Here is a 56482-nt window from a genome sequence, read left to right as displayed (position 1 = left end):
CGTCAACTCACCCTCTACGTAAGGTTTCCCTATGCTCGACTCGCCCGTGCTGGGGGGTAGATCGAACCGGGGCGAGGCGGCACAAGCTAGCAGGGTCGCGGCCCAAGCGAGTTGGACCTTGCAGGGGCGGGGCCAAGGCCCGGTTCGAGGTCGTCGTCACCACCGGCGGACGAGAGAAGGTGTTGTTCTCCTCGGCGAGCAAGCCGACTGCCGAGACAGTCGGCAAGCGCGACGCTGGGAGCACCACCGCGAACTCTGGCCGAAGAATGCGACGGGGATTTCCGGAACGACGAGTTGATACGGACTGTGGCGAGCCCTCCTCGACCGGGCCCGCCACGGCAACTCGCGCGACACATGCATTTCCGCCAGTCAGCGATCGTCTTCTCCAGGAGGGATGCGAGGTTCCTGGAGCTGCTCGTCGATCTTCTTGGCAGCTGCATCGCCACGGCGCAGTCCCTCAAGGAGGGCGAGGAGGTCGGTCGACTGTGGCAAATCAAGGTGCGTTAGGGCTCGGGCGAGGAGCTGATTCGCTTCGGACAATCCGTCGTACATCCTGGCCAGTGCGTTCTCCAGGTCCCTCGTCGTTCCGGAACTCAACGCGGGCGGGAGGTGAGGTAGGTCGTCAGGCGAGATCGGTGTAAGCGCCATTCCACGGAGAACCGTGACCCCTTTCTCAGGTGCCGTAGAGCTGACCAGCACGCGCGTCTCCCAGGCCCAGCTGACGAGCGAGATCGGGATGTCAAGCTGCGGTGTGGGCAGGTAGCCCGAGAACAGCCAGCGAGCCGTCGCTGTGTACCACTTGTGCCCAGCGATCTCCCAGCCGCGGATGTCGGTGACGGAGCGCAGTGCGACGGAGAGAACGTTAAAGAAACGTCCAGAGGCGGGAACGGTGACCAGGCGCTGCCCTGCCTGGACGGCCGTAGCCAAGAAGGACCGTTTGTCGGTTCGGTGTAGGGATCGAGTGACAGTCTCACCCGCAGGTGGCTTGGCCAGGACGCTTTGAACGTCGTCCTCGGGAGCCTCGATTTCGGTCGCGAATCTGGAGACCACGCCGTCGAGCGAGGTGAAGACGACGAAATCCTCCCCGAAGTCTTCTACATCTTCATTCAAGGGAGGCTTGAGGCATGTCCTGGCACTGTCGCTGAAGAAGTCACCGTCGTTGGTCACGAAGTAGACGGTTTCCTGAGGGTGCTCGCGTGCGTATTCGACGGCGGTGAGCCAGATCGCGGCATCGCGGGCCCCGGTCTTGGTGTCGCTGTTGCCAACCCCTTTGCAGGGGGCGATCAGGTTCGCTTCGCGGAATAGAGCCTGCTCGTAGGCGGTCTTGCTGGGATTGAGTTGTTCCGCCACATCGGCGTACCTCATGCGCCAATAGTCCCGAACCCGCGCGGCGGGAGTCCGTATCGGGCGCTCCACAGTGGCCCAAGGGGAGGCCTTGCGCAGGGTTGCCATGGCAGCGGCAGCGGCCTCGTACTTTTGTCCGTAGCGCAGAGCCTCTTGCGCGGCGAGTTCCTCGAACACCACCCACGGTGCAGCGACCCGCTCGACGCCCGAGGCTCGGATCGTACGGAGAAGATCGGCTTCCGGGCCGCGTAGAGACACGCCCTTGAGGATGTTCGCATCAAGGATGATCACTGTCGTCCGCTCCGTCCCCCGAGCACATCATGAGAGATCACTCTTCCAGGACATCGAGCCCGCTGGTATCCGTTTGTCGCATCTAGGGACTGCCAGGCAGTCTTGTGCGCCGGGTGCATCCGCGCCGAGAAGGCAGAGCGGATTGCGGCCGCGCAGCAGGCCGCCGCGGAGATCGAGGCCCTCGCCGCCACCGTGCGCGGCGACGACCCCGAGCCCGCCAAGGAGACCGTCACCGCCGCCGCGGTGGTCAAGAACCGCGCCTCGGACCTGTCCCGCGTCCGCGCCCACCAGCCGCGCACACTGCCCTCCGACCCGAACCCGCGCCCGGAGATCACCTCCTCCGTCGACGTCCCCGGCTACCAGCCGGGGAAGGCCGTCGACATAGCCGCCGTCACCGAGGGCATCATCCGCCGCGCGAACGCGTTGAAGCCAGCCGGTGAGGCTGGGGCCCCGCGAGGGGAGAACGTAGGCCCGTTCGACTGGGTCCACCTTTCTGGGCGTCCGGCCGGAAAGACGACAGAAGCCCTCAAGGACTGCGCGGGGGGGGCTTCTCTCCTCGGTCAGGGCTGCGCTTGGTGGTATCGGGCGGCTGTCGGCAGGACTGGCCCTACTCCAGGTAAGTGCCGGCGAAGGCTCCATCGAATCCGAGCGCGGCGAGGCCCTGCTCGACGCTGGGGTATGTCGTCCCGTCCGGGATGGCGATCAGGGCTTCAAAGTCGGTGCGGCTGATCTCGGGTTCGAGCCACTGGTTGCTGCAACGGCAGACGATCCAGACGTTGCGGCTGTGGTTGATGAGCAGCCAGTCGCGTCGCGCGCGGCAGGCCGTGCACATCACGGGGATCCCGCGCAGGGCGAGAGCGCGTGGGTGGCTGAGGCAGCGCGTCGCGCCGGGGCCGCTGGGCGGCTGCGTCTCGTACTCAAGTTGAAGCAGGGGATCGGTGCCAGCGGGGACGACGGGGGTCGGCTCTGCGGGGCGGTGGGTGGATCTGGGCACGAGCGTCATCTCCCGGTCGAGGGCCTTCTTTTCATCCGTAACAGCTGATGGAACCGGCTGTCCAGGGGTTTCGTGGCATCGGGCGGCCTGGTGAGCGGCCTGTCCGACTCTGGTCAGCGGCGTGGTGGGCGGTCGCGTGGGTCGGAGGTAGTGGTGGGGCGGGCTGCGGGCGTGGGTGTCGTCCGGGTGCTGGTGTGGTTGGTCGAGGTCCTGGGGTGGCCGGTGTCGGCGTGCGGGCGGTGGGTCGCTTCGACGGGATGAGCGGGGAGTTGGGCGAGGCGGCGTAGGCGCCAGACCAGGACGTCGTTCACGTCGTCGGCGGTGTCGAGTTCGCGCAGGTCGATGGCCTCCTGCAGAAGGGTCTTGGGGTCGTAGCCCGCGTGCTCGGCCTGGGCGAGGGTGGCGGCCAGGGCGTCGGTCTTCGTCGGCGTGCTGTCTGCCCGCAGTCCACGCTCCGTCAGGGCTGCGTGGATGGTGGTCTCGTGGGTTCGGCGTTCAGCTTCGGGCAGGGCATGTCCTTGGTCGTGCAGTGTCTGCATGGGTGTGGCGGCGGCCTGGCGGTAGGCGGCTCGTAGGTGCTCGGCGGTCTGTCGGGAGGCGTGGGCCTGCTGGGCGTGGCCGCGTGCGGAGTGCCAGCGGGCGGCGGCGAGGGCGACGAGGACCAGGGTGGAGACGAGCATGGCGGTGGTGCCGCCGTCCTCGCCTCGGCCGAGAGCGTTGCCGGCCTGGATGATCCCTCGGGCCGCCGAGCGGATGGCCTGGGTGTCGGCGTGCTCCGCTCGGATGTGGCTGCGGGTGGCGCGCTCGAAGGCGCGGGCGGCGGAACCGAGTTCGGCGCGGGTGGCGGCCGGGGAGGTCTGGGCGACTGCGTCCAGGAGTTCGCCGAACCCTACGAGTTGGGCTGTGGCTTCATCGTCGTCGGTGTCGAGCAGGATGGCGGCGCGTTCGGCGATGGCGGTGGCGTTGCGTCGTTCGCGGGCGGGCCGGGACCAGTCCGGTCGGCCGCTGGTGGTGGCCGAGGGTGTGGTCGGGTCGGTGGTGCCATCGGCCAAGCGCAGCCGGATTTTGGGGAGTGAGAGGTCGGGGGCGAGGGTGGAGCCCGCGAACCAGATGGGCTCGCGGTCGCGGTTGCGGTCGCCAGGGAGTGCGACGTTGTAGCCCAGGGCATCGCCGGACGGGGCGTATCGGATCTTCACGCGCAGGCCCGCCTCGTGCAGCCGGGTGAGGAACTCCTCTTCGGTGGCGGCCCCGGCGAGGGCGTGGCGGACGGCTTCGCGGAGGGTCTCGCGTGGGGCCTCGGGGCGGCCGGCGCGTTCGGCCTTGAAGCGTTCGGCGCTGGTGGGGGTTTTGGCTCCGGTGCCGTCGCCGGGCTTGAGTCGACGCAAGCCCAACTCCCGTTCGATGCGGCGGCATTCGGCCTGGGCCTTCTTGAAGTCGTAGTTCATCCTGGGGCGGCGCAGGTCGCCCCGGACCATGGTGGCCAGTATGTGGATGTGGTCGTCCGCGTGCCGTACGGCGACCCAGCGGCAGCCGTCGGGATCGCCTTCGGGGGCGAGGTTGACGGCGTGGACCAGGCTGCGGGCGACGGTGTTCCATTCGGCGTCGGTGAGGGTCCGGTCGCCGGGGTCGGTGCGGACCGAGCAGTGCCAGACGTGCTGGGCAGGAGTCTTGTCGCCGAGCTGGTTGACGCGCAGGTCCAGTGCGGCGGTGAGGCGGGCGAGGGTGACCTTGGGGTCGAGGTCGGGGCTGGTGTCGCGTCCGGGGTCGGGGGCGAAGCCGTCCCAACTCCCCACCAGGTGGGGGTCGATGTGTTCGTCGCGTTTGCCGGGACCGTACAGGTAGACGAGCAGGCCGTGGGTGCGTGAGCCGCGCCGGATCTTGGGGACCATCAGAGTCGCTTCTTCACCAGCACGTCGGCCGCGTGGTCGAGACGGGCCAAGAGCCGGATCAAGGTCGTGAGGGCGAGGTCAAGTTCGCCGGGGCGAGGCTGGCCGCCGGCGTTGTAGACGTAGGCGATCTGGTTGATGTTGTTGCCGATGCGGGAGAGGGCGGTACGCAGGGCGGCCAACTCGTCGATGGCGGTGTCGAGTTGTTCGTTGCTGTGGAGAGTGGTGGAACCGCGGGCAGCGGCGAGGGCGGCTGCGGCGAGGAATCGGGCGACGGTGACGCCGCGCTGCGTAGCTGCGGTGACGATCTCGGCTTTCTCGGTGTCGGAGAGGCGGGTGGTGGTCTTGCGGGTGCGCTCGCTCGGGTTGCGGCTGCGGCGGCGGGGTTTGCGGTCGGGGAAGGCGGGCGTGCTCGGGCTCGGCTGGTCTCGCTGGTCGGCTTCTCCTCCTGTGACCTGCGCCCCCTGGTGCCGGTCGTCCGGTTGGTCCCCGTGCGCCCTCGCTCGGGGACCAGCCGGACTCCCCCCGCCCTCCTGGGCGGGGGCAAGTGCGTACGACGGGCCGTAGGACCGTCGTAGGCGACAACTTGCTCCGCCGAGAGCCGTGTTGGGGTCACGCTGCTCTCCGGCCGTGGTGACCACCGGGTCGTTGGCGGTCACCGGCGTGTCTCCGGATTCTCCTGCCGGATTTCGCGGACGAGTTCCTCGATCCAGTCCATGGCCAGGACCGGGTGGTGCAGGGTCCAGGGGCGGCTGTCCCGGGTTCGTTGCACGGTCCAGGTGGTGTCGGGGCCGGACTGGGCGCGGTGGAGGTGGCCGTGCTGGTGCAGGACGGTCAGCCAGGAGTCGACCTCGGCGGGTGTGGCTGGGCGGGTGCGCATGAGGTGTGCTCCGGTTCCCTTCTGGAGGATGTGGGGTGCGTGTCCGGGGGCGGGTGACCGGCTGGGGCGTGCGGTTCGGTCACCCGCTTCGTGGTGTCCGGTCAGTCCCGGGCGGAGGTGACCGGCTGTCCGTGCTGCTCGCGGAGCTGGGCCATCAGCGCGGTCAAGGTGTCGCTGGAGAGCGGGATCTGCTGACCTCGGATCGCCTGGGCGACCACCTTGCGGGTCAGCTTGTCCTCGGCCCTGACCGCCGACCGGGCGATCTTCAGCAGCTCCTCGGTGTCCGGGTCGGACCGCCGGTCACTGGTTGTCCGAGTGCCCTGGTCAGTCACCGGCCGCGAGGTGACCGAGCGGGCGGTGAGCGGCGGGAGGAAGTCCTGGCTGCCAGTGACCGACGGCGCGTTGTCCGGCTGACCGGGCAGGTCAGATCCCTCGTAGGGCTGCTCGCGGTATGGGGTGACCGGGTTGCTGCTGTCCGCCGGGACACCGTCGTCGGTCAGTGACCGGGAACCCGGGGCCTGCTTGTCGAGGGACGGTCGCGGCCGGTTGGTCAGGGCAGTGACCGGCTGCCCGGCGCTGACCTGACCGGCCTGCGGCTCGTGCCGACCGACTCGGTCGGTCCGGGTGACCGCGATGTCCTCGGGCCGGTCAGCCTGACCGAGGTGACCGGTCTGACCGAGGTCTTCGCGGTCAGTGCCCTTGACCGGGCCCCGGGCGATGAGGATATAGAGGTGGACCGCGCCGGCCAGCGCGAGCGGGGCAATGGTGGACAGCACGGCGACCACCGTGTCCCCGAGGCGGAGCCCGGTGGCTGAGCCCGCTTCCTCGTTGAGGCGTACCGCGTGGAGCGCGTTGGCCCAGATGCTGGCGGCGGTGGCCGTGCCGAAGAGCGTCCAGACGTAGAGCCGGGCGCGAAGGGGTGCGTCGCGCAGGACCAGGAGCGCGCGTATGCCGTAGGCGATGAAGCCGTCGATCGCCAGGGGGAAGAGGTAGGTCAGGAGCCCGCGGACGTGAATGGCGACGGCCATCTGCTGGAGGGCGTCGTACGACAAGGCACATCCCGCGCCGCCCAGGGCAATGACGACCGCGCGGTCCCAGCCGGTGATGTACGCCGTCCTCGGCGCGCTCGTGTCGTTCACGCCGCCGTCCCGAAGTCGTCGCGGTCCAGGCGATCCTCGTCGGTCTCGTGGGGCGGGGCGGTCGCCGGAGTCTGGTCAAGGTCTCGATTGCGCAGAGCGCGGCGAATCTCGCGGTACTGCTTCTGCGCGTGCTCCTCGGTGATCTTGAGGAGCCAGGCCAGGCGTTGTTCGGTGAGCCCGTGGTGGTAGGCGGCGTGGACGACAGCGGTGCGCTCGTCCCTCGTGAGGTGGACGTCGCGTCCGACGATGGTCTCGTTGACGCGGCTGTAGTCGAGGCGGTGGGCGAGCTTCGCGTGCAGCGGCCCGCGCTCCTCCTCGGTCAGTCCGCCCCGGATGCCGTCGGTGTCACCGTTTTCCAGGGCGGCGTCCAGGCAGGTGCGGCGGACCGGGCACTGGCCGCACAGTGACTTCGCGGCTGTGATCTTGTCGGTCTCGTCGGGCTCGGGGAAGAAGATCTCGGGGTCCACCGGGTTGTACTCGGTGCTCTGGCAGACAGCCTGGTCCTGCCAGGTGTGGTCGCCGAGCGACCGGTGGCGGGCAGGGCTGATCGTCGTGGTGGTCATGCGGGTTGCTCCGATCGCTCTCCGCGCGCAGGGGCGTCGGCGGAGGGGTGCGCTGGGTCGGGAGGTGCATGGGGCGGCGCGCTGAAGGCGCGGCCTGCGGCGGGTCAGGCTGTGGTGCGGAGGCGTCTGCGGTCGACCGGCTCGAACTCGACCCGGGTAGTCATCTGCGCGAGCCGGGAGGTGACGCGGTCGCCGAGGTAGGCCCGGAGGTCCTTAATCGCCAGGTTGGTGGTGATCAGGGTCGGGAGCATGTGGTTGTAGCGGCGGTTGATCAGCCGGTACGTCACTTCCTCGACCCACTCGGAGGCCTTCGCGGCACCGAGGTCGTCGATGATCAGCAGCGGGCAGCGGCTGACAGCCGCCAGCTCCCGCTCGCTGTCGGCCCCTGGCCGGGGGCGCAGGTCGGCGTACAGGTCAGCAGCGGTGGTCGCGCGCCAGCGGACGCCGACTCCGCTCTGCACCAGCCGCCGGACCGCGCCGTACGCCTGGTGGGTCTTGCCCGCGCCGACGACCCCGGCCATCAGCAAGCTGGGCCCGGTGGTGACCTGCCGCCGGGCTCCCCGGCTGGGGGCGACGGCCGCTTCGGCGACCTCCCGGGCCCAGGCCAGGACCTGGGGGTGATCGGCGACGGCTGCCCGGTAGCGCGGGGGCATCCCCGCCAGGAGGGCATCCAGCGGGGAGTACGGCTCGGGCTCGTCGACCAGGTCGGTGACGGCGGCCGGGTCGATGTTGCGGGCGGCCAGGATCCGCGCCAGCCGCTCCAGGGTGTTTGTGCCGCCGAGGGGCTGGGGTTCGCGGTTACGGGTGCGCATCACAGCTCCTCGGCGTAGGCGGCGGCAGCGTCGGCCGGGTTGGTCCACGCCTGGTGAGCGGGCACGTTAGGGCGGATTCCCGGTCGTGCCAAACCGCCGGGGCGTGCGTTCATGGCCTCGTTGACCATGCTGGTCAGCACGCTCGGGTGCTTGGGGTTGGCGGCGAAGTTCTGCAGCCCGGCCCGGATGTGCTCGGGGGCGATGCCCTCGCCCAGGAGTTTCTTGGCGATCCGCCCGAGGTGTCCGATCACGTCGCTGGGCGGGCGCTCGTCGCAGGCGGCGATGTACTCGCCGACGAGCTGGTCGGCCGAGACGGTGGCTGCGGGCGCCGTGCGCCCCGTAGGGAATGAAGATCCAGGATCCAAGATCCTAGATCCAGGCGCCGAGCCCTCTCCGAGGTTTCGGGGAGGCTTCGTGGAGCCCTCGGCGAATGCCGCCTGACCTGCGGTTTTCACACCGGGGCGGTCAGGGGTGCCGACGAGGCCGACGAGGGCGTCCTGTTGTGCGCTCGGGCCCTCGCTTCGGGGGGCGGGAAGCGTCGGAGCGGGCTGCGCGGGCAGATCGAGGGCTCGGGGAGCGTTCGGCGAACCCTCGGCGAGCCCTCGGGTAGGGGTGGGCGGCGCCTCGATGCGCTTGGCGCAGGTCCCCTTACAGACACCGCACCGGTCCACCGCGTGGTGCTGCGGGCAGGAGGGCAGTCGGGACTGGCTCGGCTTGTCGATCTTCTGGTGCTCGGACCAGGTCACGATGTGAAGGTAACGGCGGCCGTCGCAGCCGGTGTACCGGCAGAGCAGGCCGGCGTTCGCGAGCTGGTGGAGGTCGTCCTCGACGTGGACCGAGGTGTGCTCGGCGCGCAGCGGCCAGAGCAGCCCGGCGATGATCGCGGCGTTGTCGCGGTGACGACCGTGGTCGTCGGACTGGGTGAGCAGCCCGAAGAAGGTCCGCTCGGCCTCGACGCTCACCTCCGCGAGCGACTCGGAGACGAAGGCCTCCGGCTTGACGGTTCGGATCCGCGCCATGTCAGCGGCCCCGACGGGCGGCGATCAGGTCACTGCGGGTGAGGCTCGCGTCAGCAAGGTCGAAGGTGTGCGGCCGGGTCCAGTCCACCTCCGGCCAGACCCTCAGGATCCAGCGGGCCGCGACCCTGGCGGCGATCCGGCTCAACTCCATGGTCTGACCGGCCTCGTCCTTGACGATGACGTGCGGGTGGGGCCAGGTCTCCTTCGGGTCGCTGAGGCCGACCCGGATGGTGGCCGCGCCCGGGATCATGTCGGCGAGCTGGGCGGCGAGACGGTGCGGGCGGCCGGGGTCCGGGCAGGCCGGAATTCCGCTCGACATGACGGGCATGCGATACTCCGTGATTCGTAGGAGCGCGGTGCGGCGGTTCTCGTGCAGAGGCCCCGCCGCCCGCGAGATGTGAATCGGCGCTCTTCGGGGTGCCGGCCCGGCGCTTGGGAGTTGGTAGCTCCCGGGCGCCGGTCTCGTTGCCCCGGTCCGCGTCATGGCCCGCGTGCGTGCATCGCCCCTCCCCTCCTGGCCCGTCCCCGGCCGGTGATCTTTTGTGCGGGGACCAGGACCATATGGCGACCCGTGGCACAAGTCCAGCCTGTTCACACCCGCCCTGACCAGGCATGGAACACCGAGCTGGACGATTCGGGGAGGCGTCGCCAGGCGTCCGCGACGCCTCCGGCGTGGCCGTCTCCGCAGGCGCTGTGCAGCAGCTCCGCACCGGGTCCAACCCGAAGGCGCGGACCGTCTGAGCGCTGGTCGGCTTCTTTTGTGTGCTCCCGGTCGAGTTCTTCGACGAGGTGTGGGCCGAGCGGCAGCACGCGAAGATCCAGGTGGTTGCCGCCATGCGCGGCTGGGGTGGTCCGGATCGCCGTGCACGCCAACGGGCTCAGTGCATCGCGCCCCGACGTGCCGAACGCCGTGATCGACCAGGTCCTACGGCGGCGGGAACGCCGGACGAGTCGGACGCCCCCGGACTGCCCGACAACGCGTGAGTTCGCTCCCGCCCGAATCGCGGCGCACGCCGGCCCCCTGACCCGATCAGGTGCTGCCGGTCCGGCGGCCTCCCTCCGCGCGATCACCCAACGGCGGTCGCTCCGTGTGGCCGCAGGCGACGGCGAACAGAGACTTCCCGGCCCCGGTGATACGGAAGCCTGAGCCGACGAGGGTCAGCTTCGGAGCGGCCGGCCATCTCACGGCGATCCCCAACTGTCGCCTTCTGCACGGCCCTTGATCCCGCGAGGGTGTCCCGCTCCAGTTGCCACAGGCTGGACTGATCTGCCCGCACCGACTGTGGCTGCCGTACGACGACGCAGACGGCCGCCGTCGAGGAGTCAGCGCCTTATGGAGATGCCGCCGCCGACCGGCACCCTGGCACCGGTGTCGAAGGCGGCTTCCTCGCTGGTCAGGAGGGCGATGGCCGAGGCGATCTCCTCCGGATTCCCGATCCGACCCAGCGGAACGTCATCGGCCATGGCGACGCCGGTCGTGCCGCCCAGGGTCACGATGTTCACGGTGATCCCGCCCGAGCCGATCTCCCCGGCCAGCGAACGGCCGAAGTCGACAAGGCCCGCCGTGGAAGCGGCACAGTCGGTCTGGGCTTCGCCCTTGAGTGCGACGGCCGAGGGCACAAGGATGATCCGGCCGCGCTTGGCCTTCAGCATGCCGCGGGCGACCCGCTTGGCCAGCCGATAAGAGGCCGCGAGGTCGGTGTCCGGGACCGCGGCAAAGGCCTCTTCGGGCGTGCGCAGCGGGTTGTCCCTGGTGATGCCGGCGTTGATCACCAGAACGTCGACCGGCCCCTGGTCGGCCTCGACCTCCTTGAAGACACTCTCGACCTGTTCGGGGTCGGTGATGTCGCAGAACACGGGCAGAGCTCCGTCGTGGACGAGATCGAAGGAGGCGCTCTCGGTGTAGTGGGTGAACGCGACGTAGTCGCCGCGCCGGAGGAACGCGCGGACCGCAGCGTGCCCGATTCCATGGTTTCCGCCGGTGATCAGAACAGAGCGCGACATGGAGATCCTTTACACGAGTCAGCTGGACTGGTTCGCCGTCGCGGAGATTCGCTTGCGGCGGCGGTGCCAGTGACAGTAAGACGTCGCCGCACGATTCAAAGGAACGCAAAGCATGTGCTTATCCTGGGGGTGGGAACTGGTAGTTCCCATTGCCTGAAGCAGGGGTATTGCGTTCCGAATGCTGGACGAGGCGCGCGACGCCAACTCCCTTACACCCAGGACGTGATGCGGTGAACGGCGTGCAAGAAACCAGGGCCGCGAATACACCGGGAATGTGACCCGGATCTCACCACCTGTCGTTACGTGAACGTTATGAATGAGAGTGAAATGCAGGGCCAGATCGTCACCCGCATTCTGAAGCAAGCACGGGCTCGCCGTAACACGTCGGACATCCCGGGCTTTGAGGCGGCTTTCGGGACGTGCCGGACCGTCGGGATCACGCAGGACCAGACGGCCCAGCTGGCCGGCGTGAGCCGTCGCTGGTACGGCAGCCTGGAGGGAGCGCGTCCCGGCAACTACAGCGACGCTCTTCTGCACGCCGTGCGGCGCATCCTCGCCCTGAACGACGAGGAATGGGACATCGTCTACCGCGTCACCCGCGGCCACGCCCCTGCAGCCGCCCCCGTCAGCCAACTCGGCGCCCTGGTCCCCGAGGCCTTCCGCGCCTTCATCGAGGACAGCGACACCTTCGCCGTCTACCTCAACGACCACCGGTGGGACGTCCTGGCCTACAACGCCAAAACCCTGGAACTCTTCCCCTGGATGAAGTACGGCCTCAACGTCATGGAATGGGCCCTCACCTGGCCCGAGGCGCGTACCCAGCTCATCAACTGGGAAGAGGAGTGGGCGAAGCCCATGATGGCCCAGTTGCTTGTACACTCCGATCAGTGGCGCACCGACGAGCGTCTGTGGGCCGTAATCGAAACCGTCCGTGCCGACCCGACCGCCCGTAAGCTCTGGAACGCACCCGACCTGCCGGCCATCACCCATCCGGCGTCGGAACAGCCTCGCCGCCTCTACCTGGCGGGTCAGGGGGACCAGGAATTCACCGTCCACTTCATGACCGGAACGCCCGATGCCCTTCCCACGTGCCGCCTCATGGTGGTGACGCCCGGGCGGATCGTGTCGAGCGACTAGGCACCGCTCTGTTGGGCAAGGATCGCAGGTGATTCGGAATGGCGGAGTTCCTGAACAGCCATGGAACGCATCAGACGGGGGATCTCGCAGCGGAACGCGTACACCTCTCGTCTGAGAGACGACACCTCCGTCCTGCACATGCTCGAAATGCGGTCTCGGTGCAGACAGATGATAGGGAATCAGTCTGCTCGGGGGTGTGCTACAGACCCGGCGGCGGGGAGCATTTCTTCTCCCGCGCCGAACTCTCGGCGTCTCTCGCCGATTTGAGTGTCTTGCCGTCAAATCACTCCGCAGTACATGGTCGCCTGCTGCACGCGCGCTCCGCAGGCTGGGATGCCCGATGCCACCGCACCCGGTATTGGCTGAGCATCTGAGCCCCGGCACCTTCAGGAAGCGGGCGATGCGGTCGCGTCACGAGCGGGGTCGGATCACCAGGCCGGCGGCCGGGTCCTCCACCATGGAGGCCCCGGCCGTCCAGAAAGAGACCGTGCCGGGCTTCTTCGGGTAGGTGAGGAGGACCTACTTTCTGGCTGGACGTGACGGTGTGCACCTTCGTGGGCTTCCAGGTGGGGCCGCCGACGTAGGGGACGTGCACGGTCAGCGACTGAGGTGGCCTTTGACGGTCACCGGGCCCGCTACGACTGAAGGTGTTGGTCCCCGACTCGCGCGCCGACCATTCCTGCGGCAAGCGTCACCCCATCCTGCGGGTCGATGAGCAGGAACGAGCCGGTTCGTCTGTTCTCCAGGTAGTCGTCGACGGCGAGCGGCTCGGCGGTGCGGATCTGTACGCCGCCGATGTCATTAACAGAGAGACCGTCCTCGCAGGGCAGCCGGTGGGCATCGGTGACGTCGACGCAGTAGTCGATCCGCTCCACCATCGCCGGGACTGTTCTTGTGGTGTGTTTGAGCAGCACGCGCTGTCGCGCGCGCAGCGGGCGATCGTGCAGATGGCACACGTCGGCGGTGATGTGCCGCAGCATCTGTGGAGCAGGACCCGCGGTCAGCATGTCACCTCGGGAGACGTCGATCTCGTCGGCGAGTCGGACGGCCACCGACTGCGGTGCCTGCACGCTGTCGGTCTCCTTGCCGAGCACGCTGAGGCCAACAACCACACTGGACTCTCCGGACGGTTGCACGACGACGGGGTCGCCAACCTTGAGGAGACCGGAGGCTAGTTGTCCGGCCAGCCAGCGCTCCACCACCTGCCGGTGCTCCGAGGGGTGCCGGATCACGTACTGCACCGGCAGGCGCAGCGGCTTGCCGATCGAATCCACTCCGACCGGCACGTTCTCCAGATGGGACAGCAGCGTGTCGCCGTCGTACCAGTCCATCCTGGCCGACGGTTCGACCACGTTGTCGCCGGTCAGCGCCGACATCGGGATGGCGGTGACATCCGCGATGCCCAACTCGCGCGCCCGCTGTGCGAACTCGTCCACGATCGCGGTGAAGGTGGACTCCTGGTAGCCGACGGTGTCCATCTTGTTGACCGCCAGCACGACGTGCGGCACTCGCAGCAGTGCCACGATCGCGCCGTGTCTCATCGTCTGCGCGACCACGCCGTTGCGCGCGTCGACCAGGATCACCGCCAGGTCCGCGGTGGAGGCGCCGGTGACCATGTTGCGGGTGTACTGCACGTGACCGGGGGTGTCCGCGAGGATGAACCGCCGCGCGGGCGTCGCGAAGTAGCGGTAGGCCACGTCGATGGTGATGCCCTGTTCCCGTTCCGCCCGCAGACCGTCGGTCAGCAGAGCCAGGTCGGGACCGTCCTGGCCCCGCCTGCGGGACACCGCTTCGATGGCCGTCGCCTGGTCGGCGAGAACGGACTTGGTGTCGTAGAGCAGCCGTCCGACCAAGGTGGACTTGCCGTCGTCGACCGACCCGCAGGTGGCCAGCCGCAACAGGCCACCCGACAGCCGGCCGGTGGAGCACGTCTGATCTGCCACGTTCGCGATGCCTGCTGACATGTCTAGAAGTACCCTTCTCGCTTACGGTCCTCCATGGCGGCCTCGGACAACCGGTCGTCGGCCCTGCTCGCACCGCGCTCGGTCACGCGGCTCGCGGCGATCTCAGCGATCACTTCACCCACCGTCGAGGCGGACGAGTCGATCGCGCCAGTGCAAGACATGTCACCGACCGTGCGGTACCGGACCCGGCGGTTGCACAGGGACTCGTCGTCCCGGGGACCGCTCCAGTCGCCGGGTGCCATCCACATACCGTCGCGTTGGAACACCTTGCGCCAGTGAGCGAAGTAGATCTCCGGCAGTTCGATGCCTTCGTGCTCGATGTACTGCCAGACGTCCAGCTCGGTCCAGTTGGACAGGGGAAAGACGCGGAAGTGCTCGCCGGGCTGGTGATGACCGTTGTAGAGCTGCCACAATTCGGGCCGCTGTCGGCGCGGCTCCCAGGCACCGAACTCGTCCCGCAGGCTGAACACCCGTTCCTTGGCGCGCGCTTTTTCCTCGTCGCGTCGGCCGCCGCCGAACACCGCGCCGAAGTGGCCGTCGCGGATCGTGTCCAGCAGCGGAAGAGTCTGGAGCGGATTGCGGGAGCCGTCCGACCGCTCGCGGAGCCTTCCGTCGTCGAGGTACGACTGCACGGATGCCACGTCGAGCCGGAGACCGTACTTCTCGACGATCCGGTCGCGGTAGGCGATCACCTCGGGGAAGTTGTGGCCGGTGTCCACGTGCAACAGGGAGAACGGCAGTGGCGCCGGGGCGAACGCCTTGAGCGCCACATGCAGCATGACGATCGAGTCCTTGCCGCCGGAGAACAGCAGTGTCGGCTGGTCGAACTCTCCCGCCACCTCGCGGAAGATGTGTGCCGCCTCGGCCTCCAGCATTTCGAGGTGCGTCAACGGGGGCACCGGATCCACCCGCGGGCTGAGGTGTCCGGGACGGCCGGTGGTCACGGCCTGCGCGGGGGCGCTCATGCCAGACCCCGTGCCGTGAGCAGCGCACGCACCTGCCGGAGCGACTCGTCGACCGTCCGGTGCTGGGTGTGAACGCGCAGGTCGGGATCGACCGGCGCCTCATAGGGATCGTCCACGCCGGTGAGACCGCTGAGTTCACCTGCCACCTGTCTGGCGTAGAGGCTCTTGACGTCCCGGTCGGCGCAGATCTCTACCGGGGTCGCCACGTGCACCTCGACGTACGGGACGCCGTGCGCCGCGTGCAGGTCCCGGACCGCCGCCCGGGAATGTGCGTAGGGCGCGATGACTGGCACCAAGACTGTGACGCCGTGCTGGGCGAGCAGTCTGGCCACGTAGCCGATACGGCGCACGTTGGCGTCCCTGTCCTCCTTCGAGAATCCCAGCTCCGAGGAGAGGGCGGCACGGACCTCGTCACCGTCGAGCACCTGAACCCGGTGTCCACCGGAGCGCAGTCGCTCGGCGAGACCCACCGCGATGGTGGTCTTGCCCGCGCTCGGCAGGCCGGTCAGCCAGACCGTGCCGCCCTGCCACCCGGCGGGTGTGCCATTCGGTTCGCTCATGTGAGGATCTCCATTTCGCGTGAGCTGCGGGTCAGCTTCCCCGCGCAGGAGATGCGCACCGTGGTGCCGGCGCCCGCGCGTGCTCGGCTGACGGGTTCGGGAGTGCGTCCGTCTGCGATGCGTACGGTGGCGACTCCGCCGGTGAGCGCTTCGCGTGCGGCGATGAGCTTGAGGGCCATGCCGCCGGTGGCAGACGGGTCGGGTGGGCCGGTCAGGGATATCTCATGGGTGCTCTGCACGCTGGTGGGATCGTCGGGGTCGGCGAGTACACCGGGTGCGCCGGTGAGCAGGAGGAGCTGGTCGGCGCCGAGCGCGGCGGCCAGCGCTGCTGCGGCGCGGTCGGCATCGACGTTGACGGGGCAGCCGTGTTCGTCGATGGCGGGTGGTGAGATCACCGGCACGTAGCCGGCGCGCAGGAGCGTCTCAGGGAGTTCGGTGCGGACCGTGTGGATCCGGCCGCTGTGGTTGTCGCGGATCAGGACGGTACGGCCGTCGACGACGGCGCGGACGGCGGATTTCCGGCGGGCGCGGAGCATTCCGCCGTCCATGCCGGTGAGGCCGACTGAGGGAACTTGGTGACGGGAGAGCTCCGCCACGAGCCCGGGCTTGACCGCGCCGGCAAGGGCGAGGACGACCACTTCGAGGGTTTCGGGGTCGGTGTAGCGCGTGGACACGTTGTCCGGGGCGACGAGGGTGCGTTGTGCGACGCCGAGTCTCCTGGCGAGGCGCCCGATCTCGCCGGAGCCTCCGTGGACGAGGAGGACGGAGTGTCCTTCGTGGACGAGACGGGCGATATCGGTGCAGATGCCTGCGGCGTCCACGGCCGGATTGCCGCCGCATTTGACGACGGTCAGCGGTTTGGCGGTCACGGTCTCTCCGGTGGGCTGGGATTCACAAGGGGTGGAGGCCGGGAAAGGTCAGGCCGAGGGTCTCGGGCCGGCCCATGCGGATGTTGAGGCACTGCAGCGCGTTGCCGGCGCCGCCTTTGACGAGGTTGTCCAGGGCAGCGATCGTGGTCAGGCGGCCGTTGTCCTCGTCGATGGCGTAGCCGACGTCGCAGTAGTTGGATCCAAGGAGGATCTTCGGGTCGGGGTAGCGGAAGATGCCGCGTTGGTGCGCGACTACGCGGACGAAGGGTTCCTCGGCGTACTGCTCGCGAAAGGCGCGGCGCACGGCCTGTTTGTCCACGCCGGGGCGCAGGGTGGCATGGCAGATGGTCTGGACCCCGCGAACCGCTTCGACGCCGGTGGCGGTCATCGCGGCAGGCAGGCCCAAATGCCGGGAGATCTCGGCTTCGTGCCGGTGACCGGTGGGCGCGAACACCCGCATGGCACCGCTGCGTTCGGCGTGCAGGTTGGCCGGGCCGGCGGTGACGCCGGAACCGCTGGAACCGGTACGGGCATCGAACTGAGCCCCTTGCTCGAGATCGATCAGATCGCGGGCAACCAGGGGGTACAGCGCGAGCACACCGGCCGCGGCCATGCAGCCGGGAACACTGATCAGGTCCGTGCCACGCAGACTCTCTCGGTGTAGTTCGGGAAGACCTGGCACGAATTCGTTCAGCAGATGCGGGGCCCGGTGCTTTTCGCCGTAGTAGCGCTGGAAGACTTCAGTGTTGTCGAGCCGGAAGTCCCCGGTGAGATCGATGACGATTTTAGACCGCTTGGTCCAGTGATCGATTTGAGCCATCGCCGCGCGATGCGGCAGCGCCAGAAATACCGCGTCGCAATCACCCACTTGGTCGACCGAGCAGAACAGCAGATCGGTGGCGGATCGCAAATTCGGATGCACCCCGTCGACCCGTTTACCCGGGAAACGCGAAGAGACCGCGGCCACCACCTCGACCTCGGGATGGCCTATCAGCAGCCGCAGCAACTCCCCGCCGATATAACCGGCCGCACCGACCACCGCCACCCGAATCACGACCACACACCCCTCGCCGACGTACTTCGATCCAACACCACGGTTCCTTCCCAATCGAACCATCATCCATATGAAAGGAGACTATGAACCCACCCGTATCAGCGGCATCCGCGACAAGCGCATTCCCAAGGACGCATCGGACTGACTCTCCTGTCACACGACTAAGTATTCTGATTACAGCAAAGAGTGAATTCACCCAGTCTGTGCGCGTCGGATGCCAGGTCTCTCTCGACGAAGTTCGATTTCCGGAAGCGATTACCGAGAGCGGAAAACACCATGCTGGGCAGTCGTATGGGTGCGGGGTGGACGGCGAAGTGGTGCGGGGCAAGGCCCGAACTCGGGACAGGACACGATCATGTCCGGATTGCGGTGTTCACTCGCGGCGGGCCGTACTCCCCTGCTCCGCCCAGTCACCGTGTCGTCGGGGGAGGTTCCTGGCACGGCCAGGCATTTACCCACCAGATGCTGCCGCCCGCCCTGAATCGCGCAGGCCGCCTGGAGGAGTCAGCCGATCAACGTCTTGAGCGGGGCGAGCGCCCCTCGTTGATCCTTCAGCCAGACGGGTCCGGACCGGGCCACGGCCCGCGGGTCCACGCAGTCGACCAGCACCGCGGCGATCGGCGCCGGCCGCCACACCGGTCGCCCCGTCGGCTGGGACGCGTCGAGCCGCCTGGGCGGCCACCGGGTGATCCGCCGCCTGTTCGAGCGACCTGCCGATCCACGAGGTGTCGGCGGAACCAGGGTCTACGCAGTTCACCCTGATGCCCTCGCGGATGTGATCCGCCGCTATGGCTGGCGTCAGCGGGTACACCGCACCGTGGCCGGCCGCGTAGAGCACCCGCCCACGCCACGTTGGCGCGGCGGGTGAGCGTCACAGGTTCGGTAGGGCGTGCTGGGTGCCCTTGACCCTTCCGACGACGTTGACGTCCAGTACTCTCGACCACTCATCGCCACCGTTCGCGGTGACGTCCCCGACAACGCCCGATCCCGGCGTTGTTCACAACGACAGCCAGTCTGCCGAATCGCTCGACCACGGCGTCGACGGCGGCTTTGACCTGACACCCGTCGGTGACGTTGGCCCGGACGCCCATGACGCCATCCGGGAGTCGATCCAGGTGGCCCGAGGCGGCGGACCCGACGAACGGCACAAGCTCCGTTGACCCGGAGGTGGTCACGGCGGACAGTCCGACCTCCTCCGCCACGCATGAAGGTCAGCTGGTAGTCCGGTTCAGGCCAGCGCGTCGGCGATCATGCTGACGCCTAGGTCGATCTCCTCACGAGTGATGACCAGCGGGGGCGCGACGCGGAGGTGCCCCCGGTCTTCCCTGCACAGCAGGCCACGCTCGGCCAGCGCCTCGGTCACCCGCCCCCGGGCCGTTCGCTCTTCGGAGATCTGCACACCGGCCCACAAGCCGCGCCCACGCACCTCGGACACGCCGTCCAGTTCGTTGAGGCGAGAGTGCAGGTACGCGCCCAGTTCGCGAGAGCGTTCCTGGAACTCCCCGGTGGCCAGCAGCCGTACCGCCGCGCGGCCGACCGCGCACGCTAGCGGGTTCCCGCCGAAAGTCGAGCCGTGGTCGCCGGGGGTGATCACGTCGAGGACATCGGCGCGGCCGATCACCGCAGACACCGGCAGGAGGCCGCCGCTCAGGCTCTTGCCCAGGGTGTACATGTCCGCACGGACACCGTCGTGGTCGAGCGCTAGAGTCGCGCCGGTGCGGGCGAGTCCGCACTGGACCTCGTCGGCGATGAACAATGTGTTGCTCTCGTCGCACAGTGCGCGGACGTCCGTGAGGTATCCCTTCGGCGGAACGACCACGCCGGTCTCGCCCTGGATCGGCTCCAGCAGGACCGCCGCCGTGTTCTCGGTGATCGCCGATCGCAGCGCGTCTATGTCGCCGAACGGCACCACCTTGAAGCCGGGCGTGAACGGGCCGAAACCGGCGCGGTGGTTGGCATGCGTGGAGAACGAGATGATGGTTGTGGTGCGGCCGTGGAAGTTCCCGTCCGCGACGATGACCTCGGCAGCTCCGTCTGGCACGCCCTTGATCTGGTAGGCCCACTTCCTGGCGATCTTCACGGCCGTGTCGACAGCCTCGCCGCCCGAGTTGGAGGGCAGCACCCTCTCGGTGCCCGTCAGCTCTGCCAGTTCACGGCAGAACGGCGCGTACTGATCGTGGTGGAATGCCCGGGTGCTCATCGTCAGTCGGTCGAGCTGTGCCTTCGCCGCGGCGACGAGGTCGGGGTGCCGGTGGCCGAAGTTGATCGAGGAGTACCCCCCGTGGAAGTCGAGATAGCGTCGGTCTTCGACATCGTTCACCCAGGCGCCTTCCCCATGGCTGAGTGCTACGGGGAACGGCACGGAGTCGTGGGCCCCCCAGCTCTCCGCGAGGGTGATGTGGTCCTGAGTGGAGAGGACATCCACAGCCATGGCGATACTCCTTTTGCAGGTCCCCTGTCGGGGTCGCTGTCCTAAAAAATAGTCCCGCTCGATCTGCCGAACTCGGGAGAAAATAAACGGTGGATCGACGCTCAGTCTTGCAAGCGACACCTGCGTAAATGGCAGAGCACCGGACTTTTCCCCGGTAGCCCCCTCAGTGGGACGCTCTTGAGGCGCCATCACTACACCGGGCGCAATCAATTCACAATCCCCGAATAGGCCGGTGGCCTTTTTCCGGATTTCGAGGATACGTTTCCTCGGTAGCGTGTTTCAGCGTCTCGTCGTTGTCGCCCGGTCGGCTTCAAGACCGTTCTGGTCGGCGTGGCTTACGAAGTAGCCGTGGAAACGTGCAGGATGCGCATCGGACCGTTCCCGGAGGTCACTGGCCCTGTCGGGCTGTTGAGTCAGGTTTTCAGTGGTCATGCCGCAGCGTTCTTCCTCTTGAGTCCGTGTGGCAACTCACTTGAATCATCGCTCAACAGCAGGTCAGGTCGGATACTTGCCGAATCGGCTCGATGGACAACTGGCAGGGAAAGACTGACACGGATGGGGGTCACAAGAGGGTAAGTGAGATGCTTAACCGAAGGAGAGGGAGGTCAGCGCAGTGTGTTCCCGTGGATGGTGTCAGCCCGGTTGCACCGTCCTTCTGGGCGCGGCGGACAGATTGGGCCGGTCCATCGAGCGACGGTCCTATCGCGGAGGTCACGTGTGCACATGATTGGTGTTAAAGAATTGAGGGACACGTTCAGGGTGAACTGCCCGCTGAGCGAAGGCGAAAGTCCGCCTCCCGTGCTGGTGAAATCTTCGGCGGCGGTTCTGCCGGCACGCCCGTGTGGTTCCGATGACCGATGCAGCTGTCGGGGTGCTCGTTGTCCCTCCACCCACACTCCGGTGAGCAAGTCCCGTTTCCGACTGCGCAGGTCGCACAGGCGAGCAACCCGGGTGGCACGAAGGCGTATGAGTGAGAGACCGCTTGGACGTGCTGCGGCACGACGAGGACTTCACCGACCGGTACCTGCGTGACGGGCGTCCGGGTCGATCGCCTGCTCAACTGGCTGCCGTCGGGCCTCCCAGAACTACCTCGCCCAGCGCGAGATACTCCGGTCGAGGTCCTGGCGAACCCTGGTTGGCTGGCCTCGGGGGCACCAAGATCCCCGACAGACTCAAGCTTAGACCCGGTCTGGGGGTCGTAGCCGAAGACTGTGCATACCGTTGTCCACGGCAAGCACCGTGCCCACGGAAGCGCTCGACAACGGGCTGGCCAAGTAGGCAATCGCTCCAGCCACCTCATCAGCCGAGACCAGACGGCCTGTGGGTTGGAACGCATCGAGCGCAGCCCGGGCGGCCACCGGATCAGCTGCTTGTTCGAGTGACCTGTCGATCCATGGGGTATCCGCGGAACCGGGGGCTACGCAATTGACCCGAATGCCTTCGCGGACGTGATCCGCCGCCATGGCCAGCGTGAGCGCATACACCGCCCCCTTGCTCGCTGAATACAGCACCCGCTGTTCCACACCGGCCCACGCCACGATTGAGCTGGTGTTGACGATGGACGCGGCGGGTGAGCGCCGCAGGTGCGGTATGGAGTGCCTGGCGACTCTCACCATTCCGAGCACGTTGACGTCCAGTACACGCGCCCATTGGTCGTCACTGTTGACGGTGACGTCCCCAACAGCGCCGATCCCGGCGTTGTTCACCACAACGTCCAGTCTGCCGAATCGCTCGACCACGGCGTCGACAGCGGCTTTGACCTGATCGTCGTTGGACACATCGGTTTGCACGCCCATGACGCTGTCCGGGAGCCCCTTCAACTTCAGATCGAGAGCGGCGACCTGAGCGCCTCTGTTGCTGAGCAGATTCGCTGTGGCCAGACCGATTCCCGACGCACCGCCCGTGACGATCGCGACCAGACCCGCAAAATCATCCATGAATTCTTTCCAGTCCACTCGGTAGTCAAGTTGCCCCGACGGGGCAGTGATGCCGTCCCGCCCAAGGTCAGAATCCAGTTCGATGGTCTACCTCCGCGCCAACGCGCAAGCCGGCAGTGGTGTCGCTGGTACGGCGCGGCATCGTGCAATCCTGCTCACGCAGAAGAAGATGGGAGAGCTTGTCGTGGTTGGCAAGCGTCTGAAAAGCCTGTCAGCGGGCTGGTCTTGCGAGCGCCGCACGATGAGCACGGCCATCCAAGGTGAGGTAGACGGAATGCTTCGACAGGCGGCGGCACCGTGACAGTCAGGTGAATGTCCGCTCTACCGCCCAACGTCGCGGGACCACCGCGAAAAGGGGTACTCCCCGAGGCTGTGCGTGTTGTGCCGGCACTTTCACCGGCCCCGACCTCCGGGACCGGCGCACAGAGGATCTCCCACTCCGCATCGGACAGGTCCGCCGAAGAGTTGTCCCGCAACGGCGAGTCACGGATGAGGTGATCTCGTCGGGTTTCGTCGCCGTCCCGCTACCAGACGACCTGCCCGCTGAGAGGCTTTTCAAGCGCCCTTTACTACGGCACGGCCACCATGACGAACCCACGCGTTCAAACTCAGCAAGACCGATCGGCAACTGCAACAACACGAGTTTGAGATCAGTAGTTCGCCATGAGGCTGGCATCTCCCGTCGAATACCCGGGGTTGGCCTCCAACCGCTTGCTCAGGTACCCGGCAATCAATCCCAGGGCATCCCTGGCGGTCTGGAGCTTCGCCGCCGCAGCCAGGAACCCGTGCGGCAAATCCGCATACTCATGATGTTCAACCGGCACGCCCGCAGCTGAGAGTACGTTCGCGTACACTTCACCCTCGTCCCGTACCGGGCATAGCTCAGCCGTCAAGATGAATGCGTCAGGAAGTCCGCTGTGGTCGACTGCCTTGAGTGGCGAGGCGTAGGGGGAGTCGCCGTCGGCGGGGTTCGCGAGATAATGATTCCAGAACCATTTACTGGAATGCGCATTGAAGAACATCGGGTCTTTGTTCTCTCGCATGGACTTCGACTCCATGTTGTTGTGCAGCGGCGGGTAGATCAGCACCTGGGCAGATAGCGCTGGCCCACCCTTGTCCCGTGACATCAGGGCCATGGTGGCAGCAAGGTTGCCACCAGAGCTATCTCCCGCAACGGCGATGCGCCGACTGTCCGCCCCGAATTCAGCAGCATGATCTGCTGCCCATTCCAAGGCCGCGTAGCTGTCGCTGACAGCTGCCGGGAAGGGGTGCTCGGGCGCAAGTCGGTAGCCCACGGACACCACGACGCAGGGAACCATAGTGGCCAGCGCGCGGCACATCGAGTCCGCGGTATTCAGGGAGCCGACGACAAAACCGCCGCCGTTGAAATACAGCACCATCGGGAGCGGTCCGTCGCTCTGCGGACGGTACACCCTCACTGTCTGCTGGCCGGCAGGGCCGGTGAAGTCTACGTCGAAAACCTCTTCCGGGTGCTCGTGCCAATCCCAGTTCGCTGCTTCGGTTTCCGCATCCGCGCGACGGGCCTCTTCCACCGACATCTTGTAGAGCGGCGTGAATCCAGTCACCTCACGATAACGCCGGATCATCGCGTAGGTTGGATCAAGCGGCATGGGAACTCCTCAAACTCTCCGCCATCAAGGGTCCGTTACAACACTGATGACACGGCTGGTATGTGAACTCTGCAGCAGGGGTCATTGGTGAGTGGTAACCGGACATCATGAACCGAACCACTGCGTCCGAGCAAACAATATGAGTGCACCGTCGTCATACGCGTCCTCGCTGCGCTTGTCCAAGAAGAAACACTTCGCTGATCATCCTCCTTCGTAAGTAAGCCTCTTGCTTAGTGCGGGGCAACCTACCTTCTGCCATGCTCAGTGAATCTTCGGCAACCCCAAGGAGAAGCATGTCTGACGTTCTGGACGAGAAGATCAGTAAGGTCATCAAGCAAATCGCTGAACTGCCGGAGGAGTTCGAGGTTACCGGGCAGCAGAATCTCAGGCAGCTGGGGATTGATTCCCTGGGGATGATCGACCTGGTGATGCACATGGAAGCGGTACTCAACATAAAGATCGGCGAAGACTCCATCAACAACTTCGCCACCGTCGCTGATCTTCAGCGCTATGTTCGTGAATTGTCGTAGCGCCGCTGTCCGCGAATCCAGTCTCGAAAGTCTCCCTGACGTATTCCTCATTCAACGGAGTGCCGTGTGTTCGAGTTCAGTCTCCGTCAGGTCGCGCTATGCGGACAGAAACCCGGGGAAGAGCCGGGAGAACTGGCCGAACCTCCATCGGATCTGACCGCCGTCATCGGAACCATCGGTGATCAGTTCCGCGACTCCTTCACCCGTCTGTGCTTGTACTTGGCCCGTACCTACGACGATGCGCTGCTGACACGCACCGACGACACCGTGGTGATCGGGACCGAGTACGGCAATACAGCGGCACTGGCCCGACTGCAACGTCGCGCGGAATCCGATGGCAAGATGCTGTCCGCCAAGCACTTCCCGAACGCCACATCGAGCTCCGCCTCCGCCTTTGTGAACCTCGGCATCGGCGCCACCGGCAGGAATCTGACACTCAATGCGGGTCTGCTCACCCCCGTGATCGCGATTTGGCAGGCGCTGCTGGCGCTCGCCGTCGACAGGTCATCGACGAGCAAGGTGCTCATCGGCGATGTCTACTCCCCGGAAGCTCTGCTGGATGCCCGGCACGAACCCTACGACCTGCAATGCCGATCAGGAATGGCCCACGTGACGTTCGTCAAGGGTCACGAGTTCCGCGCGGATTTCGACTTCACCGCCGACCGCGACGGGGGCGCCGTGCTCGGCGGACGGATCGGATCGAGCCGGTCGAATGACCGCAACGGCGCCTTCATCACCGCCGAGTTCCTCAACTTGATCCAGACGTTGGAGGTAGGTCAGCAGGCCGTACTCACCTGTCGGGGTCCGCTCGCACGCCGTGGCGCGCTGACCGTCACCAGACAGAACGTCGACATGGCACGTAATGGAGGTCGCGGTGAATAGGTCGGCACGAATCTTTGTCACCGGTCTGGGCATCATCTCTCCGGCCGGCGCCGGTATCGCCCCATTCTGGGAGGACCTATGTGCGGCGCGAAATCGGTTCACCGATCTCGCGCCGCTGTATCCAGGCATGAAGGCGGACGTGCTCGGGGGGCGGGTACCCAAGAACGCCTGGGACGCCGCGCTTGACCAGGTGAGTGACCGGACTCGCACGCTTCCGCGAGTCGCTTCGGTGTTCGCCGAGTACGCGGCTTTCGAAGCACTCCGCGACGCGGGTCTGGAATGCGGCGACGACCTGGTGCGCAACGCATTGGTGTGCATTGGCACCAGCGACGGTCAGGCCAATGCACTAGAGGGCATCGTCGGCGAGCGGAAGGACATCACCGAGACGGGCGGCTTCTCCAGCTACTCGATCACAGAGGACGTTGCCTCGGCCATCGGCACCCGGGGACCGGTGTTCACCACGCAGAGCACCTGCGCCTCGGCGAATGTCGCAGTGTCCTGTGCCATGGAGATGCTGCGCAGCGGTGTCGCCGATACCGCTGTGGTGGGCGGCTGTGATCCGTACTCCGAGAAGAACATCATCGGGTTCAGTTCGCTGCAGACCATCGGCGCCATGCGATGCCGGCCGTTCTCGGTCGACCGACGCTACGTGACGCCGTCCGAGGGCGCCGGCATCCTGGTGCTGCAGACGGAGAACGCGCTGCGTCCCGGACAGCAGCCGTATGCCGAGATCCTCGCGACGGCGATCAACAACGACGCGAGCCATCCGACGGCGCCTGACCGCGGTGGCGTCGAGGCGTGCCATCACCGCGCGCTTGCCGAGGCCGGGATCACCGCTGCCGACATCGACGTGATCTTCGCGCATGGCACTGGCAGCCGGGCCAACGATGCGGTCGAGGGTGCCATTTTCACCGAGAACTACCCGCGAGCTGCGGTAACTGCGATCAAGGGAACGATCGGACACCTGATGGGCGCGGCGGGCGCGGCCGGCGCGGTGGCGTCCTGCCTGACGTTGCGGCATGGGCTGGTCCCACCGACCGCTGTCGATTCCACAGAGGTCGACGGAGGCCTGAACCTGGTCACCGGTGCGCCACTGGCGCTGCCGCGACTGCGGTACGTGCAGAACAACGCGTTCGGTTTCGGGGGCAACAACGCGATCAGCATCTTCCGGAACGCAGCGTGAAGTCCCCGCTCCGACTGACTTACGATGGTCCGCTTGCGATTCTCACCATGGACAGTCCGCCGTTGAATCTGTTCGACCTTGCGATGTGGGATGCGTGGGAGACCGAGGTCACGCGGCTTTCGGCTGATCCGCCTCGGGCGCTACTGATCAGAGCGGAAGGGCGTGTGGTCAGCGCAGGTGTCGACGTCCAAGTGTTTGCCGACATCGATCCGGCCGGAGCGGAGTCGTTCTGGGCGAGTCAGCTACGCATCACTCAGGCGTTGGAGGCACTTCCGTGCCCGACGGTGTTCGCCGCGCATTCGCTGACGCTGACTGCCGCGTTCGAGCTCGCGCTCGCCTGCGACCTGATCGCCGCGACGGCGTCCGCGAGGTTCGGGCTCGTCGAGCGCAAGGTCGCCTTTACTCCGTCAATGGGCGGCACACAGCGACTCGCTGAGCGTGCGGGCCCAGCGCGCGCACGCGAGTTCGTGATGACCGGCGACCTGTATCGCGGATCGACGCTTGCTGAGTGGGGTGTCGTCAACGCATTGTTCGATCCTCACGAATTCCACGATGCCGTGCACGCCTACGCAATGCGGCTGGCCACCGGACCAAGCATGGCGCACGCAGCGACCAAGCGGATCGTGGGCGCGTATCTCAACGGTGGGGTCTCGGCTGCCGACGAGGTGCTTCCCCCAACCGCGGCTGAACTCGTGCGCACCGAGGATCATCGCACTGCGGTCGCGGCATTCCTGGCCGAGGGGCCGGAGCACCGCACGATCTACCTCGGTCGTTGATGAACGGAGCTCATCGGGTAGGCGAGATGCTTAGTCGCAGATGAGCTGGGTCAACACGATGTGTCCTCGTGAAGGCATGTGCCGCGGACGCATATGACGTCGGCTCGGTCGTACCGTCCCTTTCGGCACGGCAAACCGACGGTCCGTTCCGGAACAACCGAGTGAAGGGAATTCGCCGTATGGCCACCAGGCTCGTGGTAGCGGGGACTTGCAGAAGGAATCACCAGTGAACGCCAACTCCCGCCCTCATCTGATCGTCGTGGGCAGCGGCATGCAGGCCCACCGCGAGTACTCCTTCGCCAGCCTCGTGGACCACTTCCGCGTCTCCGCCGTCCTCGGCGAGGAACCCACATGGCAGCGACGTCACCTCGACGGCTTCGCCGTGGTCGACCTGACCGACGAGCCGGCGGTTGCCGCTGCGGCCGCCTGTCTCGCCGGCATCTCTCCCGGAGACTGGGCGCCGCCCGGGACCGGCATCCTGACCTGGGACGAAACCCTACTCGGCGTCACCGCACAGACCGCGCGGGAACTCGGGTTGCCCCATATGACGGTTGAGGCAGCGGCGCACTGCAGGGACAAGTACCTGGAGAGGACGACACTCGCGGAGAAGGGTCTGCCAGCGGTAGATTACCGCCTCGTGACGTCGGTCGGGGAGGCGGTACGGGCCGCGGAGGAGATCGGCTTCCCCGTGGTGGTCAAACCTCGCTCCCTCGTCTTCGGCATCGGGGTCGTGCGCGCCGACGACGCAGCTGACGTCCAGGCCGCTTTCCGGCACACCGTGGGGACGGAGCTGGCGAACGTCTCGACCCAGGAGAGTTGGTTGGTCGAGGAGTTCCTTGACGGCCCCGAGATCAGTGTGGAAAGCGTGGTCTTAGAGGGGCGTGTCGAGTGCGTCCTGCTGGCCAGGAAGCAGCTGGCCTACCCGCCCTACTTCGAAGAGGTGGGCCACGTCGTCACCGGCTTTCCGTCCGAGCCCTGGGCCGACCGTGTCAGGGACTTCGTGACGCGGGCCCATCACGCCCTCGGCATCGACAACGCGGTCACCCACGCGGAGGTCAGACTGACCGCAAAGGGCCCGCGGCTCGTGGAACTGAACGGACGCCTCAGCGGAGGCTTCATCCCCTGGGCAGGTCGGTTGGCCACCGGCGTCGATCTGGTACGTGCTGCCGCCGACGTGGCGCTCGGGAGGCTCCCGGACCTCACTCCGACCGAGGGAGCGACGGCTGCGATCCGCCACGTATACCCGCCTGGCGACTCAGTACTGAACTCGGTGGACCTGGCCCAGGTCGCCCACGTGCCCGGGATAGTCGGCGCGATGGTCCTCGCTGCACCAGGCACCCGACTCCTACTCCCTCCCAGGGGCGTCATTCCTCGTATCGCATCGCTCATCGCGCTCGGCGTGGACGAAGCGGAATGCACCCAGGCACTGAACAAGGCCGAGCAGGCTATGACGACGGACCTCACCGCGCTCACCACGGTGTTGGCGTGACCAGAGCTGTGTGTCCAAGAACCATCCGCCCTCGCCAGGAAAGTAGCGAACGATGCAAAGCAGTGCCCGCGCACGGTCGAAGCGAGTGGCGTTCGTCGACGCTTTCTCGTTGGGTCCTCAACTCCTGTCTGCACTCGACGGCTTCGACATGGAGTGCGTGCACGTCCAATCGCTGAACCCCAACGTCGCCCTTGGCCGACTGGCGCTCCCCGAGGGTTTCGTCGACAACGTCAAGCATGAGGGTGACATCGCGGCCACGGCCTCCGCGCTGCGTGAGCACGAGGTCGGTTGGGTGATCTCCATCGGGGAGTCAGGCGTCGAGCTCGCCGACCGGCTCTCCGCCGAACTCGGCACCCCCGGCAACGGGATGAGCCGGCCGACGTCCCGCCGCAACAAGTTCGACATGGTGCTGGCCCTGCGTGATGCTGGGCTGGAGCACGCGGCCACGGTCGTCTCCTTCGATGCCGATGAGATCGTCGAGTGGGCCGAGACGACCGCGGGCTACCCCGTGGTCCTGAAACCGGTCGCCAGCTCCGGTACCGACAACGTCGCGGCCTGTTCGTCCGCGGATCAGATTCGCGCCGTCCATAAGAAGATCATGGCCAGTTCTGACCGCCACGGCTTGCCCAACACCGTCGTGCTCGCACAGGAGTTCCTGGACGGAGACGAGTACTTCGTCAACACAGTCAGTCGCGACGGCAAGCACCACACCGTCGAGATCTGGCGCTACTACAAGACGAGGCTTCCCGGCGGCTACATCATCTACGACTACTGCGAGCCCCTGGCACCGGACGATCCGGTCGCCAAGGAGGTGGAGTCCTACACCCACCGAGTGCTCGATGCCCTGGAAGTCCGTAACGGCGGCGGCCACACCGAGGTCATGGTCACCGCCAGCGGACCCGTGCTCGTCGAGAGTGCCGCCCGCCCAGGCGGGGGGCAGATTCCAGACATCAGCAATCGCTGCCTCGGCACCAACCAGGTCGACGTCCTCATCCTCTCCGTGGTGGACCCAGTCGCGTTCGACCGGCTACCCACCACCGGTTACCAGTTGACGGAACGCCTGCGCTATGTGCATCTTGTCAACTCGAAGGACCAGGGTGTGGCACCGTCCCACGAGACGATGGCCGTCATCCGCGCGCTCCCGTCCTACGTCCACGCGGTCACGACTTTTCCGGAAGGCCACCCACTCCCTCGGACGATCGACGTCGCGACTCGGCCGGGCTATGTGATCCTCGTCTCCGAGGACCCGGAGCAGCTTGCGGCCGACTATCGCAAGCTGCGGGACATCGAACGCGATCACCTCTACGCCAACTAGTCCGCGTTGGGAAACCTGTGGATAGACCGAGATGGCAACGAACCGCGCACCGCAAGGTCCGCGCGTGCCTCGCATGTGGCGTACGCCGCCAACAAGCCGGCTCATGAGGCCTGTTGGCGGCGTACGGCACATGCTTTGAGCCCTGATGTCTGGTAGAGGTGAGTTAATGGCAACACCACGGGTCCGTGCTGACCTGGGAACCACCCGTGAGGTCGTACGGGTATCCGTGCCGCTGATGCTGGGCATGGGCGGCAACCTGATCATGATGCTGGTCGACGGGATCTGCCTGGCCCGCTACTCGGAGGACACCTTGAGGGCCTCGGGGCCAGCAGTCTTCGCGGCGAGCACCGTGGTCGTAGTGATCACTCGTACGGTGGGCATCACCCGGTCCTACGTAGCGCAGGCCCACGGCCGCAAGGACCGGGACGCCGCCATAGAGGAGGGCGTCAACGGATTGCTGCTGGCGCTGCTCCTTGCCGTCGCGCTCCTCGCCGCCACGCCGCTGATGCCCTGGATCGCCAAACTGAACGGTCAGCCGCCCCACATCAAAGAGCTGCAGTCGCAGTTCTTGATGTTGTCCACGAGTTTCGGCGCGGTGATGTCGGTGAACATGGCCTTGTCCTCGTACTTCAACGGCACGGCCCGCACCAAAGTCCCTATGACCGTGGCGCTCATCGGCCAGGGCGTGGGCGTCCTGGCCATACCCGGCCTGGTGTTCGGGCTCTACGGGTTGCCGGAGATGGGGATGCGCGGCTCGGCCCTCGGCACGCTTGCGGCGGTCAGCACTATGCTCGCAGGTTACGCGATCTGTCTGCCCACGGGATTCTTCACAAGCTTCTTCCAAGTGCTCGGACAGGGTGTGTACAGGAATGTCGAGCGGTTGTGGTTGCGACTGCGCATGGGCGCTCCGTCGGGCGGCGGGGCTGGACTCAACCAACTAGGCAATACCTCGTTCGTCTGGTTGGCCGCGGTCCTCGGCCCGGTGGCCCTGGCCGCGAACAACGTCGTAGTCTCCCTCAACTACGCCGCCGTCGTCCCGCCCACCGGACTGGCCCTTGGCTGCAACGTGTTATGCGGCAACGCGATCGGTGAAGGGCGCCACGACAAGGTGCCGCACATCATCCGTGTCACCCTCGCAGTCGCGGGTGTGTACGTCGGTCTGATCATTCTCCTCCAGGTCGCCACGCCAGAACTGCTGCTGCATCCGTTCGGCCTCGCCAACGCAGATGCGGCGGTCGCCGATAGTGCCGTGGACGCCGCACGCATGTTGTGGATCTACGCGCTGGCCTTCATGTTCTCCGCCGTCGCCACCGCGGTTTTGGACTCATTCGGCCTCGCACGGTTTGGATTCCTGGCCAGAGTCGCGGTCATGTGGGGAGTCAGCGTCCCCACTATTTGCCTGATCACCCTGACCAATCGTGGCGACGAGTCACTCCTCCCCGTCATCTGGGCGGTCTACTCGGCCTTCGAACTGGTCATTGCCGCAGTGTGCTTCTGGCGTATCCGCCGAGCTGTCGTGGGCTTGGAGAACGGGCTCATGACGGCGTCGACTGTCAAGGCGGTACCCTGAGCGCCGCCGGATGTCCTGCCGAGCAGGGGTGACAGAGCTGTGAATGCGCTGGTTCTGGAGCACGAGGGGGACGCCCGCCCGCATCGAGTGCCGACGAAGACCCCACCAGCCACCGGTCTGATGGTGGCCAGAGCGGGCACGGGCGCCCGTCACGATGGTGGCGACGAGGTCGGTGATCACAGCCCAGCCTAGGCCCAGCAGCCGGTAGATTCAGCTCGCCACCAGCGCGCCGGTCAACCGGCCGATGCCGGGAGCGCTGAGCGCGATGCCGTAACTGCTGCGGACCCAACGCCACGTCGTCGTCGTACCGCGGAAGCAGTGCCCATCATTCACTCCACGTGGCGTTCACCACACCAGGACCGGGGTCGTAGTGTGCGGTCCCAACGACCGCCAGCAGTCCGCCGATGAGCGGTCCGGCGAACTCGAATCCCACCGTCTCGGTCCCCCGAGCATCCAGGTGCTGCCCTGTTTCCGCGCTGTCGCCGGTACCGCCGCGGGCACCAGCGCCGAGGCGGACGTCGAGGCGAGTACGCCGGCGACACCGATGAGCGCCGCAGCGCTGAAGAGCTGAGGTAGGGAGACGCCGCTGCCCAGTCCGGAGGTGTCGGCGACGGGTGATTCAGCCGCCGCCGACAGGAGGCGGTGAGCCAACCCGTCGACGCCCACAGCAGCAGCCGGTCGAAGCGTTCGACAAGCACAACCGATGTACAGCGCGACCAGCAGCCAGACCGCAGTGACCTGGGACGGGGAATCGGTGCGCCGAGCCTCGAGGAACAGCAGGACCATCCTCGTGACACCGTCGGCGAGGCTGGTCACCCCCGTGAAGCCCACCAGGACCGTGGCGTTGCGGCGGCCGGTGGCTGCCCGTGGGTCCCTGCGAACCGGGTCAGCGTCCCTCGACTGCGACGCTGATGTCTCCATGTACTTCCCCGTACCAGTCCAAGCTTTGGATGGTGACTGCGCGCGGGGAGCACTCGCGCCCGCGCACAGACCAGCGATACATCGAAGCCGTTGCGTTCACGGCGACCGGACCCGGTCCGCATGGGCTGGTCATGAAGCCTGCCCAGGAGGACCGGGTCCGGTCGCCGTGTAGGCGGTGGAGATCAGAGCGAGGTGTAGGCCATGATCAGAACGTCCCGGTGCCCCGGTTCCTCGACGTTCTCGGGACGCACCGCCGTGACTCCGTGGAGGGTGCGACGGTCGTCACTGAGGAGTATCTCGCCGGGCTCGGAGAGCGTCGTGGTGACCAGACGCTCGCCGGCTTCCGCAAAGATCGAACTCTCCCCGCCCGCAACGTTGTTGCGGCCGATCATCAGTGAAGTGATGAAGGTGGCACCATCACGGTGTTGGCCCTCCGGGGTCGGCTGACCGTCCTGGTCCTGCGCTGCGATGATCCGGATGGGAGTCACCTTGACGTTCCACTTCCGGGTGCCGTCGACGCCGGAGAAGATCCCGGCCACCTTCATGAGCACATCGCGCAGCAGGGGGTCGGCAACGAACTTCTCGGTAAGCGGCTCGAACAGCCGGTCGACGCCGCCGTTCAGCTTGTTGACATCTGTCTCCTGTCGGTACGGGCCGTGCGGAAGCTGGGTGAGGGAATCGGCTTCGACGTCGATCTCGAACTGGCTGTACCGGCGGTAGCGGTAGGTGCCACCGTCTGCCATGAAGGTGTCGAGCTTGAGATCGTCCCAGTTCTCGGCGAAGCGAGCCCAGTCTCCGAGGGAGGCGCCTGCCAGGGACGAGAAGTCCTGGTGCTGGACGAGGTGGGCGCCGGAATCGGACAAGTCCTTGATGGCGGCGAGCACGACGTCGCGACTGGCTCCTACAGTGATCATCTTGATGCTCCATCCTGAGATGTGGGCTGTGAAGTCCTGAGTTCTCTCTGCATCGCCACTTCGGCCGACTACTCGCCCCAGTCCTCTTCGACCTCGGGCGCGTGAGCGAGCACCGTGGGGCTCAGCGCCACGATCTCCAGTTCGCTCCGGCAGCCCACACATTCCAGAATCTCGTTGAGCCGCACCGATTCGCTGATCTGTACCGGCTCCTCGCACTCCGGACAGGCCTGCGCAGTGGTCGTGGTGGTCATGAGACGTGCTCCTTCCGATCGATCCTCCCGGAGTGGGCCGGCGTGTCGAGAGCGGTACGGACTGCTCCCACGACCCGCTCCGCGGTGAGGTCGTAATGTGCGACGAGGTGCTCCTGGTTGCCCACCTGGTCGACGAACTGATCCGGCATGCCCAGCCGCAACACCTGTCTGGGCGCCGCCTCCGCCAGGGTCTCGGCCACCGCGCCGCCGAGGCCGCCGCTCCGCCAGTGCTCTTCCAGCGTCACAACGAGCGAGGCCGTCCGAGACTCGGCCACCAGCGTCTGCGTGTCGAACGGCCGCAGTGTGTGCATGTTCAGCACGGTGGCCTCGATGCCCTGTCCGGCCAGAACGTCCGCCGCGGCGAGGCAGGCGAGCACCGGGTACGGACCGCAGCCCACGAGCACCACATCACCGCCCTGCCGCAGCGTCTGTGCTTGTCCGATGACCGGTGGCGGGGCTGTGGGCAGTGCCGGGGTCGGTTTGCGACCGAGCCGGACGTAGAGCGGTCCCGTCAGGTTCAGGCTCTGCTCGACGAACGCCTCCGTGGCGGCGGCGTCGGCAGGTACCACCACGGTCATTCCGGGCAGCACCCGCATCACGGCGAGGTCTTCCAACGCCTGGTGCGTCGGACCGAGGTGTCCCGCGGCGAGACCGCCGTGGGTGGCCATGATGCGGACCGGCAGCCGGTTGTAGGCGATGTCGATCTTGATTGCCTCCAGTGCCCGGGAGGTGGCGAAGGCGGCCATCGTGTTAACGAACGGGACCCGTCCGCACGCGGCCATCCCGGCGGCCACGCCCATCAGGTTGTGCTCGGCGATGCCGAGGTTGAGGTACTGGTCGCCGGCCGCCGCTGCGTACTCGGTGTTGAACAAACCGGTGTCCGAGTCCAGGCACATCAGTTCGGGATGCCGCTGTAGCAGAGGAAGCAGAGTCTCCCGGTATGCCTCTCGCGTTGCGCGGCTCATCCGGCTACCTCTGCGGCCCGTAGTGCGTGGACCGCCCGTATGTGGTTGCGCGGCGACAGCGTCACGTAGTGGCTGGCACTGCGGCCGGCGAGGAACGGGAGCCCCTGGCCCTTGACTGTTCGCGCGATCAGCACGCTCGGCTTGCCTGGTTCCCACGGCGCGGCGTCGAGATGGTCCGCCAGTTGGTTCGGGTCATGACCGTCCACGTCGCGGACCGCCCAGCCGAAACTGCGCCAGCGGTCGGCCAGTGGTTCCATCGGCGCGATGCCGTCGGTGGAGCCGGTCAGCTGCAGTCCGTTTCGGTCCACCACCGCGACCAGTCGGTCAAGGCGCAGCGACGCGGCCGCTATGGCGGCCTCCCACACCGAGCCCTCCTGGAGCTCGCCATCACCGAGCAGTACGAAGCTGCGCGAGTTCCGGCCGGCGTACCGGGCAGCCAGCGCGAAGCCGCAGCCCAGGGCGAGTCCGTGGCCGAGCGATCCGGTCGGCATCTCCACACCGGGCACCGCGCGCACCGGATGGCCCATCAGTCTGCTGCCGGGACGTCCGTATCCGGCGAGTTCCGCGACCGGGAGGAACCCCCTTTCAGCCAGCGTCGCGTAGAGGCCGATGGCGGCGTGGCCCTTGCTGAGGAGGAAACGGTCGCGATCTGGGTCGTCCGGCCACTGCGGGTCCACATTCAACACCGAGAAGTACAGAGCGGCGAGCACGTCGGCACAGGAGAACGCGCCGCCGAGGTGGCCGCCTTCGGGACCCGCGCACATGTCGACGACATGGGAGCGGATGCGTGCGGCAACGGTGTCGAGGCTGCCGCGCTCCAGAACCTGGGTGATGGTCATGAGGCCGCCTTCGCGAGTGTGGCCACCATGTCCCTGTTCGCCCACACCTTGTCGAATGCGTCTGCGTACAGGCCGAGCAGTTCGCCCGCCCCTGGGTGGATGTGACGCTTCTGGATGGTGAGCGAGTCGGCGATGACCGCACGGGTCACCGGGTAGCCCTCACCCGGTGTCGTTCCGGGTGCACCGGTGACGGACCAGGGATAGCCCGAGCCGAAGCCGACCCGGTCGACGAACACCTTCTGGTCCGGCAGTGGCATGAGCTGGTACTGCGACATCGGTACGCCCTCGGCACGCAGCAGCCGCCGCAGAGCCGAGCGCAACGCCTCCGGTCGCACCCCGTCCAGGCCGAACGCAGCCAGGTCGAATCGGAACCGCAGGATGTGCCAGGCATGGGTGGTGTTCGGCAGCGCGGTCGGCACCCGCAGGCCAGGCAGCTCCGAGAGCCGCGCGAGGAACTCGGTGACGTTGTGCTGCCGCGCGCGCTCGTACGCGTCGAACCGGGCGAGCTGCGCGGTAGTGAACGCGGCCTGGAGTGCGTTCATCTTGTGGTTCCAACCCAGACCGTACGAGACATAGTCGCGCTCGCGACCGCTCTCGATCACCTCGCCGAACTGCCTGCCCCGACGCATCGCCTCGGCCAGCTTGGCGTCGCGGGTCACCAGCAGGCCGCCCTCACCACAGGTCGGAATGTTCTTGCTGACCTGGAGACTGAAGGCACCCGCGTCGCCGATCCCGCCGACCGGGCGCCCACGGTGGGTCGCCCCGGGAGCCTGTGCGGCGTCCTCGATCACCGCGATGCCGTGCCTGCGCGCGATCTCGACGATTCGGTCCATGTCGGCGGGCGCGCCGTGCAGGTGCACGGGGATGATCGCCTTGGTTCGGCTCGTTATCCGACGCTCCACGTCGTCCGGGTCGATGTTGAAGGTGACCGGGTCGATGTCGGCGAAGACGGGAACGGCCATCTGGTGCACCGGTGCGAGCCCGGTGGCGATGAAGCTGAGCGCGGGCACGATCACCTCGTCCCCCGGCCCGACGCCGAGCGCGGCCAGCGCGAGGGACAGTGCCGCCGTGCCGTTGGACACCGCGACGCAGTGCTCGAACCCGAATCGGCGGGCCCAGTCCTCCTCCAGAACGGACACCGGGTTCACACCGTCCGTGTCGGACACCAGTCTCGCGCCGTCGAGTGCGTCGAGGACGGCCTTGCGATCCTCGTCCTCAACCAACGGCCACTGCACGCGGCGTCGGTCCCTCGGCACGGCCGCCGTACCGCCGAATGCTGCCAGCTTGCTCATCACTCTCCACTCCACAGGGCCACGGCGGTCGATGCTTGCGCGGTCACAGCCGCACCGCCGCCGCGCCGACGGCATCGACCGCACGCTCGTACATGCCACGCAGCACCGTGACGTGGTGCGCGATGTCGGGTGCCGCCGCGCGCGGGTCCTCAAGCCCGTGTGCACCGGTGAACCGCAGTCCGGTCCATGCGTGTGCGACGGCCTCGACCGCGCGTCCCGCTCCGGCGAGCGCCGGATCGTCCCATTCGCGGCCGCAGCGGCGCAGCAGTTCACCGTGGAGTGATGCCTGCGCCTGCATGGCCCAGCCGAACGGGTACAGCTCGCGTAGCGCGTCGGCGTCTGCAGCCCGGCATCGGTCGAACAGTTCCGCGGCGAACTCGTCGTATCCGGCGAGACCGGTACGGGCGGAGCCGTCTGGAGGTGCCGTGGTGAAGCCGTCGGCGTCGGTGCGCAGGTAGCCGCCGAGCAGTTCGGGCGTCAGTGGTGTCGGCGGGGCGTCGAGACGGACCTCGAGACAGCGTCGGTCGATCCGTGAGTCGCTGAAGAAGGCGTCCTGGACGTCCGTCGGGTTCGCCGAACCCCAGCTCAGCAAGAACTTCTCGATCGGGACGGCACCGCGGAACGCGGGCGGCATCGCGTCGGAGACGTAGACCACACCGCGGGTCTCGTCCAAGCCGTAGATCACCACCAGGTGCGCGGCATGCACGTCTCCGTACGCGGGCCGGAACGGCAGGTGGTAGTTGTCCACGGCGGCGATGACCAGTCGGTCGTCGGCCAGCGCCTCGCGCACCTCCCGCCAGACGTCGTTCTCGTCGGCGGGCTGCCACCAGCGCGCGTGCAGTTCGTGGTGCGGTGCCAGCGCGGCACCGAGGTCGGTGCCACCGAACTCGTCGGTGGGGCACGGGTAGTAGAACTCCTCGGACCTGACATCGCCCGGCAGGTGCAGGAACCGCCAGCCCGCGCCGAGCACGGCCAGCGGGTCGGCCCCCTCCCGTATCAGGAGTGAACCGAACGTGGCCTGAAGGCAGCTGACGAGGTCGCGATACCACCACTCGGGTTCCGGTCCGGTGATCATGTACGTCTGTGCCGTCGCGTCGACGGTCATGTCAGGGCTCCGTCCGCTGGAGGGTGACCGCGAAGACATGCACCGCGACGTTGCGGGGCAGCAGGATGCCGGTCAGGCCAGCCCGCCGGGTGACCGGCACGCGCTGCGCCCACATGACCGCAGGAACGCCTCGCTGCACGTGGTGCGGGTAGTGCATGACGAGGCTCTCGAACGCCTTGACCTCGCCGAACCACGCGGGTGCCGCCCAGAAGTCGGAGACCCGAAGCGGTTCCGTGTCGACCGAGCCGTCCACGAAGTTCAGCTCGACGGTGTCCTCGCAGCGTCGTTCGGACGCCGCCAGGACATGAATCCAGTCGTAGCGGCCCTCAGGGACGCGAATGAACTGTCCGGCACAGCGGACGTTGTCCGGTCCCTCACAGACCGGAGGGAACTCGAAGGGAACACCGTCTACGTGGACGAGACTCCTGCCCGCGGGCAGGTATTCGGCCGCAAACGAGTTCCTCCATACATTGAATGCCCCCGCTTTGGTCTCCGTCGCCGCGGAGATGGCCGTATTGTTGCGATGCTCGGATATGTCGACCGTATCGCACAGCCTGCTTCTGGCGGAGGACACCGAAATGCCCGTCAAGTGACCCACCTCACTGAAACACCATTTTATATCCCAAACCTAGCCCGGTCATTCACACTCTTCGCCCGCACCCTGATTACCCTGAATACCCGAAACGATGTTCGATGTACTCGCTGGGTAATCATGTTGACTATTCCGGTCGGTACGGTCACGGCCGGAGCACGACAGCGCGCAGCTTCTCGTAGTACGGCAGGTGGTAATCGCGGTAGGCCCGCAGCGTCGGGTCCGCAGCGACCGCCTTGGCTCCGCCGTCCGAACTGCGCGCGAAGCCGGCGGTCCGGCTGGTCGACTGGTGCCACTTGCTGGTCGTCTGCCATTCCGGCCGCATGCCGGGCTGCCAGCTCAGCGCGTCGGGCAGGAAGGAGATGCCCACGGCTTCGCAGTACGCCCGCACGGTCTCGGCCGGCCGCTCGAGCAGGTCGTCGGAGTCGATCACGACCGGCGTGGTGCCGGTGACGGCCTGCACGGCGGTGAAGATCTCGTACAGCCGGGCGAAGCCGATCTCGTCCCGGCCGAGGTCCGGTTTGAGCGCATGGTGCGACGCGATGGCCTCGGCGGGGTCACGGATGATGAAGGTATGCGTCGCGGCCGAGAGGAAGGCCTCATCGGCGAGCAGCGCCGGGTAGCGAAAGTCCGTGGTGTCCTTGAAGAACACCGGCTTCTGCGCCGCGATGGCACGAAGCGCCGCGACCACGTCCTGCTCGGTGCGCGCGGTCCGGTCGCCGACCTCCACCTCACCGAAGTCGACCACCCGGGAAAGCGGCTCGTGCACGACGACGTGATCGTCCCGCTCCGTCATCATCCGTGCGAACGCGGTGGAGCGGCAGCGCGGCGCGCTCCACAAAGCGAGCACCGGTATCTGCTCCGATGTGTGTCCCACGATTTCCCCTCGTCTCTTGTCGGCGGCGAAGCGTTGCGGCAAGTATTCAAATCAATGCAAGAGTGACACGGTCGCCGGCTGGGCCGTGTAATCAGAATTCGCAGCCGTATGGCGGGAAGTCAGCAAAATGCTTCCTCGTTAATGAACTTATCGCGGACGCGCATGGTGTCGATGTGCGTCTAGGTTTCTCTCCACGCGACAGACCGGTATTCCGTCCGGTCAATCAGTTCTAATGCGGAGGTCACGTGTCAGCGACACCAGAGCGCCCGAGTGACCGCAGGATCGCGGTGCTCGCCAGCAGGGTCGGCGCGGACGAGAAGAGGCTGTTCGACGCGTTCGACCGGCGAGGTGTCCCCTTCGACCACGTCGACACGCGCCAGCAGTGGTTCCCGGCCCGTCAGCGTGACCTGCCATGGAGTCTCGCCCTGAACCGGGAGATCGGTCAGGTCCGCGCGGCGTACGCGGCCCGCTGCCTCACCGCGGCGGGCGTCGACGTGGTCAACAGTGTGGACGCGACCGAGTTGTGCGGCGACAAGTGGCGCACCACCATGGCCCTGGCGGCAGCCGGGGTACCGACACCGCGCACCGCGCTCGGCCTCACTCCGCAGGCCACGCTGGCTGCCCTGGACTCCATCGGCTACCCGGCGCTGATCAAACCGCTGGTCGGCTCCTGGGGCCGGCTGGTGGTTCAGCTGCCCGACCGCGCTGGTGCGGAAGGGGTGCTCGAGTACGTCGCCGCGCTGCCCGGCCCGCAGTCGCATCTCGGGTATGTGCAGGAGCTGATCGACAAGCCCGAACGGGACATCAGGGTGATCGTGGTCGGTGGTCAGGTGCTGGGCGCCGTCTACCGGACCGGTGAGTCCCTGCGTACGAATGTGGCACTCGGCGGGCAGACCCGGCCGTGCAAGGTGACACCGGAGATCGACAAGCTCTCCCTCGATGCGGCTGCCGCCGTCGGCACCGACATCGCCGGTGTCGATCTGATCGAGGACCGCGACGGCCGACTGCTGGTCTTGGAGGTCAATCACCGGGTCGAGTTCACCGGCTTCCAGTCCGCGCTCGCCGACCAGGTCGATGTCGCGGACCACATCGTCGACCACCTACTGGAACGAGCGCAACGATGAACTGGGCGTTCACCTCTTCGGGCAACGTCACCGAGACGTACGCCGCCGGGCTGCTGCGCAAGATGCTGGAAATCCCCTCCTCGTCCTACCAAGAGCGCGCGCTGGCCGACTACTTGGCCGAAGAGATGACGGACCTGGGTTTCCAGACACACATCGACGGCGTGGGCAATGTGATCGGCGTGATCGAGCGCGGTGACGGTCCGACCGTGATGCTCCTCGGACACATGGACACCGTCTCGGGCCAGCTCCCGGTCCGCTCGGAGGATGGCAGGCTCTACGGCCGCGGCGCGGTGGACGCGAAGGGACCGCTCGCGGCGATGATCTGTGCCGCGGTCGGCGCGGTGGACTTCCCAGGCCGGATCGTGGTGGTCGGCGTCGTCGAAGAGGAGACGCCGCGCTCGCGTGGCGCGATGGCGATCCGAGCCACCCACGTCCGGCCGGATGCGCTCGTCATCGGAGAACCGAGCGGCTGGTCGAGCGTGGTGCTCGGCTACAAGGGCAAGCTGGACCTGCGCTACACCGTCAGGTGTCCTGCCACGCATCCGAGCAACCCGGTGCCGAAGGCGTCCGAACTGGCCGTCGCTTGCTGGGACGCATTGGTCGATCTGCTCGGGCCGGACGCGAGCCACGGCGTGTTCGACCAGCCGGGCGCGACTCTGTGCCGGCTCAACGGTGATTTGACCACGGCGACGGCGGACCTCAGCATCCGCGTCCCACCGGGATTCGACGTCGACGAGCTGGTTAGCGGGCTGCGTGACCGGTTGCTGGCTGGCAATCTCGAAGTGCTGAACTCGGTGGCGGCCTGCCGGGTGGGCCGGGCCGACCCGGCGGTGCGCGCGCTGGTGTCCGGTATCCGGCGACTGCACGCCCGGCCACGCCTTGTGGTGAAGACGGCCACCTCGGACATGAACACCCTCGCCGAGGTCTGGGACATCCCGATGGCGACCTACGGCCCGGGCGACAGCAGTCTCGATCACGCCGACGACGAGCACATCGTGCTGTCGGACTACCTGCGTGGCATCGACGTACTGACCATTGCCCTTTCGGAGTTGGCGCACTTGCCCATGCGCACGAGCGACCGGGGGAACGATGCGCCGCTGCCCATTAGGAGCCTCAGGTGACCGGTATGACCCAGCGCCTCGCCGCGCTGCCCGCAGAGCGTCGCGCGCGATTCCTTGCCCGGCTGAGGAAGCACGCGGAAACCGTGGCGGGACGCGGCCCGACGTCGCGCGGTGATATAGGTCCGACGCCGCTGTCGCACGCGCAGCAGACCCTGCGGTTCTTCGACCCTCCGGCGTCGGACAGCCCTGCCTCCGGCACTCCGCTGTGCCTGCGTCTGCGGGGCGGACTGGACGCGGACGCGTTGCGTTCGGCGCTGGCCGCAGTCGTGGCCAGGCACGAGGCGTTGCGCACCGCGATCGTGGAGCGCGAGGGCGGCCCAATGCAGGTTGTCGCCACCGAGGTCCCGGTCGAGCTGCCGGTGGTCGAAGTGGAAGGCGGCGACCACGAGCGGCGTTTGGCCGCGGCGCGGGCACTGGTCGAGCGACAGGTCGCCGAACCGTTCGACCTGAGCCGGACGCCAATGTGGCGCGCGGTGCTGTTCAGGGTGGCGCCGGACGACCACCTGTTCCTGCTCGACGTACCCACCCTCGTCTGCGACTCCTGGTCGCGCGGGGTGCTGACGCGTGAACTCGGGGAGTTCTACCGGTCGTCGCGCGACGGCGACGCACCACGGTTGCCCGACCTTCCCGTGCAGTACCCGGACTACGCGGTGTGGCAGCGCGACCGGCTCGGCAGCGGCCACCTGGAGAGGCTCACCGCATACTGGCGGGACAGGCTGGCAGGCGTCGAGGTACTGGAGTTCCCGACTGACCGGCCGCGGGGTGAGGCACGGACCTTCGCGGGCGGCAGCGCCCGCTTCACCGTCGGACATGAGGCCCTGGAGCGGGCGGGGGAACTGGCCCGGCAGGAGGGCGCGAGCCCGTTCGACGTCCTCGTCGCCGCGTTCTTCACGCTGCTGCACCGGTACTCAGGCCTGGACGACCTGGTGATCGGCTCGCCGGAAGCGAACCGGCGGCACGATGCCGTGTCGTCGGTGATCGGCCTCTTCACCGACCTGCGGGTGCTGCGCGCAGACGTCTCCGGCGACCCGACCTTTCGCGAGCTGGTCCACCGGGTCGGGCGCGTGTCGTCCGCCGCGTACAAGCAGGGCGGCCTGCCGTTCGATAGGCTGGTCAACGCGGTGGATCCGCTTGTCGACCCGTCGCGCTCACCGCTCTTCCAGATCGTGTTCGGCGTGGAGAACGCGGGCGCCACGGTCGGCCTGCTCGGCATCGCCACCTCGCACGAGGAGGTCCGGACCGCCACCTCCCGGTTCGACATGAGCTGGAACCTGACGGAGCAGGCGGCCCCCGGCGCCGACGCACTCCTTGCCATCGATTTCAACACCGACCTGTTCGACGCCGAGAGCATCGCCAGGTTCGCCCGGCACTACGACGGGCTGCTGCACACCCTGACCGCAGCCCCGGACGCCCCGTTGTCCGCCGCCGAGGTGCTGAGCCCGGCGGACAGGGAGTTCCTGGCCGAGGTCGGCAGGGGACCGATGCGGCCGATACGCGAATCCACAGTCGTGGCGGAGTTCGAAGCGCGCGTCCAGGAGTCCCCGGACAGCGTGGCGGTCGTCGTCGCCGGTGTCGAGACCAGCTACTTCGAGCTCAATGCCCGGGCGAACCGGCTCGCCGCCCTGCTGCGCGAGCGCGGCGTCGAGCCGGGCACGCGGGTCGGCCTGTGTCTGCGCAGGAACGTCGACGTGCCGACCGCGATCCTCGCGGTGCTCAAGACCGGCGCGGCCTATGTGCCGCTCGACACTGCGCATCCCTCCGGGCGGGTCGCGGAGATCGCCGCCGACGCGGGTGTGCGGGTGGTGATCGCACACGCCGAGGCCGGCAGGACCGTGAGCGAGGTCGACGCGCCCGTCGTGACGCTGGACGACGTCCGCGGGGAACTGGCGGCACTGCCCGACCACAACCCCCCGCTCGCGGCGCAGCCCGGCGACGTCGCGTACGTCATCTACACCTCCGGCAGCACCGGCAAGCCGAAGGGTGTACTGCTCGAGCACCGCGGCGTGGTCAACTTCATCGACTCCACGCAGGACCTGTTCGACCTGACACCGGCCGACCGGGTGCTCGGGTTCGCTTCGGTGACCTTCGACGTCTCCGTGTTCGAGACGTTCTCGGCGCTGCTGACCGGAGCCCGCCTGTGCCTGGCGACCGACGACGAACGGCTGTCCGTCGACCGGCTCCAGTCTCTGATGGAACAGGCCGGCATCACCGTCATCGACCTGCCTCCGACCGTGATGCCGCTGCTGGTGCCCGAGAAGTTCACTGGCCTGCGGATCGCGTTCGTCGGCGGCGAGGCGTTCAGCGGTGAGCTGGTGAACCGGTGGAACCCGGGCAGGCGGCTGTTCAACGGCTACGGGCCGACCGAGTGCACGGTGACGATGATCGTGGAGGAGTGCCCGGGCACCTGGGACGCCTCACCGCCGATCGGCCTGCCCATGACCAACCATGTGGCGCACGTGCTCGACCGCGACCTGCGCCGGGTGCCGATCGGTGTGCCGGGTGAACTGGTCATCGGCGGTGGCGGGTTGGCGCGCGGCTACCTCAACCGGGACGAGCTGACGGCCGAGAAGTTCATCGCCGACCCGTTCGGCACCGCGCCCGGCCGGCGGCTGTACCGGACCGGAGACCTGGTGAAACGGCTGGCCGACGGACGGCTTGTCTTCCTCGGCCGGATCGACCAGCAGGTCAAGATCCGCGGACTGCGGATCGAGCTGGGCGAGGTGGAGTCGGCGTTGACCGGCTTCGACGGAATCGGGCCGGTCAGCGTACGGGCGTGGACCGACGACAACGGGGACAAGCACCTGGTCGGCTACCTGACCGGGGTCAGCGAGCAGCAGGTACCGGCGGTGCGCGAGCATCTGGGCACGCTCCTGCCGTCGTACATGATCCCGTCGTACTTCGTGGTCCTCGACGAGCTTGCGCTCACCAGCAGCGGCAAGGTCGACTGGCGCAGGCTGCCAGCGCCGGACCTGAGCCGTGCGGGCGAGGGGCACAGCGACGAGTCGCTCACCGCGACGGAACGCAGGCTGCTGCGCGACGTGCTCGCTCCCCTGCTGCGCGACGACCGGATCGGCGTGCACGACGACTTCTTCCTGGCAGGCGGCAACAGTCTCCAGGCCGTTCAGCTGATGTCGGCGATCAACCGCAGGTTCGGGGTGGAGATCACGCTCGGCGACTTCTTCGTCTCGCCCACCGTCGCCCACCTGGCCACCACCATCGACACCGTCCGCGCCGCACGGCGCGATGACGACGGCGATCCGCTCGATGCGCTGGAGAGCCTGTGCGGGCAGGAAGCCGCCCGGACCGCCGCGCCGGGTGATGACCGGGCACCGGTGGTGATGCGTGCGTCGGGCCCGGCGCAGGCGATCCTGCTGCACCCGTCGGGCGGTGCACTGTTCTGCTACATACCGCTGGCCAGGGCACTGCGCGAGGACATCGGCGTGACCGGTTTCGCCGCCGATCCACGCGACGCCGCCATGGCTCCGCAGGACGGGATCGCGGCGACCGCCGCCAGGATCGCGCAGTCCCTGATCGAGACCGGCCTGCCGGAGCCGTGCTGCCTGGCCGGCTGGTCCTACGGCGGTGTGCTCGCCTTCGAGGTCGCCCGGCAGATCGAGCAGAAGACCGGAGAACGGCCGCCGGTGGTCCTGCTGGACGCCGCCTACGACGAGGACTCCGTCCCCCTCGACGAGGCGACGGTGCGGCAGCGGTTCGTGCACGATGTCGCCAGACTGACGGGGCGCGACGGCCCTCAGGTGCGCGCGGTTCTCGGCGACCCGGCCGTCGGCATGGCCGACGTCAGGCAGACGCTGACGCGCCTCGGCGTCGAACTGGAGCTCACCGACCAGGAGTTGACCTCCCGCTTCGAGACGTTCCGATCCTGCGCCCTGTCCATGCAGGCATACCGCCCGCCGGGTCCGTACGGCGGGCGGGTCACCGTGCTCACCGCCTCACCTCACATCGCCGTGGAAGAGCAGTGGCGGACGGTGTGCACGGGCCCGTTCCGGGCCGAAAACGTGCCCGGCGACCACTACACCCTTTTCACAGAACCGGCGTTGAGCCGGGTCGTCGCGGCGATCGAAGAGACGCTCGCCACTTGAGGAGACGTACATGCGGTTCGGATTCACCGAGGATCAACAACGGTTCCGGGCGGACGTGCGGAAGGCACTGCGCTCCGCCGAGGTGCGTGCCGCGGCGGCGGAGGCCACCGGCGCAAACGGCGTCGAGCCGGACGCGCGTCCGCTCTACCGTCTGCTCGGCAAGCTGGGCCTGCTTGCCGTGCACTGGCCCGTCAAGTTCGGCGGAGAGGGCCGCCCGCTGACCGATGCCGCGATCGTCGCCGAGGAACTGGTGCGCGCGGGAGTGCCGGACACGTTCCACGTCAACACCATCCAGATCGTCGGCCAGTTCCTGCTGCTGGCGGGCAGCGACGAGCAGAAGCGCCGGTACCTGCCCGCGCTGGCCCGCGGTGAGAGTTTCGCCTCGGTGCTCTACACCGAGCCGGACGCGGGGTCGGATCTCGGTGCGCTGCGGGCCGTGGCCGAACCCGACGGCGACGGTTACCGGATCACCGGCACGAAGGTGTTCAGCCTCAAGACACGGTTTGTCGACCTCGGGCTGTGCGCGGCCCGTACGACGCCGGGTGCCGGGAAGTACCAGGGAATCAGTCTGTTCCTGGTCGACATGGGCGCCCCTGGTGTGACGGTGTCGGTGATACCCGGCGTCGGCGACGAGCACTTCCACCGTGTGGACCTCGACTCGGTTCCGGTGTCGGGCGACGACCTCCTCGGTCCGCGCGACGAGGGGTGGCCGCTGCTCAACGAGGCACTGGCCATCGAACGCACCGGCCTCGACTACCACCTCAAGGCGGAGCACTGGCTCGAGGCCGCGCTGGACGCACTGATCGACGACGCCCCCGACTCTCCGCACGACGACCGCCTCGAGCAGATCGGTCGCTGGTACGGCACGCTGACGGCCGACCACGTCCTCGCCTGGGAAGTCCTCACCGGCCTTGCGTCGGACCAGGTCGATCAGGTCTCGACGGCCGTCGCCAAGTACCACAGCAGCGAACTCGCCCAGAGCATCGCGGCGTGGGCTGCCTACATCCCGAGCCCCGAGCAGCGGGCGAACCGCACCAAAGCGGCTGTGACCCTGGACTCCGCCTACCGGGAGGCACCGGGGCTCACGCTTTCGGCAGGAACCTCCGAGGTGATGCTCCAGATCATGGCCGCCGCGTTCGACTCCATCGGACAGGAAGAGCACTGACATGGACCTCACCCCCGATCCGCTCGTCATCCAGTTGCGCAAGGCATTGCGTACGGGTCTGGCCGGCGTCCCCGCCCGGATCGAGCTGCACGGCGCGCCGGTGACCGACGGAGCCTCGGGCCCTGCACGGGCGGTGCTCGACGAACTGGGTGCGGCCGACTTCGAACGGCCGGCCTCCTCCGGCGGCCTCGGCCTCGGGCTGACGGCCGGAGTGCTCGTCAGCGAGGAACTCGGCCGCGCGGCATGCGGCAACTCCTACCGGGCCGACGCGATGGCAGCCGACATGGGCGGTCCGGCAGGCGCGGCACTGACCGGACTGGAAGCACTGCCGGTCGGCAACGGGGTCACCGCGACCCCGCGAGCGGGCGGCTGGGAGCTGACCGGCACGGTCACGGTTGACGATGTGGGCCCCGGGCTGCTTCTGGTGGCCACCAGGACAGGCGACGAGCCCGTGCTCGTCGCAGTGCCACGCGATGCGACCGGCATCGGCGTGGAGGCCGGGTGCTGGCCGCCGGTCGTCCGGTTCGAGGCCACGCCGGTCACCGCGGCGAACGTGGTCGGGACTCTGGCCGACTCTCCTACCGGTCCGCTCACGCGGGCACGGCTGCGGCAGGCCGCCTACCTGCTGGGCATCGCCGACGGCGCGCACCGGATCGCGGTGGAATACGCCGGTTTCCGGCGGCAGTTCGGCACCAGGCTGCGCGATCTGCCCGCAGTCTCGTTCCCGTTGGCGCGAGCCATGGTGGCGTTGCGCGCAACAAGGGCAGCAGTGTACCGGGGGGCGTGGTTGGTCGACTCTGAGCCTGACGCCGTCGGCACCGCGCCGGTCATGGCGCTGGCGATGGCCGCTGAGACCGCGCGCGACGTGGTGCGGCTGAGCATGCAGAGCTGCGGGGTGCGCGCGATGACAGCAGAACTGGGCCTGCACCGGTACTTCCGACTAGCTGCGGCCGAGTCCGCCCGGTACGGCGATCCCGTCGCGCTGTGGCGGACGGTCGGCGCCGACCGCATTCGAACGGCGAGGCGCGCCGCAGCCGGCACAGAGCCTCCGGTCGCGGCGACGGCCCGGCCGTGAGGGTCAGCTCGCGCGCAGGCCCACCGGCAACGCGACGCTCTCGTCGCCGAAGGGCTGTCCGGCCGAGTGGATGAGCCCGGTCCGGTAGGCCAGTGACACGAGTTCGGCACGGTCGCGGACGCCGAGCTTGGTGCGCACGCGGTAGAGATGGGTACGGACCGTGGCCTCGGCGATGATCAGTTCCCGGGCCACCTCCTCGGTGGACATGCCCTGCGCCACCATCCGGGTCACTTCCCGTTCCCGCGAGGTCAGTTCGGTCACCTCCGGGCACAGCACGGTCTCCTGGGGCTCCGGCAGCGCACGGAACCAGGTGACCAGGCGCTGCGCGATGTTCGGCGCGAGCATGGTCTGCCCGGCGGCTGCCGCCTGGATCGCGGTGATCAGCTCCTGCGGGCTCGCGTCCTTGCCGAGCAGGCAGCTCACGCCGGTATGCAGCACGTCGCTCACCGTCTTGTCCGCGTCGGACTCGGTGAACACGACGACGTTGGGCGGCTCGTCCTCCTTGCCGAGTCTGCGGATCATCTCAAGGCCGGAGATGGTCTGGAGGTTCAGATCCGTGACCACGACATCGGGCCGCATGGTGCGCACAAGAACGATGGCTTCCATGCCGTTGTGGGTCGTGCCGATCACGTCGATGTCCGGCACCGCGTCGAGGAGGGTCTTGAGACCGTCCGCGATAACGGGCAACTGATCACAGATGAGCACCCGAATGGTCATTGTGTTCCCCCTCGAAAAGGATTAGGTAGAAGCCTCGCTGTCATGAACGGGATCGCGGCGCGCGGATATCGCGAGGCTCACCCCGGAAGGCACCTGTTCGGCCTCATCGACGTGACGTGCATCAACGCGTGTGATGCGAGGGCAGACCGGACGCGGGGCCACCGCCTGATGCGGTGTCGACTCTCAACAGTGGCTCTTCCGGGTGGCTGGACTGGTAGGCCACAACCACTGGTTGCGGCCCACCGGCTCAGCCGTTGCCGTTATTGTCACCCGTCTCCAGAAGGACCACATTTGTCAGAGAAGCGGAGGCGACGATGGGCTGCCGGACCGTCTCCGGCGCGTCGGAGGAGGCCGTGGCCCCTCCCAGAAGTGCCCCGAGAGCGATGGCGGAGGCGGCGGCGACAGGGGCGAAGCGCATGAGTGAACTCCTTTGGAAAGGAAGACCTTTTCGACTCCGCTGATACTCCCGGCCTGTCCTCCCCGCCCGTTCCCCTCTGGACACCCGCCCGATCCCCGCGTCGGGGGCCGCCCAACTCGCAGGACTCACCGTGCGGTCTCCGGCACTTTCATGAGGGAGAACAGATCGCCCGCCGCCGAGCGGTGCTGCTGGGCCACCCGCGCATGTCCCTGGGCCTCAGCGGTACGGGCGAGGCCCCACAACGCGCACGCCTCGTCGTAGCGCAACTCCATGCGGCAGGCAATCTCGTGGGCCAGAAGCTGCTGAGCCTGCGCGGTGTCCAGGTCCCCCTGCGCGTACAGCACACGCCCGACCGAGAGGTGCACGGTGGCACGGTGAATGTCATCGGTGTTGCTGGTGGCCTTGGCGAGTGCGTGGCCGGCACTGTCCGCCGCCGCCTCCAGCTCACCCAGGCGCACCAGCACGTCGGCTCTGCGGGCGAGTACCAGCGCCAACACGGAGGGCATGTTCATGCGCTGGCACCGCTCCAGCGCCGCGTCGGCCCGGGCGAGCGCCTCCTCGAAGCGGCCCAGCCCCTCCATCGCCTGGGAGAGATTACTCAGCGCGTCCACGGAGAGCTGAATCTCCTTGATCGAGTCGAAGATGACCACCGCCCGCTCCGCCGACTCCGCCGCTTCCTCGAACCGTCCCAGCCGCACCTGGATCAGGCTCAGCGTGCTCAACGACGAGCCGTCGAGCCGAGTGAAGCCGAGTTCCTGCGCGCACGCGTTGGCCTCCTGGCACAGCCGCAGCGCGCGTTCCAGCTCCCCCATGCTGTTGTACGCCTGGCCCAGCCGGGCCCGGCACTCCGCCTCGCTATGCACGTCCTCCATCAGCTGGGACAGCTCGACGGCTTCCTCCAGTCGGGCGACCGCGTCGCGCAACTGGCCCAGCCGCCACTTGCCCATGGCCAGATTCATCAGGTTCAGCCGGGTCAAAGCCTGGTCCCCGAGCTGTTGCGACGCGCTGACACCCTTCTCCAGCGCCACGTTGGCGCTGGCGTCGTAGCCGCGGATGCTGGAGTGGAAGCCCAACTCACGCGGCAGCCGCGCGGCGTGCCATAGCAGTCCTCCGTGGTAGGCGGTGTCCACCGCTGCCAGCAGACTGTCGCGGTGTTGGTCGAGCCACTGGAGCGCCTTGTCCTTGCGGTCAAACTCGGCGCGCGCCCGGCCTGTTTCGTCATGTTTCCCGAAACGGCGCCGTCCGGGAAACAGCGTGTCACACGCGGCTTCCGCCGTGTTCAGATAGTGGTCCAGCAGTCGCCGCACCGCCTCCCCGTCCTCCGGCGCCCTCTGATCCTGCGCGACCCGCTGCACGAAGCTGCGCACAAGATCGTGCAACGCGTACACGCCCGGCTCTCTGGCCTCCAGCAGCCGTACATCGACCAGTTCTTCCAGTACGTCCTCGGCCGTCAGGACGTCCGTGTCCAACAGTGCGGCGGCTTCTTCGGTATCCAGATAGCGTCCGGGGTGGTGTCCCAGAAGCCGGAAGGCCGTGCGCTGGTCCGGGGGCATGGACTGGTACGACAGGAGCAGCGCGCCCGCGACGCCCCTGCCCTCGCTGGTGAGTTCGTCCAGTCGCCGGTCATGGTCGCGCAGTCGTTCAACGAGTCGCTGGACAGTCCATTGTGGACGGTTCGCCAACCGGGCGGCGGCAATCCTGACCGCCAGCGGGAGTCCTCCGCACAGCCGCAGCAGCTCACGGGCCGCGTCCGGCTCTCTCTCGACGCGTTCGACACCGAGGGTGTTGCGCAGGAGTTGGTGGCTGTCCAGCTCCGGAAGGGCGCCCACGGAGAGCCACTCGGCTCCGTCCAGTCCGGTCAGTCGCGGACGGCTGGTGATCAGGACCAGGCTGTCGGAGGCGGCGGGGATCAGCGCCCGAACCTGCTCGGAGGCGGCGGCGTTGTCCAGGACCAGCACCATGCGACGACCTCGCATGTAGGACTGCCACAGCGCGGCGCGTCCCGCTGGCACCGTGGGTATCTCCTCGCTGGGTATGCCGGCGGCGGCGAGCAGGTCTCCCTGTGCGTGGAACACGCTGAGCGGTGTCTGGCCCGGTGTGAAACCGTGCAGGTCGATGAAGAGACTGCCGTTGGGATACTGCTCAGCCAGTTGATGGGCGGCGCGGATGGCCAGGGCCGTCTTGCCGCCGCCGCCCATGCCGTCGAGGGCCAGGACCGTCGGTGACCCCACCGGGGCACGTCTGACCGCATCGCAGATCCAATGCAGCTCGGAGCTGCGGCCCGAGAAGTCGGGCACGTCGAACGGCAGCGCGTGCGGGGCTTTGGTCACCTGCTGCGGGACACGGGACGCGGAGCGTTTCGGACGAGTGAGCGACGAGTCCTGGCGCAGGATACGTTCATGCAGTCCGGTCAGCTCCACGCCAGGGTCAATGCCCAGTTCGTGCGCGAGATGGTCGCGCACGCGGACGAACTCGTCGAGCGCGGCGGCTTGTTGCCCGGAGTGGTAGAGGGCGAGCATCAGCCGGCTGCGCAGCGTCTCGCGCAGTGGATGCTCGTCCACGAGGACCCGCAGTTCACCCGTGATCTCGGCGGCCTCGCCCGCGTCGATGCACAGTTCGTAGAGCTGCTCGGCGGCAGTAAGCCGTTGCTCCTCCAGGGCCGTCGAGGCAGCATCGACCACACGGCCTCCGGAACCGGCCAGCACCGGTCCTCGCCATAGCGCCAGCGCCTCACGCAACTGTGCGGCGGCCCGCTGTGCTTCCCCCGCGTCCAGTGATTCCCTGGCCTGTCGTAACAGCGTCTGGTACTGCAGCAGGTCGAGTTGCTCGGTGTCGATGACCGCGCGGTATCCGGGCCCGTCGGTGACGATGATGTCGGGGCCGTGCGGAATGCGGCTGCGCAGCTTGGCCACCGTCTTGCGCACCTGGTGCTCGGCACTGTCCGGCGGTTCGTCGTTCCAGGCTGCCATCACCAGCCGGGAGACGGGAACGACGCGCCCGGCCTCGAGGAGCAGCGTCACGAGGACACGTCGTTGCAGATCCCCGTTGACAGGTATGAGAGCGCTGCCGCTGCGGACCTCCAGAGATCCCAGGACGACGAATTCCGGTTGTGCATTTGTGACGTCTTCAGCATGTCTCGATGTCACGTCCCGCACCCTGAGCTCCCCCGTCAGCAATGAGATGGGACACAATCTAGCGAGGGTAGATCATTTCACGGAGAAACAGCAGTAGGCATGTTCACACCAAGTCCCGTCCTCGCGCCTAGCTCACTTCAGAAGGAGAACGCAACTGCGCGGCGCGCGTCATCGGTCGGCCGACCGGATATAGGTGACAAGATCTCGTCGCGCCTTGGCGATCCGTTCGCGGGTGAGCTCCGGCGTGTCACCCTCGACGACCACATAGGCGCGACGGGCACGTGGGTCACCGACGGGAGAGATCCAGTCACCGACAGTGTACGGGAAGCGGGCTCCGCGAACCCATGGGGTCACGGCGATGTCCTCCGTGCCGGTGTACGTCTCCAGTCGCCCCTCGGGCAGCAGGAAGAAACCGACCTCCGCGTACCGGGAAGCGCTCGGCACGGCCGGGCGGCTTCCCAGGAGACCCGTGAAGACCGCTGCCTCCAGGTCGAACCCGCACGCGATCTCGACGAGCAGGGGGATACGGTCGGCGCCAAGGTGCGCTCGGCAGGACACGATCCGCGGCCCGTGGGGCAGCAACGCCACCTGCGTGTGGGCCGGGCCGGAACGGTATCCGCTCGCCGTCAGCCGCTCCTCGACCGCCGCTCCGATGATCTTTTGTTCGTCGGCGGTCAACGGCGCCGGATGGAGGTAGCCCGTCACGAGGAAGTGTGGTGGCCCCGTGGTGCGTTGAGCCGTCATCCCCACGACGTGGTGAGTCCCGTTCACGGTCAGCGTCTCGACGCTCACCCTGGGAGCCTCCGCAGGGGCCCAGTCGTCCCCTGCCCAGACCTGGAGCCGTTCGTACACCGCCGGCGGGTTCGGAGACAGCCCCAGCTGCCACGCCTCCCGGACCACCGGCAGGACGGAGCCGCCGTGTCCGCAGTGCAACACGGTGTCGATGCCATGGCGCCGCGCGGTCCGCGCGATGACTTCGCGCAGTCCGGTCTCGTCGGTGAAATCGGTGAGCAGCAGCTCCTCGGAGACCTCTTCGACGGACGGCGCGAAGTTGGCCTCAAGCTGCGACGGATCCCATACTGACCAGATATGAAGCCCCAACTCGGCTCCCTTTCGCGCGAGTTGGTGGCTCGGCATCACCAGGAGCACTCTGAACTGCGAGCTTCTTGGGGAGTATGCACACATACACGTCACTGTGTAGTGCGGTCTTCCCTCCCTGGTCCCCTTCTCTTCCCTTGCCGGGCGACCTCGGCCGGCGACGATCACGATCTTCAGTCCGTTGTCGGTGGAAGCGTGGCCGAGGGTCGGGGCCAGCGGCGGGTAAGCGAGATGCGTAGCCGTGGCGGAGGAATGTCAACGTAATGCGTCCTGGCGGCTGAACCTGTCGCGGACGCGCAGGGCGCCGGGGTGTCCGTAGCGTCCGTCGTACTCGCCGACACGGTCGGCGCAAGTCGCCCCGATACCACCGGTGATGACACGCCGATCGATATGCGGAACCTGGCGGTGAGATGTCCGAAAACCAGTGGAACAGTACCGCTGCTTATCCCTACCGTACTGCCGAGTCAAGTCGTCTAGTCAGAAACATGCCGTTGTACACCCCGTGAGACATCCCGAGAGCTGATTTATCGCGCGTCACGCATGTGCGCCGCGCTTCTTTTTGCTGCGGATTTCTCACCGAAACAGGGGTGCTTCTGTGCTCGAAAACTGGATGGTCGAACCCGTCTGTCTGCCGCTCATTCGGCGTCGTTGCCACGTGTGCGCGTCCGACCGCTTCCGGACAAGCGGTAAATTTCGTGTCAACGCGAACCACAAACTCATCGACGTCTGGCTCCTCGCGCTCTGTACCGCTTGCGGGGACACTGCGAAGCTCACGGTCCTGGAGCGGATGAACGTGCGCTCCGTACGACCCGAACTGCTGGACCGGCTGCATGACAACGATCCTGGCCTGGCAGCTGAGTTGCTCCAGGATCCGATCGTGCGGCGTCGCAATCGCATCGCCCTCGACTGGGACAACGCCTGGCGCCTCGACACAGGCGGATCGGATCACCTGGGCCGCGAGGTGGTCGATGTCTCGGTCCGCTTCGCGGCGCGGATCCCTGTCCGGCCGGTGCGACTGATCGCTGAAGGTTGCGGTCTTTCGCGGGCCGAGGTCGAGAAACTGGTCACGGAAGGGAATCTCGTTTCGGCGGTCCGACTGAGCAGCAAGCTCTCCGGCGACTTCGCCTTCACGCTCAAGCGCTGAGCCCCTCATCGGGACCTGAGGTGAAGTTCCATGGTGAGGCGGTCGTTGACTTCAGACCGAGTCGCTCCGTCGGGAAGAAGAACGGATGCGGCGAAGGTGGAGTCCGCCTGGAACTGCGGCGGAACGCCCTCCCGGGAAGCGCGAGTTGTGAAGTCGCCCGCCTGCGTACAAGTGAGGGCGGGCCAGCTCTGTACACCGTCATGGTGGAAGACCGGTGTGTGAACGCTGGGCAAGCCGGACAATGACGCGGTGGGCCATGGAGTTCTACCGGGCAGGGTGAGGATGCGGAACGGGGAGAAGCGGATCGCCGTGCTGGAGGAACTCGACGAGCGTCAGCACGCGGCTGGGCACCACTGGGTCGTGGATAAGGAGGGGCACGCCCCTTTCCGACGCGGTGTGGAAGCGGTGGTTGGAGAAGGGCTGGCGGAGTTGGCCGATCGCGAGACACGCGCGGAACTCTCCGCTTACGCGGCTCGTCCCGTGCACTGGACAGCGCGACTTACGGGACACGGCCGCGACGTCCTGGTGTTCGCGCGTAGCCGGGCGCTGGCTGAGCCGGAGGTCTACTGCCCGGCGCCCGGTGAGCAGTTGGTGGAGCTGCGGCCCGCGCAGATGGTCGCCCTACGGGTTTTCGTCGCGCTGGCCGACGAGTTGGCGACCCCGCCCGCCGAGGGACTCGCCGAACAGGTCCGCAGCGCACACTTCACCCCCACGGACAAGCGGTGGCGGCTGCACCTGACTTAGGAGCAGATCACATCGGCCGCCTACGGTTTCTACCTGCACCGGCTGGGCGGGTCGGCGGCCGAGGCCAACAGGTTCGGCCGCGAATACGGTGCGATCTACCGTTCGTCCCCCACCGCCGGCGAGCCGACCCTGATACGCATGACTGCCGTGCGCGGGCCGGGGCAAATGGAGAACGAGCAAGGCTGATCATCCGCCGAGTGTGTTCACCGTTCTCTGCCGGCGTCGGACGGTTGCCGACCGGAGGGGATCGACCCTAGCTTGATCTTTAACCTGTGCGGCGTGGTCGTGGGGTGGTCGACTTCTTCGTTTGTTGTTTCGCCGCCGGTGTTTTGCGGGGTGTGTGGACGTCGTGGCGTGGGGTGGGTCGGGTGTTCTTTCGGCCTGGGGGTCGTCCGGGGCCGGGGCGGGTGGGTTTCGGTGCTTGGGCTGGGCAGCCGGCCTTTGGGCGGATGTGCCGGAAGTCGCGGCGGACTCGGGCGGGGGTGAGCCTGTCCGGCGGAGTTGGTCTTTCCCAGGGGCGACGCCGGTCGGCCGCCAGCGGCCGGGCGAGCCGCAGTTGGGTGTAGGCGGCGAGGATCAGCCAGGTCCATCGGTCGGCTGCTTCGGGGGTGCGGATCTTCGGGGAGGTCCAGCCGAGGGTCTGTTTGAAGAGGCGGAAGGTGTGCTCGATGTCGAAGCGTCGCAGGTATGCCTGCCAGAGCCGGTCGGCGTCCGCCGCAGTGGCGTCGGTGCCTGACCACCACAGCCAGACCGGCTTCGGTGTTGCTCCGCTGGGCAGGTGGCCGATGTCCAGGCGGATTACCGTCCCTTCGACGATGGGGAGGGTGCCGTCGGCCGCGGCCCAGGACGAGCGGTGGGTCAGTCTGGGGTGCAGGCGGTCCCAGGAGCGGGTCTGGGCGGTGCCGTAGAGGCGGGTGTCGGTGACGGTCTCGGTGTCCGGGCTGTGCCAGGTGTCGGGCTGCCCGAAGACGAACTCGCCGCCGTGCCGGGGTGGCCGGCCCTGAGTGTGCGGCAGCCGGGGCGGGACAGCCCTGCGCAGGACGCGGTCCGAGCGCATCCTGGCCAGCACCTGCACGGGCAGGTCCTTCAAAAGGAAGCCAAGGCGGGGTGCGTCGTATCCGGCGTCCGCGACGATGAGGATGTCGGGATCACCGGTTTGCCACTGCCCCGCTGCGATCAGTCGCTGAAGCAGCTCGCGCAGTTGGCGGACGGTGACGGTGGCGGTGTCGTCGCCGGGCGTCAGACGCAGAGCGTCCAACGGCGCGGTCCATGAGCTGCGGCCCGGCTCCAGTGCGCAGATGATCGAGTAGGGCCAGCCGGGGACGGGGATGTGCTGGTCCTTGCCCCGGCCGTAGGTGTGGCACAGGATCCGCTGCGGTGACGTGTGGGCATCGGGCCGCAGCCAGCAGGTGACGTCGATGGCCAGGACCAGCCGGCCGTCGGCAGCCCGTGGCAGTGGCACTTCGGCCAGGGCCCGCCGCAGCCGGCCGGCATCGATGCGGCCACGGGCCACCGCGGCGTAGAGCCCGCCATGACCGCGGCGGTGTTCACCCACCAGCGACAGCTCGGCCAGAGACCTCACTGGTCCGTCACCGCACAGAACGGCATCGGCCAGCTCGAACAAGGCGTCCGAACGGGTGGTCAGGCAGGAGTAGAACTCG

Annotated in this window: 53 protein-coding genes (1 of these 53 only partly in view); 18 read left to right on the top strand and 35 right to left on the bottom strand. The window is 67.5% G+C overall.

What is annotated here, in order from left to right; genetic code table 11:
* Positions 1-369: 369 nt before the first annotated feature.
* The 10 genes from ACFWP5_RS04365 to ACFWP5_RS04320 form a co-directional block, all read right to left on the bottom strand.
* Positions 370-1635, bottom strand: a complete 1266-nt coding sequence (locus tag ACFWP5_RS04365; protein ID WP_384149964.1) for a PIN domain-containing protein — start codon at positions 1633-1635, stop codon at positions 370-372.
* Between the two features lie 607 nt (positions 1636-2242).
* Positions 2243-2638: a hypothetical protein gene (locus ACFWP5_RS04360; RefSeq protein WP_384149961.1), complete on the bottom strand. Its 396-nt coding sequence runs from the start codon at positions 2636-2638 to the stop codon at positions 2243-2245.
* Between the two features lie 104 nt (positions 2639-2742).
* A complete protein-coding gene (locus ACFWP5_RS04355; protein ID WP_384149959.1) occupies positions 2743-4518 on the bottom strand; it encodes a relaxase/mobilization nuclease domain-containing protein in 1776 nt (591 codons plus the stop codon).
* Positions 4518-5174, bottom strand: coding sequence for a plasmid mobilization protein (locus ACFWP5_RS04350; protein WP_384149956.1), 657 nt, complete (start codon positions 5172-5174; stop codon positions 4518-4520). The genes ACFWP5_RS04355 and ACFWP5_RS04350 overlap by 1 nt, the downstream gene beginning before the upstream one ends.
* Complete coding sequence (locus ACFWP5_RS04345; RefSeq protein WP_384149953.1) at positions 5171-5395, bottom strand: hypothetical protein; 225 nt, start codon at positions 5393-5395, stop codon at positions 5171-5173. Before ACFWP5_RS04345 ends, ACFWP5_RS04350 begins: the two co-directional genes overlap by 4 nt.
* Positions 5396-5496: 101 nt before the next feature.
* Entirely contained in the window at positions 5497-6534 is a 1038-nt protein-coding gene (locus ACFWP5_RS04340) for a DUF2637 domain-containing protein (protein WP_384149950.1), read from the bottom strand.
* Positions 6531-7097 carry a WhiB family transcriptional regulator gene (locus ACFWP5_RS04335; protein WP_384149947.1) on the bottom strand — a complete coding sequence of 189 codons (567 nt, stop codon included), beginning with the start codon at positions 7095-7097 and terminating at the stop codon, positions 6531-6533. Before ACFWP5_RS04335 ends, ACFWP5_RS04340 begins: the two co-directional genes overlap by 4 nt.
* Before the next feature lie 104 nt (positions 7098-7201).
* Positions 7202-7909 (bottom strand): ATP-binding protein, encoded by a 708-nt coding sequence (locus tag ACFWP5_RS04330; RefSeq protein WP_384149944.1) that lies wholly within the window; start codon positions 7907-7909, stop codon positions 7202-7204.
* Positions 7909-8928: a hypothetical protein gene (locus ACFWP5_RS04325; protein ID WP_384149941.1), complete on the bottom strand. Its 1020-nt coding sequence runs from the start codon at positions 8926-8928 to the stop codon at positions 7909-7911. Before ACFWP5_RS04325 ends, ACFWP5_RS04330 begins: the two co-directional genes overlap by 1 nt.
* Position 8929: 1 nt before the next feature.
* Entirely contained in the window at positions 8930-9256 is a 327-nt protein-coding gene (locus tag ACFWP5_RS04320; RefSeq protein ID WP_384149938.1) for a transcriptional regulator, read from the bottom strand.
* 434 nt (positions 9257-9690) lie between these two features.
* Between ACFWP5_RS04320 and ACFWP5_RS04315 the strand changes: the two genes are divergently transcribed.
* Positions 9691-9912, top strand: coding sequence for a hypothetical protein (locus tag ACFWP5_RS04315; protein ID WP_384149935.1), 222 nt, complete (start codon positions 9691-9693; stop codon positions 9910-9912).
* Positions 9913-10251: 339 nt separating this feature from the next.
* On the opposite strand, the gene ACFWP5_RS04310 is transcribed toward ACFWP5_RS04315, so the two are convergent.
* The gene (locus ACFWP5_RS04310) at positions 10252-10932 is read right to left on the bottom strand and encodes an SDR family oxidoreductase (RefSeq protein WP_384149932.1); all 681 of its coding nucleotides are present in this window, start codon (positions 10930-10932) and stop codon (positions 10252-10254) included.
* Between the two features lie 312 nt (positions 10933-11244).
* On the opposite strand from ACFWP5_RS04310, the gene ACFWP5_RS04305 reads away from it, so the two are divergent.
* Positions 11245-12069: an XRE family transcriptional regulator gene (locus ACFWP5_RS04305; RefSeq protein ID WP_384149929.1), complete on the top strand. Its 825-nt coding sequence runs from the start codon at positions 11245-11247 to the stop codon at positions 12067-12069.
* A gap of 635 nt (positions 12070-12704) precedes the next feature.
* Here ACFWP5_RS04305 and ACFWP5_RS04300 read toward each other — a convergent pair.
* The 8 genes from ACFWP5_RS04300 to ACFWP5_RS04265 all read right to left on the bottom strand — a co-directional run bounded on the left by ACFWP5_RS04300 (position 12705) and on the right by ACFWP5_RS04265 (position 21849).
* Positions 12705-14033 carry a sulfate adenylyltransferase subunit 1 gene (locus ACFWP5_RS04300; protein ID WP_384149926.1) on the bottom strand — a complete coding sequence of 443 codons (1329 nt, stop codon included), beginning with the start codon at positions 14031-14033 and terminating at the stop codon, positions 12705-12707.
* A 2-nt stretch (positions 14034-14035) separates the two neighbouring features.
* Positions 14036-14908, bottom strand: coding sequence for a sulfate adenylyltransferase subunit CysD (gene cysD, locus ACFWP5_RS04295; protein WP_384150086.1), 873 nt, complete (start codon positions 14906-14908; stop codon positions 14036-14038).
* 86 nt (positions 14909-14994) lie between these two features.
* Positions 14995-15558 (bottom strand): adenylyl-sulfate kinase, encoded by a 564-nt coding sequence (gene cysC, locus ACFWP5_RS04290; RefSeq protein WP_384149923.1) that lies wholly within the window; start codon positions 15556-15558, stop codon positions 14995-14997.
* Positions 15555-16427: a [LysW]-aminoadipate kinase gene (locus ACFWP5_RS04285; protein WP_384149921.1), complete on the bottom strand. Its 873-nt coding sequence runs from the start codon at positions 16425-16427 to the stop codon at positions 15555-15557. The genes cysC and ACFWP5_RS04285 overlap by 4 nt, the downstream gene beginning before the upstream one ends.
* A 22-nt stretch (positions 16428-16449) precedes the next feature.
* Positions 16450-17481 carry an N-acetyl-gamma-glutamyl-phosphate reductase gene (argC, locus tag ACFWP5_RS04280; protein ID WP_384149918.1) on the bottom strand — a complete coding sequence of 344 codons (1032 nt, stop codon included), beginning with the start codon at positions 17479-17481 and terminating at the stop codon, positions 16450-16452.
* A 944-nt stretch (positions 17482-18425) separates the two neighbouring features.
* A complete protein-coding gene (locus tag ACFWP5_RS04275) occupies positions 18426-18683 on the bottom strand; it encodes an SDR family NAD(P)-dependent oxidoreductase (protein WP_384149915.1) in 258 nt (85 codons plus the stop codon).
* Positions 18684-18709: 26 nt separating this feature from the next.
* Entirely contained in the window at positions 18710-19912 is a 1203-nt protein-coding gene (gene rocD / locus ACFWP5_RS04270) for an ornithine--oxo-acid transaminase (protein ID WP_384149912.1), read from the bottom strand.
* A gap of 1178 nt (positions 19913-21090) precedes the next feature.
* Positions 21091-21849 carry an SDR family NAD(P)-dependent oxidoreductase gene (locus ACFWP5_RS04265; protein ID WP_384149909.1) on the bottom strand — a complete coding sequence of 253 codons (759 nt, stop codon included), beginning with the start codon at positions 21847-21849 and terminating at the stop codon, positions 21091-21093.
* Between the two features lie 82 nt (positions 21850-21931).
* Between ACFWP5_RS04265 and ACFWP5_RS04260 the strand changes: the two genes are divergently transcribed.
* On the top strand, positions 21932-22150 hold the full coding sequence (locus tag ACFWP5_RS04260) for a hypothetical protein (RefSeq protein WP_384149906.1): 219 nt from the start codon (positions 21932-21934) through the stop codon (positions 22148-22150).
* A gap of 349 nt (positions 22151-22499) precedes the next feature.
* Here the strand turns inward: ACFWP5_RS04260 and ACFWP5_RS04255 are convergent, their stop codons facing one another.
* Entirely contained in the window at positions 22500-23480 is a 981-nt protein-coding gene (locus tag ACFWP5_RS04255; protein ID WP_384149903.1) for an alpha/beta hydrolase, read from the bottom strand.
* A 293-nt stretch (positions 23481-23773) separates the two neighbouring features.
* On the opposite strand from ACFWP5_RS04255, the gene ACFWP5_RS04250 reads away from it, so the two are divergent.
* The 7 genes from ACFWP5_RS04250 (at position 23774) to ACFWP5_RS04220 (ending at position 31225) form a co-directional block, all read left to right on the top strand.
* Entirely contained in the window at positions 23774-24010 is a 237-nt protein-coding gene (locus ACFWP5_RS04250) for an acyl carrier protein (protein WP_384149900.1), read from the top strand.
* 66 nt (positions 24011-24076) lie between these two features.
* Positions 24077-24892 (top strand): hypothetical protein, encoded by an 816-nt coding sequence (locus ACFWP5_RS04245; RefSeq protein ID WP_384149897.1) that lies wholly within the window; start codon positions 24077-24079, stop codon positions 24890-24892.
* Positions 24873-26075, top strand: coding sequence for a beta-ketoacyl synthase N-terminal-like domain-containing protein (locus ACFWP5_RS04240; protein ID WP_384149894.1), 1203 nt, complete (start codon positions 24873-24875; stop codon positions 26073-26075). Before ACFWP5_RS04245 ends, ACFWP5_RS04240 begins: the two co-directional genes overlap by 20 nt.
* A complete protein-coding gene (locus ACFWP5_RS04235) occupies positions 26072-26851 on the top strand; it encodes an enoyl-CoA hydratase/isomerase family protein (protein WP_384149890.1) in 780 nt (259 codons plus the stop codon). Before ACFWP5_RS04240 ends, ACFWP5_RS04235 begins: the two co-directional genes overlap by 4 nt.
* A gap of 271 nt (positions 26852-27122) precedes the next feature.
* Positions 27123-28340 (top strand): ATP-grasp domain-containing protein, encoded by a 1218-nt coding sequence (locus ACFWP5_RS04230; RefSeq protein WP_384149887.1) that lies wholly within the window; start codon positions 27123-27125, stop codon positions 28338-28340.
* A gap of 52 nt (positions 28341-28392) precedes the next feature.
* A complete protein-coding gene (locus ACFWP5_RS04225) occupies positions 28393-29655 on the top strand; it encodes an ATP-grasp domain-containing protein (protein ID WP_384149884.1) in 1263 nt (420 codons plus the stop codon).
* A 235-nt stretch (positions 29656-29890) separates the two neighbouring features.
* Positions 29891-31225: an MATE family efflux transporter gene (locus tag ACFWP5_RS04220; RefSeq protein WP_384150083.1), complete on the top strand. Its 1335-nt coding sequence runs from the start codon at positions 29891-29893 to the stop codon at positions 31223-31225.
* A 210-nt stretch (positions 31226-31435) separates the two neighbouring features.
* Here ACFWP5_RS04220 and ACFWP5_RS04215 read toward each other — a convergent pair whose 3' ends face one another.
* The 10 genes from ACFWP5_RS04215 to ACFWP5_RS04170 all read right to left on the bottom strand — a co-directional run bounded on the left by ACFWP5_RS04215 (position 31436) and on the right by ACFWP5_RS04170 (position 39023).
* Positions 31436-31558 (bottom strand): hypothetical protein, encoded by a 123-nt coding sequence (locus ACFWP5_RS04215; RefSeq protein ID WP_384149881.1) that lies wholly within the window; start codon positions 31556-31558, stop codon positions 31436-31438.
* 12 nt (positions 31559-31570) lie between these two features.
* Positions 31571-32146 carry a hypothetical protein gene (locus ACFWP5_RS04210; protein WP_384149878.1) on the bottom strand — a complete coding sequence of 192 codons (576 nt, stop codon included), beginning with the start codon at positions 32144-32146 and terminating at the stop codon, positions 31571-31573.
* 182 nt (positions 32147-32328) lie between these two features.
* Positions 32329-33060, bottom strand: coding sequence for a 2OG-Fe dioxygenase family protein (locus tag ACFWP5_RS04205; protein WP_384149875.1), 732 nt, complete (start codon positions 33058-33060; stop codon positions 32329-32331).
* 68 nt (positions 33061-33128) lie between these two features.
* A complete protein-coding gene (locus ACFWP5_RS04200) occupies positions 33129-33311 on the bottom strand; it encodes a lysine biosynthesis protein LysW (RefSeq protein ID WP_384149872.1) in 183 nt (60 codons plus the stop codon).
* Positions 33308-34276, bottom strand: a complete 969-nt coding sequence (locus ACFWP5_RS04195) for a transketolase family protein (protein ID WP_384149869.1) — start codon at positions 34274-34276, stop codon at positions 33308-33310. The genes ACFWP5_RS04200 and ACFWP5_RS04195 overlap by 4 nt, the downstream gene beginning before the upstream one ends.
* A complete protein-coding gene (locus ACFWP5_RS04190) occupies positions 34273-35115 on the bottom strand; it encodes a transketolase (RefSeq protein ID WP_384149866.1) in 843 nt (280 codons plus the stop codon). Before ACFWP5_RS04190 ends, ACFWP5_RS04195 begins: the two co-directional genes overlap by 4 nt.
* Complete coding sequence (locus ACFWP5_RS04185) at positions 35112-36407, bottom strand: DegT/DnrJ/EryC1/StrS family aminotransferase (protein ID WP_384149863.1); 1296 nt, start codon at positions 36405-36407, stop codon at positions 35112-35114. The genes ACFWP5_RS04190 and ACFWP5_RS04185 overlap by 4 nt, the downstream gene beginning before the upstream one ends.
* A gap of 43 nt (positions 36408-36450) precedes the next feature.
* Complete coding sequence (locus tag ACFWP5_RS04180) at positions 36451-37512, bottom strand: BtrH N-terminal domain-containing protein (RefSeq protein ID WP_384149860.1); 1062 nt, start codon at positions 37510-37512, stop codon at positions 36451-36453.
* A gap of 1 nt (position 37513) precedes the next feature.
* On the bottom strand, positions 37514-38110 hold the full coding sequence (locus ACFWP5_RS04175) for a hypothetical protein (RefSeq protein ID WP_384149857.1): 597 nt from the start codon (positions 38108-38110) through the stop codon (positions 37514-37516).
* 139 nt (positions 38111-38249) lie between these two features.
* Positions 38250-39023, bottom strand: coding sequence for a sulfotransferase family protein (locus tag ACFWP5_RS04170; protein WP_384149854.1), 774 nt, complete (start codon positions 39021-39023; stop codon positions 38250-38252).
* A gap of 203 nt (positions 39024-39226) precedes the next feature.
* Here ACFWP5_RS04170 and ACFWP5_RS04165 point away from each other — a divergent pair, with 203 nt between their 5' ends.
* Genes ACFWP5_RS04165 through ACFWP5_RS04145 form a run of 5 tightly spaced genes read left to right on the top strand, consistent with a single transcriptional unit; the run spans position 39227 to position 47566 of the window.
* Positions 39227-40105, top strand: a complete 879-nt coding sequence (locus tag ACFWP5_RS04165; RefSeq protein WP_384149852.1) for a RimK family alpha-L-glutamate ligase — start codon at positions 39227-39229, stop codon at positions 40103-40105.
* Entirely contained in the window at positions 40102-41226 is a 1125-nt protein-coding gene (locus ACFWP5_RS04160) for a M20/M25/M40 family metallo-hydrolase (protein WP_384149849.1), read from the top strand. The genes ACFWP5_RS04165 and ACFWP5_RS04160 overlap by 4 nt, the downstream gene beginning before the upstream one ends.
* A gap of 5 nt (positions 41227-41231) precedes the next feature.
* Positions 41232-45326 (top strand): amino acid adenylation domain-containing protein, encoded by a 4095-nt coding sequence (locus tag ACFWP5_RS04155; RefSeq protein ID WP_384150081.1) that lies wholly within the window; start codon positions 41232-41234, stop codon positions 45324-45326.
* A 10-nt stretch (positions 45327-45336) separates the two neighbouring features.
* Positions 45337-46491 (top strand): acyl-CoA dehydrogenase family protein, encoded by a 1155-nt coding sequence (locus tag ACFWP5_RS04150; protein ID WP_384149846.1) that lies wholly within the window; start codon positions 45337-45339, stop codon positions 46489-46491.
* Position 46492: 1 nt separating this feature from the next.
* A complete protein-coding gene (locus ACFWP5_RS04145; protein WP_384149843.1) occupies positions 46493-47566 on the top strand; it encodes an acyl-CoA dehydrogenase family protein in 1074 nt (357 codons plus the stop codon).
* Positions 47567-47569: 3 nt separating this feature from the next.
* Here ACFWP5_RS04145 and ACFWP5_RS04140 read toward each other — a convergent pair whose 3' ends face one another.
* From ACFWP5_RS04140 to ACFWP5_RS04125, 4 genes are all read right to left on the bottom strand, one after another.
* Positions 47570-48283: a response regulator gene (locus ACFWP5_RS04140; RefSeq protein WP_384149840.1), complete on the bottom strand. Its 714-nt coding sequence runs from the start codon at positions 48281-48283 to the stop codon at positions 47570-47572.
* 247 nt (positions 48284-48530) lie between these two features.
* The gene (locus tag ACFWP5_RS04135; RefSeq protein WP_384149837.1) at positions 48531-48701 is read right to left on the bottom strand and encodes a hypothetical protein; all 171 of its coding nucleotides are present in this window, start codon (positions 48699-48701) and stop codon (positions 48531-48533) included.
* 125 nt (positions 48702-48826) lie between these two features.
* On the bottom strand, positions 48827-51721 hold the full coding sequence (locus tag ACFWP5_RS04130) for a BTAD domain-containing putative transcriptional regulator (protein WP_384149834.1): 2895 nt from the start codon (positions 51719-51721) through the stop codon (positions 48827-48829).
* 282 nt (positions 51722-52003) lie between these two features.
* Positions 52004-52972, bottom strand: a complete 969-nt coding sequence (locus ACFWP5_RS04125; protein WP_384150078.1) for a phosphoribosylglycinamide synthetase — start codon at positions 52970-52972, stop codon at positions 52004-52006.
* Positions 52973-53528: 556 nt separating this feature from the next.
* Between ACFWP5_RS04125 and ACFWP5_RS04120 the strand changes: the two genes are divergently transcribed.
* The 3 genes from ACFWP5_RS04120 (at position 53529) to ACFWP5_RS04110 (ending at position 55007) form a co-directional block, all read left to right on the top strand.
* Positions 53529-54077, top strand: coding sequence for a DUF1062 domain-containing protein (locus ACFWP5_RS04120; RefSeq protein WP_384149831.1), 549 nt, complete (start codon positions 53529-53531; stop codon positions 54075-54077).
* Positions 54078-54353: 276 nt separating this feature from the next.
* The gene (locus ACFWP5_RS04115) at positions 54354-54821 is read left to right on the top strand and encodes a hypothetical protein (RefSeq protein ID WP_384149828.1); all 468 of its coding nucleotides are present in this window, start codon (positions 54354-54356) and stop codon (positions 54819-54821) included.
* 6 nt (positions 54822-54827) lie between these two features.
* The gene (locus tag ACFWP5_RS04110) at positions 54828-55007 is read left to right on the top strand and encodes a DUF6417 family protein (protein ID WP_384150075.1); all 180 of its coding nucleotides are present in this window, start codon (positions 54828-54830) and stop codon (positions 55005-55007) included.
* Between the two features lie 79 nt (positions 55008-55086).
* Here the strand turns inward: ACFWP5_RS04110 and ACFWP5_RS04105 are convergent, their stop codons facing one another.
* On the bottom strand, positions 55087-56482 hold the 3' portion of the coding sequence (locus tag ACFWP5_RS04105) for an NF041680 family putative transposase (protein WP_384149825.1). 62 nt of this gene lie beyond the right edge of the window; the window shows 1396 of its 1458 coding nt (coding positions 63-1458); its start codon lies beyond the right edge, outside the window; it ends in the stop codon at positions 55087-55089.

It is taken from the genome of Streptomyces sp. NPDC058469, from assembly GCF_042721125.1.
In the GTDB taxonomy this organism is placed as follows: Bacteria; Actinomycetota; Actinomycetes; order Streptomycetales; family Streptomycetaceae; genus Streptomyces.
Note: the sequence above shows the minus strand (reverse complement) of the source record. Positions and strands in the feature narration are given on the sequence as shown.

Excerpts from the sequence above, each read along its gene's own strand:
- ACFWP5_RS04355 (WP_384149959.1), bottom strand. The coding sequence starts at position 4,518 with ATGGTCCCCAAGATCCGGCGCGGCTCACGCACCCACGGCCTGCTCGTC.
- ACFWP5_RS04360 (WP_384149961.1), bottom strand. The coding sequence starts at position 2,638 with ATGACGCTCGTGCCCAGATCCACCCACCGCCCCGCAGAGCCGACCCCC.
- ACFWP5_RS04150 (WP_384149846.1), top strand. The coding sequence starts at position 45,337 with ATGCGGTTCGGATTCACCGAGGATCAACAACGGTTCCGGGCGGACGTG.
- ACFWP5_RS04305 (WP_384149929.1), top strand. The coding sequence starts at position 11,245 with ATGAATGAGAGTGAAATGCAGGGCCAGATCGTCACCCGCATTCTGAAG.
- ACFWP5_RS04310 (WP_384149932.1), bottom strand. The coding sequence starts at position 10,932 with ATGTCGCGCTCTGTTCTGATCACCGGCGGAAACCATGGAATCGGGCAC.
- ACFWP5_RS04200 (WP_384149872.1), bottom strand. The coding sequence starts at position 33,311 with ATGACCACCACGACCACTGCGCAGGCCTGTCCGGAGTGCGAGGAGCCG.
- cysC (WP_384149923.1), bottom strand. The coding sequence starts at position 15,558 with ATGAGCGAACCGAATGGCACACCCGCCGGGTGGCAGGGCGGCACGGTC.
- ACFWP5_RS04210 (WP_384149878.1), bottom strand. The coding sequence starts at position 32,146 with ATGGAGACATCAGCGTCGCAGTCGAGGGACGCTGACCCGGTTCGCAGG.
- ACFWP5_RS04155 (WP_384150081.1), top strand. The coding sequence starts at position 41,232 with ATGACCCAGCGCCTCGCCGCGCTGCCCGCAGAGCGTCGCGCGCGATTC.
- ACFWP5_RS04335 (WP_384149947.1), bottom strand. The coding sequence starts at position 7,097 with ATGACCACCACGACGATCAGCCCTGCCCGCCACCGGTCGCTCGGCGAC.
- cysD (WP_384150086.1), bottom strand. The coding sequence starts at position 14,908 with ATGCTGGAGGCCGAGGCGGCACACATCTTCCGCGAGGTGGCGGGAGAG.
- ACFWP5_RS04325 (WP_384149941.1), bottom strand. The coding sequence starts at position 8,928 with ATGGCGCGGATCCGAACCGTCAAGCCGGAGGCCTTCGTCTCCGAGTCG.
- ACFWP5_RS04220 (WP_384150083.1), top strand. The coding sequence starts at position 29,891 with ATGCTGGGCATGGGCGGCAACCTGATCATGATGCTGGTCGACGGGATC.
- ACFWP5_RS04185 (WP_384149863.1), bottom strand. The coding sequence starts at position 36,407 with ATGAGCAAGCTGGCAGCATTCGGCGGTACGGCGGCCGTGCCGAGGGAC.
- ACFWP5_RS04230 (WP_384149887.1), top strand. The coding sequence starts at position 27,123 with ATGCAGGCCCACCGCGAGTACTCCTTCGCCAGCCTCGTGGACCACTTC.
- ACFWP5_RS04160 (WP_384149849.1), top strand. The coding sequence starts at position 40,102 with ATGAACTGGGCGTTCACCTCTTCGGGCAACGTCACCGAGACGTACGCC.
- ACFWP5_RS04300 (WP_384149926.1), bottom strand. The coding sequence starts at position 14,033 with ATGTCAGCAGGCATCGCGAACGTGGCAGATCAGACGTGCTCCACCGGC.
- ACFWP5_RS04320 (WP_384149938.1), bottom strand. The coding sequence starts at position 9,256 with ATGCCCGTCATGTCGAGCGGAATTCCGGCCTGCCCGGACCCCGGCCGC.
- ACFWP5_RS04145 (WP_384149843.1), top strand. The coding sequence starts at position 46,493 with ATGGACCTCACCCCCGATCCGCTCGTCATCCAGTTGCGCAAGGCATTG.
- ACFWP5_RS04255 (WP_384149903.1), bottom strand. The coding sequence starts at position 23,480 with ATGCCGCTTGATCCAACCTACGCGATGATCCGGCGTTATCGTGAGGTG.
- ACFWP5_RS04330 (WP_384149944.1), bottom strand. The coding sequence starts at position 7,909 with ATGCGCACCCGTAACCGCGAACCCCAGCCCCTCGGCGGCACAAACACC.
- ACFWP5_RS04205 (WP_384149875.1), bottom strand. The coding sequence starts at position 33,060 with ATGATCACTGTAGGAGCCAGTCGCGACGTCGTGCTCGCCGCCATCAAG.
- ACFWP5_RS04135 (WP_384149837.1), bottom strand. The coding sequence starts at position 48,701 with ATGCGCTTCGCCCCTGTCGCCGCCGCCTCCGCCATCGCTCTCGGGGCA.
- ACFWP5_RS04190 (WP_384149866.1), bottom strand. The coding sequence starts at position 35,115 with ATGACCATCACCCAGGTTCTGGAGCGCGGCAGCCTCGACACCGTTGCC.
- ACFWP5_RS04260 (WP_384149906.1), top strand. The coding sequence starts at position 21,932 with ATGGTCTACCTCCGCGCCAACGCGCAAGCCGGCAGTGGTGTCGCTGGT.
- ACFWP5_RS04265 (WP_384149909.1), bottom strand. The coding sequence starts at position 21,849 with ATGGATGATTTTGCGGGTCTGGTCGCGATCGTCACGGGCGGTGCGTCG.
- ACFWP5_RS04345 (WP_384149953.1), bottom strand. The coding sequence starts at position 5,395 with ATGCGCACCCGCCCAGCCACACCCGCCGAGGTCGACTCCTGGCTGACC.
- ACFWP5_RS04240 (WP_384149894.1), top strand. The coding sequence starts at position 24,873 with ATGGAGGTCGCGGTGAATAGGTCGGCACGAATCTTTGTCACCGGTCTG.
- ACFWP5_RS04125 (WP_384150078.1), bottom strand. The coding sequence starts at position 52,972 with ATGCCGAGCCACCAACTCGCGCGAAAGGGAGCCGAGTTGGGGCTTCAT.
- ACFWP5_RS04250 (WP_384149900.1), top strand. The coding sequence starts at position 23,774 with ATGTCTGACGTTCTGGACGAGAAGATCAGTAAGGTCATCAAGCAAATC.
- rocD (WP_384149912.1), bottom strand. The coding sequence starts at position 19,912 with ATGGCTGTGGATGTCCTCTCCACTCAGGACCACATCACCCTCGCGGAG.
- ACFWP5_RS04180 (WP_384149860.1), bottom strand. The coding sequence starts at position 37,512 with ATGACCGTCGACGCGACGGCACAGACGTACATGATCACCGGACCGGAA.
- ACFWP5_RS04225 (WP_384149884.1), top strand. The coding sequence starts at position 28,393 with ATGCAAAGCAGTGCCCGCGCACGGTCGAAGCGAGTGGCGTTCGTCGAC.
- ACFWP5_RS04195 (WP_384149869.1), bottom strand. The coding sequence starts at position 34,276 with ATGAGCCGCGCAACGCGAGAGGCATACCGGGAGACTCTGCTTCCTCTG.
- ACFWP5_RS04140 (WP_384149840.1), bottom strand. The coding sequence starts at position 48,283 with ATGACCATTCGGGTGCTCATCTGTGATCAGTTGCCCGTTATCGCGGAC.